This is a genomic window from Roseobacter sp. OBYS 0001, from assembly GCF_019654895.1.
Taxonomy (GTDB): domain Bacteria; phylum Pseudomonadota; class Alphaproteobacteria; order Rhodobacterales; family Rhodobacteraceae; genus Roseobacter; species Roseobacter litoralis.
In genome coordinates, this window is record NZ_BPES01000002.1 from 1 (window position 1) to 56480 (window position 56480).

Here is a 56480-nt window from a genome sequence, read left to right on the forward strand (position 1 = left end):
TTACTTGGAGAACAGGCTAACTCAAAACACCGGACTTTTCAGGGGAGCAGGTCAGGACATATCGCGGGAGCATGCACGAAAGGTTCGTGACCACATGTCGTCTCCGGGAAAAGCAAGGTGGCAACGGGAAAAGGTCGCTCCCTTGTCGGTCAAAAAAGAGCTGGGAATGCTCGGAAGGGTCATTGATTTCGGTGGCTTTGAACTTGGCCTCCGAGACTACAATAACCCGTTCCACAAACGAGCGGTTGAAGACCCGAAAAGGGGATTTCTCCGCAAAGAGCATACGTGCGTTCACTGCGTTGAAGATTGAAGCCAGCGAAAACACAACCGACAGCAGGCCAGAAGGTATAAGGGCCGCCGCGTTGCGTAGCGCGACGAAGTTTAGACTGAACAAGCAGATCGCTTGAAGGATCACAAACCACCATGGGGCAGGCAACGTGAGCCGTTTAGTGGCTGCGAGGACTGCGAGCAGAAGCGGCGCCGCTAATGTCATTGGATAGAAGACTGAAACGCCGACCGATACGGGACCAATTTGAAGCGCTATCGAAACGCAGCTTGTTCCCCAAATCAGCACCGCAATGAAGAGCAGGGCGGCGGTGTTCGTCTCTCAGAACTATGAGTTTGTGAATATTTGGGCGTTAATCGCCCGCATCAGGTGCTCGGGGTTAACGCTGAAGACCGAGTTTGGAGTGCCTGCGGCAGCCCAGACTTGCTTGTGATTGAGCAGGTTCGCATCAATCCACGCCTCAGGTGTCTCAAGGTGTCCAATTGGTGCAACACCACCAATGGCAAAACCCGTCTCAGACCGTACACGCTTTGGATCAGCGCGCGTCAACGGTTCGCCGAAGATTTCCTTGGCTTTCTTCAGATCGAGATCGTGATGACCACCCAAAAGAACCAATTTGAGTGCGTTGGAGTTCTCACCCTCAAAAATCAAAGACTTCACAATCTGACCGACTTCACAATTACAAGCATTGGCCGCGTCGGCAGCGCTTCTGGTGGAATCAGGCATCGTTTGAATCGATATATTCAGACCTAGTGTTTGCGCTGCTTCAGTTACACGTTTGACACTCTTTGACATTTGACCTCCCTACGGTTTGCGCGAAAACAAGCGACGGCGATCATCAACGGACCGTCTCATTAATAGTATGCTATCGGTCACCAATGAGCGACCCACATTGAATTTCGACGATATCATTGCTCAACAGCTTCTGGCTTGCTCGATCTTGCGGTTTTCTGTGCTCAAGCTTTCGCTTCACCAGCGTGGGCAGTTTTTCTTGATTGCAATGAACTATGCCAACCACCGTGTCAGATTACTTGGAGCTTTCCCCGACTGCTTTCGCATATAGCCAACTCGATCTCGGCTTGGGCCGCACAGTGACAATCTGGCAAAACAACAACGACCGAATTCTCTATGACAAGCCACGTGGCCACATTCAGGCTATACTTGCAGGGGGGAACAGGAACACGCAGGTTCGATGCCGGTGGCATTTCTGGTCGCCGAGGAGCAATCTGTGTCGTGCCAAAAAACTAGACATCCGATTGGCAAATCATATCGCCGTGCCGGTTCCTGCATGTCGTCCGGCCGGATGAACCTCTTCGCGCGTGGCTTTCCCGAATTCATGATCGAGATGCCCGAGCCTTCGATCTGATCGAATTTATGTATGAGGATGCGCCCACAGTCTCCGCTCCTTTGAAGCAACGCATGCGTGCCGTGCGGCGAATGATCTGCTTACGGCGGATAGTGCATTGGCGGAGCTGATCTATAGCCTGCCGGAACGACAGAAAGCACTGCGACGGGGGCTCGCGCCGCATCAGGTGAGGCGCACAAAGGTGCACTGTTTGGAAACAACGGCATTGCCGAGATCGCTGCAGACTGTGGGTTTTCTTGCCAGAGCCATCTGACACGGACGTTTAAGGCTCAAACTGGAATGACGCCTGCGGCATATTGTGAGCGGGCATCAAGCAACTGATGATCGAATAATTGCCACAGCTTGCACTTGGATGGTCTAGCCAGTTCATGGGCGTTCTATCACCGGGGCCTGCCATCAGGTTAATTCTGGCCATTGCAACGCGCCAAGGCCAATTTCCTTCTCTCGTGACAGCTTTCGGCATCGCGTGCGCCTCCATCGCCCTTTCAACGGCGACTGCCTATGGGCTGGCGGCGATTATGGCCCAGATGAGCGATGTGATGACCTAAGTGCGGTTGACCGGCGCAGCCTATCTCATCTGCCTTGCCTACAAAGCATTGCGTACAGCGGTTCGACACGCAGAGATGTCTAAGCGCATCAGACCAGCCTCAAGTGCATGGCGCGCTGGCCTCATTCGCTGCGATTGCGAAATCAGAGTTCAAGTCAAACAACAGTTCGCGAACAAAACGGACCCATGCAGGTGCAGCTATTGCTGGCGCAGAAGCCTTATGCACACTCGGGGCGAGAACCGTTGCTGAGCGGGAAATTTGCCAAGAAGGGACGTTCAACCATGGCAATACTGGTGGATTCCAAATGGATCTTTCGCCGTAACCGGGATCGATCATAGGAGAGTGGGGAGAGTTGCCTTTGGCCGTTCCATTTTCGCTGAAGCAGCATACACAAGCGGACTTGTTAACGAATGCGGCTTTAAATGTGCGCCGATCAAGGCCCTTCCGGGCGGTCCAATGTCTTTTCGCACAATTTGTTAACGGCTGCGTGCAGCAGGACCGTCAGAACTGCAAGCACGATCAGGGCGGCAAACATAAGGTCTGTTTTGGCCCGGCCATTGGCCAAAAGCATAAGATACCCCAAGCCCTTTGAGGCACCGACCCATTCACCAATGATCGCACCGATGGGGGCGTAAACCGCCGCGAGCCTCAAGCCGGATGCAAATCCTGGTAAGGCTGCGGGAATCCTGATGTGCCACATAATGCGCGCTGGACTTGCGCCCATCACCTTGGCCAAACCGATCCAGTCGCGGTTCGTGCGCATCAGGGCGTCAAAAAAGGACGACGTGACGGGAAAGTAAATGATGATTATGGCCATCGTGACCTTGGACCAAAGACCGAAGCCCAGCCAAAGGGTCAAGATAGGTGCCAATGCAAACACCGGCACTGCTTGGCTGAACACCAAGATAGGACGCACCAGCGCGCGTGCCGTTGGGGATGCGACCAGCCCGATGGCTGACACGAACCCAAGTGCGGCACCCAGCATGAGGCCGATGAGCACTTCGGCCATCGTGACCAACGCATGCTCCGTCAGAAGTGCGCGGCTTTCCCAGATTGTCTGCCCGACCAGCGCAGGGGGCGGCAAGATGAAACGGGCGACACCCGTGGCCCAGATCACCGCCTGCCAGAGCACCAACACCAGACATGTCGCCGCCAGGCCTGCCCGCCATCTGGTCATTTTGCGACCACAAAGCCAGCCCAGGAGGCATCAAAGAACGCGCGCTCCAAACGCACCGCTTCGGTGAAGGTCGCAGTGACATCTTCGCGGGCGTCATCGTCAAGCGCCTCCCAAACAATATCCAGTTGATCGCGCAAATAGGCGACGACCTGCGCAAATCCATCGCCTGAATGCAGGGTTATCCACTCACCCAGCCAAAACGGCAGATCATCTGCGCGGCCTTCAACCGGGGTGGCCCAATCAAGATAAATCCATTCGGCAACCACGAGAACCGACAGCATAATCTCATAGCGGCCCGAGCGGCGGGCTTGATCCATCAGCTGTTGAAACGCGATCGTCTCAGGGGCTGCCGGCGCACTCAGCGAAATCTCCAAGGCTTGTGAAGATCGCAGAAAATAGGTGTTTTCCGGTCCGCAGATCACGCCTAGAAATTGCGCACCGGGCACGGCATCTTGCAGTGTGGGCGCATGGGCCACGGCGGATGCCAAAAGCCGCACAAACCCATCGATGAACTGGTAGTCCTGTTGCAAATAACCTGCCATCTTTTCACGCCTCAGGGTCCCATCGGCCAAGGCATTGGTGAACGCGTGATGTGTAGCGGCGTGCCAATCCTGTGCCACAAGCGATTGCAGATATTGTGTTGCGCTCATGTCGGTCTCCGAAGTTGATCAAACAGATCTGTTTGCGTGCGCACGACATCCGGTGCGTAGATGTCGCGCGGAATGGTGGTGTGGGGGGCAGCAACCTCGACAAGGCATGATGGGGTCATGATGAGGATTTTCTGGCCCAATCGCGCGGCTTCGTTCGGGTCATGGGTGACCAGCAACACTGTGCGGCCCGTCAACAGCTCTGCTGTCAGTTCCTGCATCTGCGCACGGGTCAGCGCGTCGAGCGCTGAAAACGGTTCGTCCAGCAACACAACCGGGCGGTCCTCCATCAAGGTACGGGCCAATGCCACCCGTTGACGTTGGCCGCCTGACAGGGCGCGTGGCAGTTTGTCAGCATGATCTGCCAAGCCCACTTGAACAAGCCTGTCGCGGGCTCGGTCCTTGTCCGGACGCTCCCCCCGCAATCGCGCGCCAAGCATGACATTGTCCAACACGCTCAGCCAGGGCATCAACAAATCTTGCTGCGCCATCATGGCAACGCGACCGGGATCGCTGAGGGTCCCGTCAAAGGTAACGCCCTCGGCCAGCCCCGCAAAGAGGCGCAGCACCGTGGATTTGCCCACGCCACTTGCTCCCAACAGGCAGGTCCAGCTCTGCGGTGTCAGGGTCAAGTCGAGCTGCGTAAAGATCGGCGTACCGTCGATCGTCGCCGATCCTGCCATTCGCAAGGGCTGGTTCACGGATCAAGTCCCATATCCCAAAACCCGACCTCCAGCTGTGTCGCCATCGCGAACCGCGCCTGAAGACTGGCCCAACGGGGGCTGGTCGCCGGATCATTGCCGATGCGCCGCGCAACTGCCCCATCAATCAGCAAGCCCACATCGTGGCAAACCTGCTGGTACTCGGCACTGGCATAGGTGTTGATCCAGTCGGCGTAGGTGTCCGAAGTCTTGGTGGCGGCCAAATGAGTGCCGATTTCACCGTAGCCCATGACACAAGGGGCCAAGGCCGCCAGCAAGTCCAACAGATCGCCGGAATGGCCCGCATCCAACACATAGCGGGTGTACGCCAGATTTCCCTGCCGTTCCTGCGTGGCAAACAGCGTCGCCTCATCAATTCCAGCCTCTGCGCAGATTTTGACATGCAGCGCGAGTTCCTCATTGATCAACCCGTTCACCGTACCAGCAGCCAAACGCATTTCCGCGACCGTATCTGCCTTGGTCACCGCCAGAGCCCAAGCGCGCGAAAAGTGGATCAGAAAGACGTAATCCTGTTTCAGATAATGCAGGAAGGCGGCGTGAGGCAGCGTACCGTCGCCCAAGCCCTGCACAAATGCATGACGGGTATAGGCGGGCCAGACAGGCGTGTTATCCCGCAAGGCCGCGAAGGTTTTACCGTAGGTCATTCTGCCCCCAGATCGACGGCAAGGGCCGAGACAGGGCGCGTGCCCTCAACCAGACCACTCTCGGCAAGAAACGCTTCGAACCGTGTATAGCGCCCTTCATCCAGCGCTTCAGGGCGCAGTGCGAAACGCGGCAGCGTGTCAACCCACGCCTTTGCGTTCAGTTCGTCGTCCAGCTCAGGCGCGTAGCCTTTGAACAGCTCCCACGATGCCTGCGGGTTATTGACGATATATTGTGTCGCCAGTTCCGTCGCACGCAAAAAGCGGCGGATCTGATCGGTATCCATCCGGTCGGGGTTCGCCACGTAGATCAATTCGTCATAGGTCGGTACGCCCTCTTCCTCGACATAAAAACAGCGCCCCTCAACGCCCTCAATCTCCATCTGGTTCAGCTCAAAATTGCGGTAGGCTCCGATGACCGCGTCAACCTGACCCGACATCAACGACGGGCTGAGCGAGAAGTTCACATTGACCATCTCAACATCATCCAGCGTGACACCGTGGCGACCCAGCATCGCACTTAGAACCGCCTCTTCGACGCCCGCGACGGAAAAACCGATCGTGCCGCCTTTGAGCTGGCTGATCTCCTTGATGGGGCCGTCTTTCAGAACCAACAGGCAGTTGAGCGGCGTTGCCACCAAGGTGCCCACACGGATCAACGGCAGACCTTCGGCCACGTGCAGATGTTGGCTGGGTTGGTAGCTGACGGCGATGTCGCCTTGGCCAGCCGCCACGAGTTTCGGCGGGGCAGATGGATCAGCGGGGGGGATGATCTCGACCTCAAGGCCTTGATCGGCGAAATAGCCCAGCTCTTCGGCCACGATGATCGGACCGTGATCGGGGTTGATGAACCAATCCAGCAGCAGGGTCATCTTGTCTTGAGCGAAGGCTGGTGTCGCGACACATAGCGCCGCTGCGGTGATGAGGTATTTCATAGGGGTTTCCTTACTCTCCGAGAGCGAGAAGTTTGATCTCGCCCTGCCAGTGTTGTGAAAGCCGGTCCGCCGCCTGCCAGGCACGCAGGCCTGACCGACAGGCCAGAACGGCACGTTGGTTTGCGTCAGGTGTGGGGCCATGTGGCCCAAAATCGGACACGGCATGGCGCGTTGCCTGGCGCAGGATTGGCCCCTTTTCATCTTTTGCGCGCAGGTCGATCAGAAAATCAGTCGCAGCGATGTCGCGCGGGGCGATAAAGGCGGGATTGGGCGCAGGGTCTGATGCCGTGTCAAAGCGGAAGCCCCCAAACCGCATCCCGCCCGCGTCAAAGGTGACAAGCTGCCCCAAGACGTGCGGATCGCCCGTCAGGACTGCGATCGCCATCTGCGCCTGAAGGCTGCCGATCACACCGACACTTGGCCCCAGTACACCGTCTGTATCACAAGACCCAAGCTGATCCGGCAGATCGGGAAAAACCGCGCGCAACCCCGGTTTACCGCCACAAAAGCCACCGACATAACCGTCGCGACCCACGACGCTGGCGCTGACAAGGGGCTGACCTGTCCCAAGGCAATAATCAGACGCGATATAGCTGACCGCGAAACTGTCTGCACAATCCAGGATCAGTGTCATACCCTCGCAAAGGGTTGCAATATTGGCTGGATCGACGCGCTGGCGAATGGGTTCAATGGTCGTGTCAGGGTTTAATGCAGCCATCGCCTTTGCAATCACATCGACTTTTGGCAAGCCGATGTCAGCCTCGCGAAACAACGTTTGGCGGTGCAGGTTGGACAGGCTTATGACATCTGCATCCGCAATTCGGATTTGGCCGACACCCGCACCCACAAGGTATTGCATCACAGGGGCGGCCAGACCACCGCCACCGATAACAAGGACAGACGACCCTGCCAGCTTATCCTGCGCGGCATGTCCCAGTACCGCAGTCTGGCGGGCATAGCGGCTCATCCGCAGACCTCCAGCCATTCCCTGACGCGGCCCTCTGGATCGTCGTGCAGCGTAATGTCCGTAACGGCCGAGACAACATCCGCCCCGGCGTCAAATGCCCCCGGTGCGCGGTCCGTGCTCATCCCGCCGATGGCGACAAGGGGGATATCGCCCACACGGTTTCTCCATTCGCTGAGCTTCTCAACGCCCTGCTGATGCCATTTCATCTTTTTCAGGATCGTCGGATAGATCGGGCCCAATGCAACATAGTCTGGTTTCAACGCCAACGCGCGTGCCAGTTCAGCTTTGTCATGGGTCGAATTCCCAAGCTTGAGTCCGGCGGAACGGATCGCCCCCACATCGGCCGCATCAAGGTCTTCCTGACCCAAATGTACCCAGTCGCAGCCCAGATCAATGGCCAGCTGCCAGTGATCATTCACCACCAGCAGTGCACCATGGGCACGGCACAACTCGCGGCTTTCGGTCAGTTGGGCGCGCAGTGCATCTTGCGGCTGGTCTTTGATGCGCAGTTGCACGAGCTTGACCCCCAAGGGCAGCATGCGCCGCAGCCAGGCCACATCATCAAAAATCGGGTAAAAGCGGGGCAGCGTCATAGCATGGCCTTTCCAAAGACGGGCGTGGACGGCGCCGCCATGTCGCGTGCATCCATGGGATCAGCACCGGCGGCCAGCGCGCCTGCTTCGACCGCCAGAGCAAAGGCGCGCGCCATCGCCGCTGGATCACCCGCTTTTGAAACGGCTGTATTCAACAGAACCGCGTCATAGCCCAATTCCATCGCTTGGGCCGCATGGGAGGGCAGTCCAAGACCTGCATCCACGACCAGTGGCGTATCAGGAAAATGGGCGCGCAGGCTGCGCAGACCGTAGATATTATTCAGGCCCAAGCCGGTGCCGATGGGCGCGCCCCATGGCATCAAAACCTTGCAGCCGACCTCAACCAGCCGCTCGCACAGCACCAAATCTTCGGTGCAATAAGGGAACACCTCAAACCCGTCCTCGGCCAGTTGTGCGGCTGCTTCGACCAGACCGAAGGGATCAGGTTGCAAGGTGTCGGCGTGGCCGATGACCTCAAGCTTGATCCAGTTGGTGTCGAACAAATCGCGGGCCATCTGAGCAGTGGTCACGGCCTCGCGCACCGAATAACAGCCTGCGGTGTTGGGAAGCACGGCGACACCCAGATCCCGGATCAACGCCCAGAAATCCTGCCCCGCCTGATCACCACCCGCCTCGCGCCGCACTGAAACCGTGGCAATCCCTGCGTCCGAGCGGCGAAAAGCATCCGCCAGAATTGCGGGCGACGGGTATTGCGCGGTGCCCAGCATCAGCTGGGATGTCACTTCTGTGCCGTAGAAAGTTGGCATTCTATCCTCCTTGTCGAGGGGCCACAATTTCGACGCGGTCCCCCTCTCGCAGAGTATGTTCTGCGCGCTGATGCTTGGACACGAACGTCTCGTTAAGCGAGGTGGCCACTTTGGCCTCACCCTTCCCCAGGGCATCCAAGAGCGCGGCCAGTGTGAGCGCGCCGGTCTCAAGTGCTTCACCGTTCACGATGATCTTCATACCAAACCTCCGGTATCTTGCCCTTTAGCAACAGGTCCGAGGTCATCTGCGCCAATGCAGGTGCAAGCAGAAAACCGTGCCGAAACAGACCGTTTACATAAATCACATCACCAATCCGCCGGATGCGCGGCTGGTTGTCTGGAAAGGCAGGGCGCGCATCAACGCCAATTTCCAATAGCTCTGCCTCACCAAAAGCGGGGTGCAGTGCGTAGGCCGCATTCATCAATTCCATAACAGACCGCAGCGTCGCGCGCCCGCGTTCGCCGGTTTCGATCTGGGTTGCGCCCAACATGAAGACACTGTCACCACGCGGCACGATATACAGCGGGACTCGCGGATGAAGCAGTCGGACGGGGCGCGACAGCGTCGCGTCGGGGCAGCGGACCACAAGCATCTCGCCCTTCACGCCGCGCAAATCTGTGAGGGTATCGCGCGCAGCAAGCCCGCGGCAGTCAATCACCTGACCTTTGATGTTACCGCCAAACCCCACGCCTCTTTGCTCCAACCGCGCATGCAGCGCGGTCAGTGTCGCGCGAGGGTCAAGATGTCCCTCATCTGCCAAGAACAGCGCCTTGGAATAGCGTTCGGCCAGAAGCGGCTCGCACTCAGCGATCTGCGTTTTTGACAGCGATGTCGCGGTCGGCGCGCGGCGCGCAAAAGTTGCCAGATCGCTTTGATCGCGATTAAGTGCGACAACGAGCGTGCCCTCGTGATGTACAATCCCGCCTTGGCTTTCCCACCACCTTGCAGCTTTGCGGCCTTGGCACACGATCTCGGGCTCTGCGCTCACGCCTTCACAATCGGGCGCCAGCATGCCGCCGGCCCACCAAGAACAGGCATGATCGCCCGGCGCGCCTTTGGGATCAATGAGCGTGACCTGCGCGCCGCGTGACGACAATTCTGCCGTCACTGCCAACCCGCAAACGCCGCCGCCCAGAATGGTGAATGGGCCGCTCACTTCCAAAACGCATGAAAGTGATGAACGGGCCCATGACCCCGCCCGACGTGCAATTCATCGGCACGCAAAATCGCTTGATGTAGCCAGGTGTGCGCACGCGATACCGCATCACTCAACGCCATACCCTGCGCCAGGCCCGCAGCGATTGCAGAGGAATAGGAACATCCCGTGCCGTGGGTGTTGCGGGTATTCACTCGTGGGGCCGAGAAGGCTTGCGTTCCCGTTTGCCAGACAAGATGATCGGTGCAGGTCTCTGCGTCGGCATGTCCGCCTTTCATCAAAACTGCACCGACGCCAAGTTCGAGAAGGGCGGACGCCTGCGACTGCGTGCTGCCCTCGCCGACCAGCTTAGCTGCTTCAGGTAGGTTGGGTGTAAGCAGGGTCGCGCGTCCGAAAAGTGAAGATTTCAACGCATTTATCGCGCTATCGGCCAGCAAAGTATCGCCTGATTTAGCAACCATCACGGGATCAAGCACAACTGGCCCATCATAGCCCGCCAGCGCATCCGCCACCGCTGCAATCAGTGACGGTGTGCCCAGCATTCCGATCTTGACCACGTCAATATCGATATCATCCAGAACGGCTTTGATCTGCGCAGCAACGACCTCATCCGGGATCGGATGAATGGCTGTGACAGCATTGGTGTTCTGTGCGGTAACCGCCGTCACAACAGAAGCAGCATAAACACCCATTGCGGAAAAAGCCTTGAGATCGGCCTGAATACCAGCCCCACCACCAGAGTCGGAGCCAGCAATCGTTAACGCCTTTGCTACCACGTCATAGCCCCTCGGTTTAAGGGTCAGGAAGCTAAAGGGCGCAGGACATCACGGATGCGAGTTCCGCGAGCTGTTCCCTCCGCCGGTCCTAACCGGTTCAGGTTCAATGGGTTCGCAGCTTGTGCATCTCAGCCCGGTTAAAGGCACCCCAACAGATATAGATCTACGTGTAAGTTGATCGCGCAGAAGCGTCAAATGGTTAAAAGGATCTCAGGAGAATTGTTCTGAATGTTTACGAAATTGAGCTTCGAAAGAGAAAGGGCCGCGACCGTCCATGTTCTGTCACGCGACGCCAAACGGTTTCCTAAAGCTGACACGGATGACCGCTTTTTGCACTGCCTCGCAACGCAGATCTTTTCGTGCATGCAGAATTTTTCACGCTACAAACACGCCCAGTACAACTCTAGCATGTCGGCTGCGAGCTCAAACCTGTCGTCGGCACCTTCGCAGCATCGACGATACGCAATGATGAAGGGCCTTTGAGAACGGCCCCAACCAGCCGTTCATCGCGAGAACCGTTGCCGTATTGCAGCTTCCCCGGAGCGGCGTTGATCGATTGCGCAGCATTTCCAACATTAACGTGCACTCATCGCACAAAACGAACTCTCGCAAGCGTAGCTTTAATTACTGCCATGCGACCTCACTTGCTCCGGGTTCGGCGCATTTACACCTGTCAATCGCCGCTACCTCGGCGCTTCGCAACGTCCGTGAGACCCCGAGCCAGCAGGTCGAATACGATCCGGATACGGCGGCTGGTCTGTAACTCCCGATGGGTAACCAGCCAGATTGGAAACTCAAGCGAGGGGAAATCCGACAAGACCTTTTCTAAGCCCGGTTCAGCCTCACCTAACGTTTCGGGCTGCATCGAGACGCCATAGCCCGCTTTTACCAGTTCCCATGCGACGACACCGCTCTCGCTCGACATCACAAAGCTCTCTGCGCGAACGGGCACGCCCATGTTATGCAGCGGGGCCATCAGGCGCTCAGGATCAGCATTTCCGACGAAATCGAGGGTCGCCACATCACGCGGCGTATGCGGGCGACCTGCGCGATCGAGATAGTCAGTCGCGGCATAGAGATTGGCGCGAAAGTCGCCCAAATGCCGTGCAATCAGGTCCGGCTGATCTGGGCGGACGTGGCGTATCGCGATGTCCGCCTCGCGCTGTGTCAAATTCTGCATCTCGCTTGATGCATGGATGCGGACGCGGATGCCGGGCGCCGTCTGTCGCAACGGCTTGAGTGCGCCGGGCAGGATTGCTGCGGACAAGAGGTCTGTGCCCGTTACAGTAACTTCACCCGAGACTTCCTGTGATTTACCGTCGGCCACCATCGAGATGAGCGTCGCAGCCTCACCCATGGTACGCGTGTGCTCAATCAGGTCGCGCCCTGCTTCCGTCAAGGTAAGACCACGGACGCTGCGCTCCACCAGCGTCACGCCAAGTGCCTCCTCCAATGCACCGATCTGCCGTCCTATCGTCGGCTGCGTTGTCTTCAACACGCGCGCCGCGCCGCTGAACGAGCCCTCCTCAGCTGCCGCGAGGAAGGCGCGCACCTGATTCCAATCGAAGGAGATAGCCTGCCAGTTCATCCATCAGCGTATAGCAGGTGGACGAATTTAGGCAATCGACCTTTCACGAGCGCATGGATGATACCGACTGCGAAACGAGATCAACCCGGTCTTAGCCATTGAAAGCGACACAATGTACTTCGCAGTTTTTCTGACTGGCGCATCCGCGCTGCTTCAAACCTGAAGTGCAACACGCAATGGATTCCGACATGACTGCCGAAGCCTTCTGGGACCGGCATGCGCCCAAGTACGCGAATAAGCCCATCGCTGATGTCTCCGCCTTCAAAGAAAAGCTGGAATGCGTCACCGCGCTTCTTCAAGCGACCGATCGGGTTCTTGAAATCGGCTGCGGGACAGGCGCCACGGCGAGCAAGATCGCGCCTGTCGTCGCTCATGTGACCGCAACCGACCTCTCTGCCGAGATGATCCGGGTCGCCCGATCACGATCAGGCGGAGATGGCGCGGGAAAACCGGAATTCCTTCAGGCGGAGGCGGCGCAGCACATTCCTGGCCAACCGTTCGAGATCATTCGCGCGTTCAGCCTGCTGCATCTGGTGGATGACATACCCACCGTGCTGGATGCAGTATTCCACCAAATGAAAACCGGCGGTCACTTCATTTCAAAAACGGTTTGCCTGAAGGACGCGCCGCGCTGGATGCGCGCCATGGTTCGCGTGCTCATGGCCGTGCGGATCGCGCCTAATGTGATCATCTTGAGCAGCGCTGAGTTGACGCGGCACCTGATCCGGGCCGGGTTCGAAATCGAGCAGACGCGGTACTTCGGAAAGAACCGACTGAGCCCCTTTATCGTCGCGCGCAAGCCCGCCTGAGGCAGACCGACACCTTATTCTGAGAGACCGAAGCATGCACTTTATCAGCCGTCGCGAATGGGCGTTCCTTACCCTCGTGTTCCTCTACTCTTTCATCCCGGCAGTCGTCGGTCTGATCCGGCTTCCGGAACTTCTCGGCGCTCCGGCGATCATCCCGTCTAACCCGCGTGCGGTGATCGATCCCCTCCCGATCACATTGCATATCCTCGGCAGTTCAGTCTTCTGCCTTGTGGGGGCTGTTCAGTTCCTGCCGAGCCTGAGGCGCTATCGCCCTGCCCTGCACAGGATGCTCGGGCGGATCGTGGCAGCAGCGGGGTGCATCAGCGCACTCACCGGTCTCTGGATGACCGTGGCCTATGCATTTCCCGACGCCCTGCAGGGACCACTGCTTTACGCGGCAAGGGTCACGCTCAGCCTCGCGATGGTCGCCTTTATCGCATGGGCGATCGTTGCAATCTGGTCGCGAAAAGTCGCCGCGCACCGCACTGCGATGTTGCGCGCCTATGCCATCGGCCAGGGCGCCTCAACGCAGACTGCGCTCTTTCTGTGCGCGATGGCCCTCTTTGACACCGAACTGCAGGGGTTTTCACGAGACCTCCTGATGGTTGGGGCGTGGACCATCAACCTTGCGATTGCGGAACTTCTAATCCGCCGCACCTTTGCGGCGCGCATATCCGACGCCGTGATTTGAACCCGACCGTGCTGCCGGCCAAATACCGGAAAACTCCCAAAACAAAGAAAGAAGACACCGAAATGAAGCAGCTCAAACTCCATTTTCGTCTCTCGGTCCTGTGACTGTTCATACTGGTCAACATCATCTTTCGCGCCACTCACCAGTTTGTCCTCGCGTCCCATATCGAGATGCTGCTGACAGGCCTCTACAACGGCATCGAGATCGCCGAAGGGCTGCTGCTTCTGGGCGGTTTCCTCGTCCAAGTGCCGATTGCGATGGTGCTCTCTTCTCTCCCGCTACCCCGCAGGGTCGGTCGTCCTGTCACCTTTCTTGCAGCGATTGTCACGACGGGTACTCTCCTTTCCTCGCCCCCCCACCGACATGGATGACACCTTTCCCTTCGTCATCGAGCTGGCAGCCATTGTTGGGATCCTCTGGACCGTGTGGACGTGGCCCAAGCATGAACATGCCGTGCCGCACTCCGACGCAAGTTCTTCGTAAAAATGTGTGCGCACCGCAGACATTCCGAATGAGTACCGGAAACAACAAGATGTTGGCAAAAACGCCTTTAGGCGATGCGGTTGATCTTTAAGACAAACTCGCGCCTCGTTATGACAAACTTCATCATCACTGGCTGCGGCACCGGTAATCTGGCACGTGCATTGATTGCCGAGGGTATGCCCCCGAAGCTGATGACCCTTCTTGGACCCGCCCTCGGCCATGCTTGCATGCTGCTGTTTGAGCCGTCAGACGTTGCAGCGCGGCGACCAAGGCAATGACGCTGAGGATACCGCCCACGATGACTTGCATAACGATTTGTGTGAACAGCATGGCGGTAGTGATCTCGTTGAGTGATGGCCATGCCGCTGGACCAAGCGCCAAGACGGCGAACATAACTCCAAAGGAAGCGATCACGCTTGTGCCTTCGAATAGAGGGACCTGCCAAAGGCGAAGCAAACCTGTACATCCACCCCATATGATCCCCGCGGCGACAAACAGGCAGGTGCCGACGAGCCAATTGTTATGCGCTCCAGTGGTTTCGACACCCACTAGCACGGAAAGCCCGCCACAGCGATCAGACCTAGCAGCGGCCCCCAAAATTGCGAGGATACAAAACTTGTAAACAGACAGGCGGCCGCCCCTCGTGCGGTGCCGTAACCAAATCAGAAGTGGAATGGTAGCCAAACCGAGGGTCACCGAGGACAAGGCGTCTTTCCATCTGCGCGGCAATCATAGGATCACCTTTGAAGCCGACGGAACTGCCACGATGGTCAGCCACGGCTACGCATGGAACCAGATGGAACGCGGTGCCCTGCCCGAGAATGGCGGCAATGCAATTTAGGAAGTGTGGGGCACCTACGAGCACAGTTTCACCCAGACCGAAGACGGTTGGCGCGTGAACGGTATCAGCTTCTTTGCCACTGCCGAACGCGGCAACGACTTTGTCCGCGACACGCCGGGCAGCTGAGTGCCACCACTCACCCCGCAACACAGATAATTCAAGGAGACATCCGATGACAAACTCGAAGGAAAACATCAATCAAAACCGCCGTGCCTTTCTCGCCGGTATTCCAGCCACTGCGGCAACCGTTGCACTGGGCGCATCGCAGGTTGCCGCCCAAACATCGCCACGCGTTGCCACCGGACGCAGACTGTTGGGAAATCTGGAAGTGTCCGAGCGGGGGCTTGGCGTCCAGAACATGCACCGGACGTTCTACACCATCGTGCCGGACCGTGACGAGATGATCCGCTTGATCCGGTCAGCCAATAAGCATGGGGTGACCTTCTTTGATTGTGCAGAAGTCTATGGACCCTTCGCGTGCGAACGCATCCTTGGAGAGGCCATGGTACCGTTTCGCAATGACATTCAGGTCACCACCAAGTTTGGCTTTGGCGTCGACCCCGAAACTGGTGTGTGGGACTTTGCAGTCACAAGCCAGCCAGAGCGTTTTCGTCGCCCCGTTGAAGGGTCGTTGAAACGTCTTGGCACGGATCGCATTGATCTGCTGTACCAGCACCGCGTTGACCAGCGCATACTCATAGACGAGGCGACTGGCCTCATCGCAAGCGAGACGCTGGAGCTAGGTGTTTTGGGCCGATTTCCGATCCGCGGCGTTGAAGGTCAGCAAGACATTTATACCGTTGCATGAAATTGATGGCCGTTCTCACTCAGATTGGGACGGGTCATCCTTGCCGCGCGCACTGACGGCGAAGGATTGAGCTGCCGTCCACCAAACTGAACGCTGTAGAGACCGCAATATCACGCAAGATAGCAGCGAATTCACACTTTTCCTCCTGCGGCGCTTGCTGTGGTTCCCGCGAAGCGCACTTAGCAAGTCTTGGTTACTACCAATCGAACGGCAAATTTGTCTCGCCGACTGTGATTTAGTAAGGGTCTTGGTGTTGCGCTTGCAGCGAGTGTTCGGCAATCGGGCTACAGCCGCAGCGTTGCGGACGCACATCCAATGTCTCTTATGGGCGGTCCGCAAGAGCCGTTTGAATTGGACCGAGGTGCATGCTGCATCGCCTCTGATGGCCGCTACGAGCACAGCTTGTGAATTTGATTTCTTGCTGTGCACGCTCGCAGTATGGAAAACGCGGCACGCGCATAACTGGATCCGCTGCAATGCGGCGGACAATCCGGTTGATCATACTTTTCGCAGCGAGAACGTAAGTCCCAACTGACCAGAAGCGGGCTTTCGCCGCAGTTGCACTAACGACGGCTTTTGAGCTAACGGCCTAAGATCGACTGTGGTTCTACCTCTAACAAGAACGGTCCTTTTTGAACATGGTTGTATTCAGGCTGACAGCCAATCAAACGTAGCCTTATCTGAAGGCAGAAAGAACTCAATCTGGATTTCTTGAGCAACCGCATCTTCTGGACTACCAAAACTGGCCGTGATGGCAATCAGCCCGATTTCGGCGGCATCGATCCGGTATCGTTCCGGAAATACAGGCATTCCTCGCATGGGTTCGCGAGAACGCGGTGCATATTTTCGGGCAAGCGGGGTCTGCTGGTTCCTGTCTAAAACATGTCTGGCGTCAGCGCTTATGAGAGCGGCCATGTTAAGACGGCGCAACACATGCGGGACTACCTGTTCCGGGTTCAAAAGAAAGCGTCCAATTCCATCGGGCGATAGTGTCAAATCGTAGATGTTTCCGCGCAGCCTGTCCTGCACACCGCCCTTTCCAAGCGCTTGAGTTACCAGAGAGCAGAACGCCTGATTGGATGTCAGGATATCACCAGCGCGATTAACAGCATAGGCTGGGTAGGGCTCCTGCTTTTGAAGGACAGCGGCGACCGGTGAGCGTATTTCGTCAAATGCAACATCTGACCATTCGACCCGAGCGTTCCAATGAAGAAATCCGGCAGCTGCATACAGCGGAGCAGCGTCTTCATAATTAAGTGCCAACGCCTCAGCTAATTTGTCGACGGTCTGCCGCCTTGGGGCTGCACGGCCACTTTCCAAAAAACTGATCTGTCGTTGAGAAATCCCCGACAGCGCCGAAAGCTGAGTCTGAGAGGCGCGAAACCGGCGTCTAGCTTCGGTGAGGGTTTGCCCGAATTTCAAACAGGTCTCCGTTTATGATGTTCTAGTAATAGATTTGATTACCTTCAAACGGCTAATGTTGAAAAGCAAGAATACATTTGAAAGGAACAAGACATGCGACGACAAACGCGGACCATCGCAATTTTCATCGGATTGATGTGTCTGGTTCGTTTCTCACTCGGCGCTGTAGGATATGTTGCACCGGGCTTCCTGATGCTGGAGCTGGGCGCGTTGCCTGATGAAAATTTGCAGATGCCCTATGTCGTGCGCGTGTGGGCCATTCGCGATATGGTTATCACAGTGCTAGTGGTCATTGCCACGCCTGCAACTATCGTCCCACTGCTGATTGGCTGCATCGTCATCGACAGTGTTGATATTTTGACGGCAGTCTTGAGCGGTCAGTCGGGAGCCTATACAGCCAGTGAAACAATCAGCCTGACGATGACCGCCACACTCGCCCTAATCCCAGAGACAATCGCGCTGGTTCTGATTTTACGAAACCGGCGACTGTCCACTATCCGGCAAGTGTAATGATGGCCGACCAAACCTCCGCGCCCCGACCTTAATATGTTCCAAAAAATCCTAACTCTAGAGTATACGTAAGCCACCTTGATCAAAGTAACCAAAAGAAGTGATTCAAAATCCAATCAGCTGTTCGAGGTTTTTGGCTCTTTTGTGATGGCAGACATGCGCTGCGACGCAGAAACGACGCACTCCGGGCTCGCTACCGCCATTGGAGCAAGCGCAGCATCTATGCGCATTTCGCTCGGATGAGGAACGGCCCAAAGCTGCCTCTCGCGTTAAATCGGCCATGCTGAGGTGCGGCCCATCAAACCAGCCATGCGCTGCAACTGCACTATCGGGTTCGCGGTGAACTCACACTATGCGAAACAAACCGGACATTCGATGTTCGACCTTTGCTCACGCACCATTCCCTCGCTGTTGCAGCAGAATTTTTGCTGCATTGCAGCCTCTCGCGTTAAATCGGCCGTTCAATGTGACCAATCCAAGTTGATTTCAATTCGGTGTTTCGCGGTGTCTTAGCGATGCATGCTTGCTTTCAGAGGGGGAAAGCTGAGGACGCGCGTCCAGTCATAAGGTCGCCAAGGCTCTCGTGCCGGCATCATTTGACGTTTGAACGCCAAAGGGCCAACGCACAAAGAGCATGGATTCGCCCGCAATATCATGGACGAGCAAGGTGTGCGCTAAATCACCAAGGGGGCAGTTCAGGACGATTTGTCCCTTTCGCTGGGCTTTTGCGACGACATGAACGTCAAATGGAACATCGGGATGACACGTTTGTAGGTGTGCGACGATTTGGGGGGCTGCGCCAACAGCCATATAGAGAGCGACACATGTACCCGGTTTGATGTCCTTGATCGCATCGGGCACCGTAAATCCGCTTTGGCGGTGCCCTGTGGTCAGCACAAGTGTGTCGATATTGCCTCTTTCCGTGAGGCTTTGGCCGACGCTCGCCGCCGCCGCACAGGCCGCCGTAACACCGGGCACAATTTCAAACGGGATATCGCTGGCTTTGAGGGCATCGGTTTCCTCAGTACTGCGTGCGAATACTCCGGGGTCACCGCATTTCAGGCGCACCACCCTTTGCCCACGTTTGGCGGCAGCGACAAGCGTTTGAGTGATCTTTTCTTGCGGCCAACTATGACACCCCGGAGACTTACCAACATAGATGCGTTCAGCGTCGCGGCGTGCCAGTTCCAGAATTTCGGGATCAAGAAGGCGATCATAATAAATGACATCTGCTTCTTGCAGGCGCTGAACGCCGCGCAGGGTGATTAGATCCTTCGCACCGGGCCCCGCCCCCACAAGGCTAACGCTACCGCCCTTTGTGGCCCCAAAGTCACCTGTCTCGATGGCCGTTTTTATCAGCTTGGCTGCTTCGCGTTCGGCCCCGCCGGAAAACAATTGGCGCGGTGTGTCATTGAACACCCAGCGCCACAAGTCCCGCCGCGCGCGAGGTCCGAGACGCGCCGCCGCCGCCCCGCGCATACGACCCGCAAGGGCCGCAAGATCGCCAAGGCGAGGTTCAAGTGCCTCTTCCAATTTGGTCTTGATTTGGCGCGCCAGCACGGGGGCTGTGCCTTCGGTGCCAATGGCGACAACCACAGGGTCACGATCCACAATTGACGGCGTGATGGCGTCACACAGCCGGGGCTGGTCCACCACATTTACCGTCGCGCCGCCCGCTTTTGCCAGCGCATGCAGCGCCATGTCGATACCGGGGCACCCCGAAGCGATGAACACCAGCGCGGTATCTGAAAACGTGTCGGGCGTAATGGGGCCAGTTTTATGTGTGATCCGCCCCTCAACCACGAGGCCCGACAATTCAGGGTCGAGCGCCGGTGCCCAGATGTCGACCATCGCTTCGGTTTTGAGGATCAGCCTTGTTTTTTGCGCGGCTTGTTCGCCACCACCGATGATGACAACACGGCGACCTGCCATTTGCAGGAACATGGGGAAGGTTCTCATGCGGACAAGCTTTCTGTGTGATGACGCGCGTCCCACAGGTCCTGCGCGATCTGATGTGATTTATCGGGGGTTGGTGCCGCCTTTGGCGTCCAAAGCGCAAGCCCGGCCTCTCCGATGGCCGCGACCTGCGCCTGACGGTTGCGGTCGGACGGATGAAACGTGCCTTGCACCGCGGCAGGTGCGGCGCTCCGCGTCAGGATCGACGCCATCGCACCTTGCGTGGCAACCGTCATTGTCCACGCACGGCCCTTGCCACGTGTCAGGACCTGAACAAAGGGCGCGAGGGTCATTCTGCCGCCATCGGAAGGTGAGCCTGCGCCAGGAGAGCGGTCAATTCAGGCTTACAGGATCCACAGTTGGTGCCTGCACAGGTTGCTTCGCCCAAAGCGGCAACACTGTGCGCGCCATTCGCAACGGCAGCCAACAGAGTATTTCGGCCCACGTTGAAACATGCACAAACGGTTGCGCCCACATCTGGCCGGTCAGAGGGACTGCGTCCTGCCAGAGCGACAAGCGGTGGTATCTGTGTGCCGATCATATCAACGATCGCCATGCGCGACACGACAACAGGGGTCGGCGCGGCAAAGAGCAGCGCTGTGATTTGGCCGTTCTGCGTTATGGCGATGCGTGTATTTCCAGTGGCGGGGTCCGTTTGGATGGATGCATCGCCCCCCGGCTGTCCACTTAGATCCCGCACCTCGGTTTCCCAATCGCTTGGGGTTTTTGCGCTCGCCAGTTCCACCTGCCAGCCCGTTTGCGTGCGCGCGATGGCAGCGTAGGGTGTTTGGGGGTCGGGCTCATTGATACAGGCCAAAAACCCGTACCACTTCGCCTTATATAGCTGCGCGGTCACGGCGTTCGATTTCAACGCAGGTTGGCCAGAAAACGGGTCCACCCGTGGCGCCGTGACACTGTTCACGGTCCCTGTTGTCGTGCGTTGACGTGTCCAATGCATCGGCGCGAAAAGCTGTCCTTGCGCCGCGCGGGAGGTGACGAGCGCGCGCAAAATCGCTCGACCATAGATGCTTTCCACTGTCATCAAAGCGCCGGGGGTGACGCCCAATTCAGCCGCGTCAGTGGGGTTTACCTCAACATAGGGTTCGGCGAGATAGGCGCATAACCGCGCCGATTTTCCCGTCCGCGTCATCGTGTGCCACTGGTCACGGTTGCGCCCTGTGTTGAGCGTGAACCGTGGTTTTGACAATACCGGCGCGGTCACCGCGATCATGCGGGCCTTGCCGTCGGGGTGAAAAAAACGACCGTTCGCAAAAAACCGATGATCATTTCGCGGCCACTGTGTCGGGATCAGACGGGCATAATCGGCATCAGCAAAAATGCTCAGATCCAGATCACGCGCGATATGGGAGGCGGCCTTGTCCAGCGCTACGTATTCCGCAAAGATATCGGCAGGTTTTTGGTAATCAAAGGCATCGCCAAACCCCATACGCACCGCCACGTCGCTCAGGATCTTCCAATCGGGCCGCGTACTTCCCGGGGCCGGCAAGAAAGCCCGTTGACGCGAAATACGGCGTTCGGAGTTGGTGACGGTGCCGTCCTTTTCACCCCACCCGGTGGCTGGTAAAAGAACATGAGCAAGATCGTTGGTATCTGTCTTTTCCATGATGTCGGACGTGACGACAAATGGAACCTTGGCGATGGCAGCTGAGACGCCGTCAGAGTCGGGCAAGGACACAGCAGGATTGGTCGATATCACCCAAAGCGCCTTGATTTTCCCGTTCGCACAAGCCTCAAACAGATCGACCGCCTTCAGGCCGGGTTTTGTGCAAATGGTCGGGCTGTCCCAGAATTCCTGCACCACCTGTCGATGCTCTGCGTTGTCCAATTCCAGATGATTTGCCAGCATATTGGCAAGCCCCCCGACTTCGCGACCGCCCATCGCATTGGGTTGACCGGTGACAGAAAAAGGCCCCGCCCCCGGGTGCCCGATGCGGCCCGTCGCCAAATGACAATTCAGGATGGCGTTGACCTTGTCAGTGCCACAGCTGGCTTGGTTCACCCCTTGGGAATAGATTGTAACGACCCGTTTGGTCCTTGCCCAAAGGTTAAAGAAATTCGCCAGTTCCTGAGGGGTCAAACCGGATTGGGACGGATCAGACGCGCGCGCTGCGTCGATCGCAGCAGATGTGCCGTTCACGTGGTTCTTGGTGAATGCCGCATCCAGTTTGTTCGTATCAGCCAGATGCGCAAGCAGCCCATTGAACAGCGCGATATCACCATCAGGCGCAATTTGAAGATGCATGTCCGCAAGGTCCGTCGTGGCAGTGCGGCGCGGGTCGATGTTAACGACATGCATGCCGGGCCGCGCCTCTTTCGCCGCCGCAATGCGCTGATACAACACCGGATGGCACCACGCGAGGTTGGACCCAACCAGCACGATCAGTTCAGCCTGTTCCAAATCAGCGTACGTGCCCGGAACCGTATCCGTGCCAAATGCACGTTTATGTCCGGCGACAGATGACGCCATGCACAACCGCGAGTTGGTGTCGATATTCGCGGCACCAATGAACCCTTTCATCAGCTTGTTGGCGACGTAATAATCCTCGGTCAACAATTGTCCAGAGGCATAAAAAGCCACGCTTTCGGGGCCATGTTCGGCAATCGCAGCACTGAATTTCTGCGCCACCAGATCAAGGGCAGTGTCCCAATCGGCATCCGCGCCGTTCACCTTGGGGTGCAAAAGTCGTCCTTCAAGATCAATCGTTTCCCCTAACGCCGCCCCCTTGGAGCACAGCCGTCCAAAATTCGCCGGATGATCAGGGTCCCCTTTGATCGTGCCATCAGCCCCAGCCAGAACCCCGCAGCCCACGCCGCAATAGGGACATGTGGTGCGGGTCACGCTCATGCGGCCACCCGCGCCCGCAAAAAGGCGCGATCCAGCAGAATGCGCCCGTTCTCAACGCGCGCGGGATAAGTTGCGACGCGGCCCTCGTCCGCGCCCTGTGCGCGCCCGGTTTCCAGCGAAATGACCCAGTTGTGCAGCGGACAGGTCACTGACTTTCCGTGCACGATCCCTTCGGCAAGGGGCCCGGCTTTGTGCGGGCACGCATTGTCGAGTGCAAATACCTCATCCTCAGCCGTCCGAAAAACCGCCACGCATCCAAAAGCGGTCTTTACCATTCGTGCCCCCCGCATCGGAACGTTTTCAAGCGGGGCAATATCAATCCAGTCCGTCATTCTGCGGCCTCCAACGTCAGGTTCGCCAAAGGCTGATAACGATCCGCTTTGGTCTGCGTGTGTTCTGCCCAAGGATCTTTGCGATAGATCGACTGGCTCAATTCAAACCGGTCAACCAAAGCTGGACCTTCGGCCTCAACACGTTCCTTGATCCAATCAAGACCCACTTTGCCCATCCATTTGTAGATACGATCAAGGTATTTGGCGTTCTCACGATAGAGCTGGGTCACAGCCTTGATCACATCAATCGCCGCGTCTTCGGTGGCGACCTGCAACAACAGTTCGGTCTCGCGCACATCCATCCCCGCCGCACCGCCAATGCTGATCTGATATCCGCTGTCGACACAGACAACGCCGATGTCCTTGCACGTTGCCTCCGCGCAATTTCGCGGGCAACCGGACACACCGAGCTTGAGTTTATGTGGTGTCCAAGACCCCCAAAGCTCCCTTTCCAACTTGATCCCAAGACCCGTGGAATCCTGCGTGCCAAAACGGCAATGATCCATCCCGACGCAGGTCTTGACCGTGCGCAAACCTTTGGAATAGGCGTGGCCCGACACCATGCCAGCCGCGTTCAGATCGGCCCAGATATCAGGCAAATCCTCGCCCTTGACACCCAACAGATCGATACGCTGCCCGCCGGTGACTTTTACCGTGGGCACCATGTACTTGTCGGCGGCATCGGCTATCGCGCGCAATTCGTTGGGTGTGGTGATCCCGCCCCACATGCGCGGTACGACACTGAACGTGCCGTCTTTCTGGATGTTGGCGTGTTTGCGTTCGTTGATGAAACGGCTTTGAGGGTCGTCCTGATATTCCAACGGCCAATCAGCCAGCAGATAAAAGTTCAGCGCCGGGCGACACACATGGCACCCGCACGAAGTCTTCCACCCGCATTCTTGCCAGACGGCGGGCATCGACATCAGGCGCTGTGATTTGATCATGCGGCGCACGTCCTCATGGGTCATGTCGGTACAGCCGCAAATGGCCGCGGCCGCGGGCATGACGAAATCATCGCCCAGCGTGACGGCCAGCACCTGTTCAACCAGCCCTGTGCAGGTCCCGCAGGACCCCGATGCCTTGGTGGTTGATCGCACGGCACCCAGATCAGAGGCCCCCGCTGCGATCGCGTCTTCGATTTGTCCTTTACAGATTCCGTTGCAGCCACAGATCTCCGCGTCACGCGGTAAGGCTGCAACAGCTGCTAAAGGGTCCAGGGGGGTCCCCCCTTGATAGGCGGGGCCAAAAATCAGCGTATCGCGCATATCGCTGATATCGACCTTGTCACGGATCAGGCCGAAAAACCAATTGCTGTCAGCGGTATCACCATACATCACCGCGCCCATGATCACGTTGTTTTCAATCACCAAACGGCGATAGACACCGCGCGCCGGATCGCGAAACACAATGTCTTCGCGGCCTTCACCATCCGCGAAATCGCCCGCGCTGAACAAATCACAACCCGTGACCTTCAGCTTGGTAGATAGCTCTTTTTGAACGAATTGCGCAGGTTCCCCGATTAACGTACGCGCCGCCACCTTGGCCTGATCATACAGCGGGGCCACAAGCCCAAAGATCGCCCCGTCGTGTTCCACACACTCGCCCACGGCCAAGACATCCGCGTCAGATGTAATCATCTGATCATCCACATGGATGCCCTTGCCAACGGCCAGTCCGCAGTCTTTGGCGAGCTTGACATTCGGTCGAATACCAACAGCCATAACCAGCAGGTCACAAGGCAATTGCGTCCCGTCATCGAGCAACAGCGCCCTGACGCGGCCATTTTCGCCCAGAATTTCTTTTGAATTTGCGGTGCACTTCACTGTGATCCCTTTGTCCACCAGTGCCTTGCGCAGCAGATAGCCCGCCGCTTCATCCAACTGGCGTTCCATAAGGTGCCCCATGATATGCACCACGGTCACATCAACACCGCGCGCGGCCATACCTGCCGCCGCCTCAAGGCCCAACAACCCACCACCAATAACGACGCACTTGTGATCAGGTCCAAGGTCCATCATCCGCTGCGTGTCTTCCAGATCACGGTAGGCGATAACGCCCTCAAGATCATGTCCGGGCAACGGGATCGTGAACGGGTTCGACCCCGTCCCGAAGACCAGCTTGTCGTAGGCAAATACCTCTCCGGTATCGGTCGTAACCGTCCGGTTTTCGCGGTCAATGTCCTGCACAAAACAACCAAATCGCGTTTTTATGCCGTTCAAATCGTACCATTCGTGGTCGTGGGTGACGATTTCATCGTACGTCTTTTCACCTGACAAGACCGGCGACAACATGATGCGGTTGTAATTCCCGCGCGGCTCGCCGTTGATCAACGTGATGTCGTAATTCGCCTCGGCCTCGATCAAGGTTTCAAGCATCCGCCCCGTGGCCATGCCCGCGCCGATGATGATCAGTTTCTGTGTCATACCGATTACTCCGCTGCAATTGATTTGGGCTTGGGTTTCGCGCCGTGTTCGTATTCCTCAAGAAAATCAAGAACCTCTTGGCGGTAGGCGTAGTAATCTGGATGTTCCAAAAGCGCCTTGCGGGTGCGCGGACGTGGCAATTTGACGTCGGTGATTTTGCCGATTGTGGCCTGCGGCCCGTTGGTCATCATCACCACGCGATCCGCCAGCAAGATTGCTTCGTCGACGTCATGGGTGACGCAGATTGCGGTCACTTTGGTGCGCGACCAGACCTCCATCAGGACTTCTTGCAACTCCCAACGGGTCAAACTGTCGAGCATTCCAAAGGGTTCATCCAGCAGTAACAACTTTGGCGATAATGCAAAAGCACGCGCGATTCCAACACGTTGCTTCATACCGTTTGACAGGGATGCGGCCCCTTTGTTCATGCTGTCGGCCAGACCCACCCGTTCGAGGTAATATTCAACAACATCCTGTCGTTCCGCTTGCGATGCGCGCGGGTAAACTTTGTCCACACCAATCGCGACGTTTTCCTTGGCAGTTAACCATGGAAACAGATTGGGCGATTGAAATACGACGGCACGTTCCGGGTCCGCGCCTTCGACATTCCAGCCATCGAGCCGGATCGCCCCCTTGGAAATCGGGTTGAGGCCCGCAGCCATCGTCAACACCGTGGATTTGCCGCAGCCGGAATGCCCGATGAGCGAAACAAATTCCCCTTTGTTGATCTTGAGGTCGAAATTCTCAACCACCGTAAGTGGCCCCTTGGGCGTCGGATAGACTTTGTCCAATTGCGAGAAATTCAGGAACTTCTCCTCAATTCCGCCGCTCTGCGCTTTAGCAACGGCGGCGGGCAAACCGTGGATGGGTGTCACATTGGGCAAAGCGCGCGTTTCTTCGACTTTTGATGCGATCCCGACGTCCATCAGGTAGGTCGTCACCCGCGCGCGCAACGCCTTAAACGACGCGTCGTTGTTCATCGCGATCCGATCACGCGGGCGGGGAATGTTGACTTTGAATTCATCGCCAAGCGTGCCGTCAGGGTTCAGCGCAATGATCCGGTCGGCCAGAATGATGGCTTCATCCACGTCATTTGTGATCAAAACACAGGTCTTTTTATCCTTGTCCCAGATCGCTTCAATCTCATCCGCCAGATTGGCGCGGGTCAGCGCATCAAGTGCAGACAGCGGCTCGTCCAGCAGCAACACTTCAGGATCCATCGCCAGCGCACGCGCCACGTTGACCCGTTGGCGCATGCCGCCCGACAATTCCGCAGGGCGGCGCGTGGCAGCGTGGCTCAAGCCCACCATGCCAACATAATGGTCGACCTTGGCCGCGCGCTCGGTCTTGGGCAGTTCCGGAAACATCGTATCCACCGCCAGCGCCACGTTGCCGTTCACCGTTAGCCACGGCATCAATGAATAGCTTTGGAAGATCACACCCCGTTCGCGTCCCGGTTCCACGATCGGCGCGCCCTTGAATGTGACCGATCCGGTGGTGGGGTATTCAAGCCCAGCCATCAAGTTAATCAACGTCGTTTTTCCGGTGCCCGAAAACCCGAGGATGACAACGAATTCCCCCTCCGCCACATCAAGGTTAATGTCTTTGAGCACCGGTGTGTCGCCATAGTTCTTGGACACGTTTTTCAGTTGTAGAATGCTCATGCCACTCACCGATTGTTCGAGAATGTGAACATGGATTGAAGCGCATACATGACGCGGTCCAACAGGAACCCGATGATACCAATGGTGAACACTGCGACCATGATACGGGCAAGCGATTGGGACGATCCGTTCTGGAATTCATCCCAGACAAATTTGCCAAGGCCGGGGTTTTGCGCCAACATTTCAGCCGCGATCAGAACCATCCAACCCACACCCAAAGACAATCGCAGCCCCGTGAAGATCAGCGGCAGGGCCGACGGCAGCACCAGCTTGGTGATCTTGGTATATGTGTTCATTTTCAGCACGCGGGACACGCTGACGAGGTCCTTGTCGATGCTGCTGACACCGAGGGCCGTATTGATCAGGGTGGGCCAGAGCGAGCACAGCGTGACCGTAATGGCGGACACAAGAAACGATTTCTCGAACCAACCGTCGTTGGTGGTGTAGACGGCAGACACGATCATGGTGACAATCGGCAACCAGGCCAGCGGGGACACGGGTTTGAAGATTTGGATCAGTGGGTTCAGCGCTGCGTTTGCGGTGACGGAGAGCCCCGCCGCGATGCCCAGTGGAATGGCCACAATCGACGCGATCATGAAGCCGAAAAACACCGTTTTGATCGACGTCCAGATTTGATCGTAATAGGTTGGTTTGCCAGTATAGATACGGTTGCGCACGGCGTCGGTATCGCCGTTTGCGATCGCTTCTGCGTTGCGTGCATCCTGGCGTTCGTAAAACGCAGATTCGCGCTCTCCTTCACGGATCGCGTCTTGACGTAACTCACCCACCTGCTCCCAGACCTGCATGGGTCCCGGCACAGCACCAAGCGATGTCTGCACAGTCGGCGCAAGGGTGGCCCACATTGTCACAAAGACCGCAATCGCAAGCAGGGGCACACCTAACAGACGCCAGATTTCGCCAGCCTGTGCACGCGGATTATCCCCCGCTGCAGCTTTCAAGATGGGTGTTACCCAAGACAGGCCAAGCACGCCAAACCATGCGTCGGCTTTGTTAATGCGAGCAAAGCGGCGTGCACGGCGGGTTTCGGCGTCAAAGGAGGTGGGGTCAATCGCGGTCATATCGGGTGTCCAACTGCTGCTTTTGAAAAATGGGATATGCCCGCCTCACGACGACACAAGGCGGGCTGCTTTGATTTAGCCTTGGATTTCGCCATCCAGAACGGTCTGTCCGGACTTCAGTCCAATTGGCAGGCTGTCGATGTAGGCGTTTGGTGCGCGGCCATCATAGGGAATGGCGTCGATGATATCGCTGGCAGGCGTCGGGTCTTTGAAACCGTCGGTGTCCCACGGGAAATCGGCCTCATTCGCCATGCCCTCATCAACCAGCAGACGCGCAGCCTCGAGGTAGATGTCAGGGCGGTAGACGTTGGCGGCGGTCTCAAAATACCACGCGTCCGGCATGGTTTCCGGGATTTGGCCCCAACGGCGCATCTGCGTCAGATACCAGATCGCGTCCGAATAGAACGGATAGGTCGCGTTATAGCGAAAGAAGACGTTGAAATCTGGTGCGGGGCGCACGTCGCCTTTTTCGAACTCGAAAAAGCCCGTCATGGAATTGGCAATGACTTCGGCATCTGCCCCGACGTATTCAGGCCTCGACAGCATCTCGACCGCTTCTTCGCGGTTTGCGTTGTCGTTTTCATCCAGCCAGATCGCCGCGCGGATCAAGGCCTTGGTCAGGGCGGTCGTGGTGTTGGGGTAATCTGCGGCAAATTCAGCCGTGATGCCGAAAACCTTTTCGGGGTTGTTCTTCCACATGTCGTAATCGGTGATCACTGGAACGCCAATGCCCTTGAACACAGCCTGCTGGTTCCACGGTTCACCGACCGCGTACCCAAAGATCGTGCCTGCTTCCATCGTGGACGGCATTTGTGGCGGCGGTGTTACGGACAACAAAACATCCGCGCCGATTTGACCTGAAATGTCCTGCTCGCTGTAAAACCCGGGCTCAAGTCCACCCGCAGCCAACCAGTAGCGGATTTCGTAGTTGTGAGTGGACACAGGGAACACCATGCCCATGTTGAAGGGCTCACCACGGTCGAGATACTCCTCGACAACAGGCGCCAATGTGCTCGCACTGATGGGATGTTGCGGGTGACCATCGTCCATCAAAGGCACATTCGGGCGCATTTGGTCCCAAATCTCGTTGGAGACCGTGATCGCGTTGCCATTTAAATCCATTGAAAACGGCGTGATGATATGGGCTTCGGTGCCGTAGCCGATTGTTGCTGCCAAGGGCTGACCGGCCAGCATATGCGCGCCGTCCAACTCTCCACTGATCACGCCGTCGAGCAGAACTTTCCAGTTTGCTTGCGCCTCAAGGGTCACGAACAGACCCTCGTCCTCAAAATACCCGAGCTCATATGCCACCGCGAGCGGGGCCATATCCGTTAGTTTGATAAATCCCAGTGTCAGGTCTTCTTTTTCAAGATCCAAAGACTGGGCCACCGCAGTGGAGGCCAACAAGCTGGATGTTGCCAGTAAGATCGCGCGTGTCTTTTTCATCGATTATTCCTTTTCAAAACCCAGGTGGGAAAACAAAAAAGCCGCACGTAGAGATCACGGGGGAGGAGGTCCGTGGTCTATACGAGCGGCTTTGCTCTTGGGAGGTGCGCTACCTACATCGGCCAGCGCGTGTTTGCGGGCGTCGTTGCCCCTTACTCGGATGGTGAACCAGCGAGAGCTGCGAGCGCAATCTTTTTGCTGCGCCGCCGCATGAATTTATACTGCAATGCAGAGATCGCTCAGTATTTAGGCGCTTTGTCTAGGAGAAATCGTAGGTTCTGCCGTCAAAGAAGGCATCAGGAGAAAGAATCATATGACCGCGGCTGGATGCTACTGCCGTTTCAAAGTGCAATGCGCCCTCTTCTTTTTCCGATGCACCGGGCATGTCGGCGCCGATGCCGGCAAGGTTCTGACGATAGAGGTCTGCTCGAAAACATGCCTTGGCTTTTTCTATCCCAACTGCATCCGCCCCAAGTTGGGATGCGATCCATGCGGCCTGACTGCGCCAGGGAAACGTCGCCGCATGTTTATGAAACTGCAAAAAGCGGCCCACTGGTGTGGGAGCCGTGTTTCGTTTGGTTACGATATCACCGGACAATGCGGGATCAATTAAATCCGGCGACATGCTCAGATGTTCGCTGCGAGCTAGAATTTCGACCGCCAAGGGTGTGTTCTTTTTCGCATCAAGCCAGGCAGATGCCTTGTAGACCGCGCGCATCAGTTGCGCAGCGGCATCGCCATTTGCCTCGACCCAATCATGACGCGCGGCGAGAACCTTTTCAGGTGCGAACTGCCAAACATCTTTGCCCGTCATCATCAACTGAGCCACGTCTTGCCCGACCGCGACGCTCCCCCAAGGTTCACCCACCCAGAAAGCATCAACGAACCCGTCCGCGACGGCATCCGCCATTCGTGGCGGCGGCACCGTGATTTCTTCGATCTGCAAGTCAGGTGCGTTGGATGTCCAAAGCGACAACAACAAGCGATGCATGGAATAATGAAAGGGTACTCCGACGCGCAGAGCCGTACCCTTTCGAGTACTTAACGCTGACAAAAGCGCCTTGGCATCGCCAAACGGCACAGCGCCGATGTCTAAAGCCACATCGTTTGAAACGCCAAACACTGTGCCATTCACGGACAAGACCATCAGGGTATCGACACGCGCCGGCAATCCTCCGAGCCCGATGGACATCGCCACAGGCATCGGGGACAGCATTTGCGCGACGTCCAAATGCCCAAGGGCCAACATATCACGCAGCGCAGACCACGAGGGCTGGCGCACGAGGTTAAGCGCCAGCCCTTCCTCGCCCGCAAAACCAAGTTCTTTTGCAATCACCAGCGGGGCGCAATCCACCAACGGTACATAGCCGCAATTCAAGACGGTTTGGCTCACGACAACAGCTCCGCAGCCGTGACAAGGGCATGGGCGACATGGATGACTTTGCGGTTCTGGCTCATTGCGGTTTTGCGCAACAAATTATATGCGTCGTCTTCCGAAAAACCGCGTCGGCGCATCAAAATCCCTTTGGCGCGGTCAATTGTTTTGCGGTCCTCCAGTGCTTGTTTAGCGGCGTCCAGTTCGGATTGCATCTGGCGCATAATCTTGAACCGAGCAATTGCCGTTTCCAGAACCGACTTGATCCTGTCCATCTTGAGGCCATCAACCACATAGGCGCTTACCCCCGCGCTGAGCGCCGCTTGCGTCAGGATGTCATCCGTTTCGTCGACAAACAACGCAACGGCGCGTTTGGATGTCTCTGTCGCATGGGAGATATGTTCAAGCGTGTCACGATCCGGGTTGGCCAGGTCTATGAGCACAATATCGGGTGCAAATTCCTTGACGGTCCGGTCGAGTGCCGACATGTGCCCCAGCGCTTTGACGTCCGACCAGCCTGCATCCTTTAAGGCATCAAAAATCGCCCGCACTCGTTCGGGGTCAGGCTCAACGACCAGAATGCGCAGATCTTGGTTCATGAAACCGTAAAATGTCCTTGCATCGCCGTGGTCAACGCGAATCTCGAGGAACGCCGCTGTCGCAAGAGTTTGCGAGCACTTAAAAGAAGCTTGAAGGCAAGGATGCCCATTTTTTTCGCAGTCTGAAACTTCTGATTCAAGTCAGTTCTCGGACAATCAGTTAGGCAACTCAACGGACAAGCCGGATTTCCACCAAGAAGCAGCCCCCTGAGCGTTGCCGCGTGAAGGTTCTGACAATTCAATTATAGCCTTCGCAGTGCAAGGAGGTCAGACGGAAACAAAGCGGCGCAGCAGATATTTTGTGCAAAAATAACGCAGTCGTTCGCAAGTATTAGATACCCCGCGAACGGCTGTCCTTACCATTTAGTATTTGACGGCCTTCTGGTTTTCTTGGCTGCGAGCATGAACGTCTCGTTTTTCCTCCGCTTGGCGACCAAGAGAATTATGCATTAGCCGCAAATTTCGTCCTGTGAGCGCATGCGGCATGAAAACCGGACGCACAGAATAGGCTCGCTACCGTCTTTGGAGCAAGCACAGCATCTAGGCGTATTTCGCACGCATGAGGCCGGCCCTTAGCGGACTTTGAGCGCGGTCTTCGATTTCTGCAGTCGCAGCGCGCTTGGCTGACATTCACGGCGTACGCCAAACGAAGTAAAGGCTGAACTAACGAAGTGCGGGACGAAGTGAGATTTCACTGCATGCGTGCCAATGGCGGCTTTGGGATAACAAGGTAAAAGCGGTGGATTTCGCCGGTGGCAGAAACGTATGGGTTTTCACGGAATTTTCGACGTAGGTGAAAGCTCACCTTCGTCATGCTACACTTTGAATTGAGAGCTATTTGGAGGACGCGATGGCCATTTATCGAAATACGTTTCCAAAGGTGAATGCTGATTTGTTGTTGGCATATGTCGGCATGGAGACCGATTTGATCTTCAATCGTGGTCTAAACCTGCCTGGTTTTGCCTCTTACCCGCTCTTGGAAACCAAAGAGGGTCGTGAACTTCTCGAAGGGTATCTGAAGGACATGATTGCTTTGGGCAGCGAGATGGGCGCCGGAGTGATACTTGAAAGCCCGACTTGGGTCGCCAATCGAGACCGCGCCGCGGCTCTCGGCTATACGCGCAATTCTCTGAAAGACCTCAATCAGCAAGCAGTCGCCATGATGGCCGAGATGCGCGCCGCCCATGGCGATGTGCCAACGGTAATCAGCGCCAACTTGGGCCCACGCGACGATGCCTATACGCCCGAGGCGCAAATGAGTCCGCAGGACGCAGAACGCTATCATTCCGAACAGATTTCCGCTTTGGCCGACACAGCTGTTGATGTGATCAGTGGGTACACACTCGCGTATCCGGCCGAAGCGATAGGGATTGTGCGCGCAGCGCGGCGTTCTGGCTTACCTGTCGTGATCTCGTTCACCGTCGAGACGGACGGGAAGCTTCCAACCGGCAGTTCATTGGAAGAGGCAATTTTACAGGTAGATGCTGCGACCAACGGCTATGCGGCCTACTTCATGATAAACTGCGCGCACCCTGACCACTTTAGAACAGTGCTTGAAGATCGGCCTTGGATGCAGCGCGTCAGGGGGATCATCGCTAACGCTTCAAGATGCAGCCACGCCGAACTTGATGAAGCCGAAGAACTTGATGCCGGTGATCCAACCGAGTTGGCTCAACAGCTTTCCGAGATCCGTCACACGTTCCCACACATCATGGTCTTGGGCGGATGTTGCGGCACAGACATGCGACATATGGCGAAGATCGCCAATATAAGTGGATCGATATCGGCATTGCCAGTCCGACAATAACCCCTAAAAAACTACCTTGTTAAAGAATGACCGATTTAGTTGAAAAACTCGACATACTAGATGTTGTGTTTGGTTGGAGTGAGCCTTCCCAACCCGCTGTGATTGCGACCGCCTTCGATCAGCTTGAGGAACGTCACCTGAACCGGCTTCGCGAGATATCTCCGACGCTCTGGTTGTCAGAAGACGTTTTCGCCTGTCACGGGACACCGACGAGCGACACGACCTATTGTTTGGAGAGGGTTTCGTCAGAAGGCGAAGTTATCCTCAGATCGCGTAACGAAGCTGCGAGCGAGGCATACGGCGTCAAGGCGAGCCCCCTGCTATGTGGCCATTCTCATCTACCACGTCGAATGGACTTACCTGATGGCCGTATGATTCTGAACCCCGGCAGTGTCAGGTGCTCAGGCTATGTCGACGACACACCAGCGCGTCATGTCGTTCAAACAGGCACCAGCGCAGCCTGCCATGCCGTCGCTGGGAAAACGACTGCCGGATGGGTTACCGCGTTTCGGCATGTGCCTATTGATCCGAGCCGTAGGATAGAATTGGCAAAGGCTTCTGGTCATTCCAATTGGGAAAAACACTGGCTACGGGCTGGGTGAACTGAGCACACCGATTTTCATAAACCGGTCATTCGATCGAAGGAAAACTGTCACGCGTTTCGCATGTTCATGCGCGATGCAGCGAACGTCAGTTTGGATGAGGCCACCGTAACCATTCGGCAACTGCTTTGCGTCGGCGGTACTTTACCGCCTACCTAAAAAACAGATGTGAGTATTCCCTAGTTCCCGCAAGGATCTCTTTTACAACAGAGCTCGGTGTGGGCCAGCTAGGGTGCAAGACGGCTTCAACGGCGTCCGCGTCAAATACGAGCCGCGCGTTATGTTTCGCCGCAAGATGCCGCATCTGGATGTTTTCTTTCAGGCACACCATTTGAATTGTTCGAACGCCCCTGTTCCGGGCGATGATGATTATGTGTTCAAACAAGGCATCGCCGATCCCGATGTTTTGCCATTCAGTCTCAACACAGAACGCAGCTTCGGTCGTTGACGGCCAAGCATGAAAGAGACCATTCAGCTCCACCAGTCCCTTTAGGTGCCCGTCGATAAAAGCGCCACACACGATACTATCGTAGCGAAGGATGTTTTTCGCGTAGTTCAAGACGCCATTGTCACTGGCGGCCCCGCAAAACCTTGACCGCCGCGTTTGGACATCCAGGCGAAGGAAATGATCGCAAATATCTTCCTGATCGCCTGAATGGAGACGGCGGACGACCAGATGTTGTGGGATTCTCCTATCACTCATTTTGCAGGGCTCCTGCCTGACAGAATGGTTTGGGCCAGCACCCTCGGGAGGAGGTGAGGATGCTGGCCTTTGCGTTGGCGCTCCCTGTTGGATTTTCGCCGCGGCTCGTGCTGACTTACTCTGGGAGGAGCGAGAACCAGCACTTTTCGAGGCCCGTTCCGCCTTTGCGGACCGGGCCGTTATTCGTTGTCCATGAGCGTTGCGGCGTATTTCGGGATATCGGATCGTGATATGCCGACCTGCGCAAGCTGGTGGTCACTCATGCTTGAAAGCGTCGACAGCATCCGGGCCATTTGAAGCGCCCTTATGCCAGCATGTACTTTTGCGCCGAGTCTCACCAACAGCGCGAATGGTGCGGCGAAAGCGTGATTGTGCGTCTGCGTACTAACAGCCATAAGCCGCCTCCATCGCCAGTCTTTTGATGTTGCTGCGTGGTATACCAAGGTCTCTCAGGTCTCGGTCGGTAAGTACTGAGAACTCATGATACGTTGCGCGGTAGACCCTACGTTTGGCCTGCGCCCGTCGCATGTGGTCCATTTTTTGATTAAAGAACTTGCGGCCAGCATCGAAAACGGCATCCAGCCCACTATTTGATCGTGTTATTGCCATGATATTACCTCGTCTCTTGCTGCAGTGCAGTATTTATGCTGCAGTGCAGAAGTACGCGCATTTGGTAGCGCTCACAATTAGTCGATTTGGCAAGGGACCCATGCCAGATTGGAACAGGTAGGCGATACAAGATGGATATTTCAGCACAGATGCTGATCTTCGCAACCGTGGTGGAACAGGGAAGCATTTCTGCGGCCGCAAGATCAATGGGGCAGACGCCTTCAGCCGTCAGCAAGCAGATTGGTCTTCTTGAGGATCACGTGCATTACCGCCTGCTGAATCGGACGAGAACCGGTGTTTCGCCAACGCAAGAAGGCCAGGACTTCTACGAAAAATGCAGAGCAATGGCTGAAAAGTTCAAAGAGGCCGAGGCGATGATTCACACTCTTGACGGCGTCGCGCGCGGTACTCTCAAAGTCGCGTCCACCGTTGCCTTCGGAAAATCCCAGCTGATTCCTGCGTTACCTGCCTTCATGGAGGAAAATCCGGAGGTTCAGGTTGCGCTCGATCTGACGGATCGCGAAATTGACCTTCAAAGCGAAGGGTTTGATGTGGCCATATGTTTTGCCGAACAACGCAAGAACCCCGATATTGTCGTCCGGCGCATCATGCAGAGCCGCAGGGTGCTGTGCGCCGCACCAAGCTATCTTGAGCGGTCGGGAACGCCGACAAGTTTTGCCGAGCTGGCCCACCACAATTGCCTGAGGATTGCCGGGAACAGCCGACGGAACGCGTGGAGCGACGGAGATTCGATCAGTTGTGACGGATTTGAAGCCCAAGGCAGCTTTCAGGGAAATAGTACAGATGTCGTCTTTCGAGCGGCGCTTGCTGGGATCGGAATCGCGCGACTGCCCTGTTACATGGCAAATCGAAAGTTTCAATCAGGCGAGCTCGTCCAAGTCATGCCGGAGTATGCACCGCCAAGCACAGATATCGTCGTGATGTTTCCCGAAAAACGTAATCTTGCCCCCAAAACGCGCGCGTTTGTGGATTTTCTAGTACGGCGGTTTCGTGAGGTTCGAGACTATCAGATGACTGGGTAACCGGTGCGGAAACATGATTGATGAGGAAGGAAGAGGTGGCGATTTGACCAAGAACACAACTGACATCGGAAGAAAGCTGTCCGAGCACCTTAACCCGGGGATGGAAGACGCATTGAACGCGCGCTACGGGCATCTGTTGCCTGGCATGGCCGAAGGTGTGGTCGATTTCGCCTATGGTCGCCAATACGCACGGCCTGGCCTTGGTCTTCGTGACAGATACTTGGGAACCATTGCCGCTCTGACGGCCTTGGGGGGCCAAACAATGCCTCAACTCAAGGTGAATATCGCCGGCGGGCGCAAAGCAGGCTTGTCGCAAGAAGAGATTGCAGAAGTAATCTGGCAAATGGCGCTGTATGGTGGGTTCCCGGCGGCGATCAATGCGTTGAACGCGGCGCTGGAGGTTTTTGGCGAAGAAGATAGCTGAGGCGTGGAAGCCCAGTTCCCATACAAAGCGGCGATCAGGACATCTGTTGCGTGAAACCTGAGTTCACAGGTCCACTCCAATCAGGTACCGTCTCAGCAAGAACTGCGAGGCCAGAAAACGGCAAGGTCATACCCCTTGATGCTTGCCCGTCATTTTCGCTGCGAGAAGGACGAACGTCTGGTCCGCGCGTTGCGCTACGGAAAAAAGTCCAATAGGATGCGGAATTATTTGTGTTACAAGCGCACGCAGCGAGATGCCATCACATCCGGTATGGGCTGAGGGTGTGTGAAAACTCTGGATGTTGTATGCTTCTCGTCAAGAATAGGAGGCGTGCATGTCGGGATATATCGAAGGTGCAGATCGAAGTCAGATGACGCTTTTTACCGGACCGGCTGGAAGACTGGATCGACGAGGACAATCCGGTTCGCGTGATTGACCTCTTTGTGGAGGAGATCGACCTTGAGGCGATCGGTTTCCTGCGGACGGCGCCGGCGCGGACAGGGCGGCCCGGCTATCACCCATCTGTCCTGCTTAAGCTGTTTATCTACGGCTATCTGAACCGCGTGCCCTCCAGCCGCGCGCTGGAGCGGGAGGCTGGTCGCAATGTTGAGGTGATGTGGCTGACGCGGCGATTGGTCCCGGACCACAAGACACTCGCTGATTTTCGCCGCGATAACGGTCCCGCCATTCGGCGAACTTGTGCACAGTTCGTCGAACTCTGTCGCCGGATCGGGGTGCTGAAGGGGGATTGTGTTGCCATCGACGGCTCCAAATTCAAGGCGGACAATAATCGAGACAAGAACTTTACCAAGGGCAAGATCGCGAGCCGCACCACCCATCTGATTGCGAGTATCGAGCGCTACCTCGATGAAATGGTCCGGATCGACCGTCAGGAAGAGGGTGAGGTCCGGGCAGAGAAGGTCGCCAATCTGGCACAACGCTGCGAGCGTATCCGGCAGGAGATCGAACGCTTGGTGGACATCGGCCAGGCGCTCAGGGAAAGCCCGGACAGTCAGATATCCCTGACGGATCCGGATGCCCTCTCCATGGCCAACAGCGCCAAGGGCAGCGGTTTTGTTGGCTACAACGCCCAGTCCGCGGTGGATACCGAGACCCATCTGATTGTCACACATGACCTGATCAATGCCGGGCACGACATCAATGCCGGGCACGACCGTGAACAACTGTCGCCGATGGCCAAGGCGGCAAAGGCCGCTCTCAGACGTGACGAAATGAGCGCGGTGGCTCCCTCTCGGGATATTGCTTCGCAATACCCTACCGGGCAGTGGACAAGGGCTACTTCAGCGGCCGCGAAATCCTGGCCTGTCACGAGGATGGCATCACCCCGACCCTCCCCCGGCCCGAGACTTCGGGCAACCGTAAGAAGGGCATGTATGTGAAGGCCGACTTTGCCTATGACGCGGATGCGGATCTTTACCGATGCCCGGCAGGCGAGACGCTGACTTACCGCTATACGACCGAAGAAGGTGGCTTGATCGTGCGACGCTACTGGACCAACGTCTGTCAGACCTGCCCGGTCAAGGCGCGCTGCACCACCGGAAAAGAGCGCCGGATCACACGTTGGGAACACGAACATCTGGTCGACGAGATGCGCGACCGCATGAGCCGCGAACCCACATTGATGAAACTGCGTCGCTCAACAGTCGAGCACCCATTCGGCACGATCAAAGCGTGGATGGGGGCGGCGCACTTCCGGATGCGCACGCTCAAGAATGTCCGCACCGAGATGGCATTCCATGTCCTCGCCTACAACATCAAGCGCATGATCAACCTAATCGGTGTACGTGGGCTTCTGGCCGCCATTCCGGCCTGATGGGCGGCGCTCAGCTCAAATCGTATCGCAGCAAACGTCACAAGTGCGCAGATTCAGCCCTCTCCGGAGCAAAAGGCGCAAAAGTGGCCCAAAATCCGGATACCTCCACAAAATCGGTTGAAACGTCCTCATCGTCGAGAAACCAAGCGAGTTTCCACACACCCTCAGCCCATACCGGAAACTGAGCGCCCTAAAGCGTCATGCGAAAAACCTGAATCACGTAACGCTGCCTGAAATCAAAGATTTCAACGCTTTACGTGATACTTGATGTTTCAGGTATTTCGTCAGACACTCTAATCGAATGCTGCCGTAGCAGCTCGCATTGCTGCCCTTCGCTGCGAGCGCAAAGCACTTTCAAGCATTACAAGGGAATAGTTCAGGTTGCGCGAAACTTGGATATCTGAGGAGGGGCCATAACATTCGTAGATATTGTGATCGCGGGCACCCTCAGAGCGCCCACAACATAGCAATTTCTGCAGTTATCAAGGTATTGGCTTTGTTTGGTAAGTATATTTGTAATTAACAAAGAAAACCTGATTCAGGTCGCCGAACCCGCTCCCGCTCTCTACATGCAAGATGGCTTTTCCGGAAACATTTAGATCAGCCACGATATCCATTCCCGGAACAGGAAATGGTACTGTTGCATCAGGTTCCCGAGGATCGCAGAGTGGTCTATGACCTCTGCGATTATCGGAGTTCACAACGGTGCCTGCTAAAATATAATCGCGCACAATATAGTGCCCGGCAGGCGCATTGAAACCAACGTATGCCGAGAACGTACAACCGCTATCAATCGTTTTTCTACATTCGCCACGGATGGCAACCTCCGTCGCCGTCGGACTGACGGTTGCGGCCAGCAAAGCAATAGGTGCACCAATCGTTTTCTTCGTCAGGTACCAGCTTGATTGTTTGTTGCATCCCAGAACTTTGGAAACATAAAACATATTCTTCCTCCAAATGTGGTGGGCACATGAAAACTGCGCCCATCTCTAATTGTTGCCAACCAGCGAGCCAGTGAGCATGACACAAACAGATCATGCGTCCGGATTTTATGATTTGGTTTCTGAGGAAGCACTTTGCGCGATCATGAAAGCTACTTTGCTCCAACAGAAATTTATCACCCCGCCGTCAATCTTGGCAGATGGCGCCATGCGCTCGATTCTGTCTCTCAGGCTGTCGAGGCAAGAGCTATCGCTCTACTGATCCGTAGACCGGGTGAAGCATCAAAAGACCTGCAGATGCTCAATTCGACGTGCCTGAAATTTGTCCGCAGTCCTTGGGGCGTTTACTATGATTTGAGGCTTAGCCGGCTTCAAAACCCGGACTGGGAATTTCTCAGTAAGCAACCAACGCATCAACCGACGCTCGATACCCTGATTGGGCCACCACCTGCAGTACTAGGCAAGCGAGCAGACTATGCCTTTCTCAGAAAGAGACTCAAAATAGGAACACGGCTAGGCGTTAAGCTGAATTCAGACAAGGTATGGTTCGATGCCATGAGCATTGCATTCACTGAGAGCGCCAGTCATGTTCCTTGGTCGGCGATAGAGGAAACCAAGTTTTTACTGCCGCATCTTTCAAAAGATGTTGAGAAAGGACGCACCTTTGTCCAACTCAAATCACGGTATTCCGCAGTATTGACCGCACTCAACCGAGTGAAGGTTGGGCTAGCAATAGCATTACCATCGGGTGACATCATCGTTGAGAATGATGAGACAAAACGCATTTTGGCTTAGAAAGATGGTTTGACGAAAGGTCGCGACGGGCGTTTGAAATGTCACATTCAAAACGAAAATGCGAAACTTAGCGAGGCGATAATTAAGACAGCAAACACCGCCCGGGGCGAAGAAAATTGCGACGAATGGTTGATCGCAGTTGAGCGTCCATCTGGCGTGTCGTTACTGCTGTTAGATGTGGCCCCCCCTAAAAGACAGCAAAGCAGAACCAGATGGAGGGTGAATTCACACTTCGCGGGACAAAACTTCCGTTCGACAAGTTTGCCTAGAAGGCTGCTCTGATGGCTGCTACGGACGTTCAGTACACGCCCCACACAGAGTGCGCTCAGCGTTGCTCACGCAATTCTAGCGTGCGCCAAGTTTCGCGCGGTTCTACTGTGTTTGACGGAATTCGTGGCAGGGTTCAGTCCAGAAATTCTACTGGCCGCTCCCATTGGATCAAAACAACACAGCCCTCATTCGACCAGACAGAATGTGTGCTTCCGACGGGGTTCACAACGAGCGAGCCCTTCGGATAGGTGCCCCGCTCATCAGATTGCGCGCCTTCAAGCACAAAAATGGTTTCCAGCCCTGCATGGCGGTGCAGCGGAATACGTGCACCCGGCGCATAGCGCAGCAAGGCGACGGCCGGTGCACCTTGCGTTATGTGATAAATGTCAACGCCTTCCCGGAACGGTGCAAAGGGAAGATCCGCTATCTGGTCTGGTAAATCTGAGATGCAAATCGGGTCAGTCATGCCAAGCTGCCTCCAACTGGGCGAATTGGGCCGTCCAACCTACAATGGCGCCTTGCGCGCGGATCATCTCCAGCGTGGCCGTCTTGAATGAGGGGAAGTAGCTTTCGGTCGCATCCTCGATCAGCAGGCAATCATAGCCACGGTCATTGGCTTCGCGCATCGTGCTTTGAACACAGACTTCGGTGGTGACGCCCGCGAAGATCAGGCTGGTGATGCCCCTTTGCCGCAGGTGGTCGCCAAGCGGCGTTGCGAAGAAAGCCCCCTTTCCGGGTTTATCGATGACCAGCTCGCCCGCGATTGGGTAAAGTTCTGGAATAATATCCGCGCCGTCTTCACCCGCCACCAGGATCCGCCCCATTGGGCCCGGGTCACCAATCCGCAGACTGGGCGCGCCACGGTCGCGTTTTGACATCGGCAAATCGGACAAATCCGGCTTGTGACATTCGCGTGTGTGGATCACTTCGATCCCCTTACCGCGACAGAACGCCAGCAGTGCGGACGCGGTCGGTACGATGCCATGAAGCAACGAGACGTCGTTGCCCAGCGTCTCGCCAAACCCTCCGCGCTCTATAAAGTCGCGTTGCATGTCGATCACCACAAGCGCCGTTGTCGCCGGGTCGAAGGTGAACACAAATGGCAAGGCCGCATCGATTTTGACCATCACCCGTGCCCCCCCATATGGTGCCCAATGGTCGCGATATCGGCCTCAGCCGTCGGCATGTCATACGTGATTGCCCCTTCGGACATGACCAGCACGCGGTCCGTCAGTTCCATGATTTCATCAAGGTCCTCTGACAGAATCAAGACAGCCGCGCCTGCATTTCGCGCCTTCATGATGCGCGCGCGTATTTCAGAAACAGCCGAAAAATCGAGACCGAAGCACGGGTTGGAGATAATCAGTAAATCCACTTGCCCGGACAGCTCACGCGCCAAAACTGTGCGCTGGACGTTGCCACCAGACAACGCGCTGATGGGCGCGTTGATGGAAGTCGTCTTGACCTTGAATTGGTTAACCAGATCAAAAGCGCGGGCGCGCATGTTGCGGCCTGACAGCCAGACGCCGCCATCTGTGTCAAAGCTGCGAAACGCGATATTGTCACAGACAGACATGCGCGGGGCGCAGGCGTTATGCAGTGGCTCTTCGGGCAGAAAACGGATGTTATGGCGGTGTGCCTCGCTGCGACTGGCAATGTAGGGCGTGCCCTTGACGCGGATCTCGCCGCTTTGGCAAGGACGCTGGCCTGTGAGTATCTCCATCAGCTCCATTTGACCGTTGCCCGAAATTCCGGCGACACCGACGATCTCAACTGCATGCACGCGCAAACTGTCGATCCGGATATCCTTGCGCCCGGTGCGATCCGTGGCTTTGATCCCGGACAGTTCCAATATCGGCGCACCACGTGTGCCAGCGCGGTGCGCTGGCTGAGCCAATTGCGCCTCCCCCATCATCAATCCGGCCATATCATCATGGCTTAGCTCAGCGACCTTGCCTCCGCCCACCAGCTTGCCACGCCGCAGGACGGAGACCGTATCGGCATAGGCCGTTACCTCGCGGAACTTGTGGGTGATCATGAGAACCGAGATCGCACCGTCCCGGCAAAGCGCACGCATGTGACTGAGCACTTCGTCTGCCTCGTCGGGGGTCAGCACGGAGGTCGGCTCGTCCAGTATCAAAAAACGCCTGCCCAGATAAAGCTGCTTGAGGATTTCAAGCTTCTGCTTCTCGCCGGCCGCAAGAGCGCGCACCGGCTGGTCAAGCGGCACCCGGAACGGCATGCCGTCCATGAAGTCCTGCAACGCGGCGCGTTCGGACCGCCAGTCGATGATGTTTGGAGCGTCCTCGCGGCTGATCACAAGGTTTTCCGCCACCGTCAGGGACGGAACCAGCGTGAAATGCTGATACACCATGCCCAACCCAAGCGCATGGGCCGCTTTGGGATCGCTGATACGTGCCTCGCGCTGGTCGACGAGCATCTGGCCAGAGGTAGCGTGGTAAAACCCCATCATGCATTTCACCAACGTTGACTTGCCCGCGCCGTTCTCGCCCAAAAGCGCATGAAAACTGCCGGGCGCGATCTTGATAGAGCAATCCTCCAGCGCCGTGAAACCGCCAAATTTCATCGTCATATTCAGGGTTTCGACGCCGATGGCTGTCATGGCAACTGGTCCAAAACCGCGCGGCTGTCGCTGACGGCGCCGAACACGCCGCCTTGCATGGTGACCATCTTCAAAGCTGCATCGTGATTGCTCTGATCCGTTGCCCCGCAACAATCGGACAGCACAAGGCATTCAAAGCCCCGATCGTTGCCTTCCCGCATGGTGGTGGAGACGCAGACATCGGTGGTGATCCCGGTCAGGATGATGTTCTCAATGCCGCGCGTGCGCAGGATCATCTCCAGGTCAGTGGCGTAGAAACTGCCCTTGCCGGGCTTGTCGATGATCGGCTCGCCGTCTTGCGGGTACAGTTCCGGGACTATGTCCCAACCCGCTTCGCCACGCACGAGGATCTTGCCGCAAGGCCCCGGATCACCAATGCCCGCCCCGATCTGCCGCGACCGCCAGCGTTTATTCGCAGGCAAATCCGTCAGATCAGCGCGGTGCCCTTCGCGGGTGTGAATGATGTGGTAGCCCCCGGCGCGCATGGCCTTCAACACTGCCTTGATCGGCTCAATGGGCGCTTGGGTCATCGACAGATCATAGCCCATCTTGTCGACATACCCGCCTTCACCGCAGAAATCTGTCTGCATGTCGATGATCATCAGCGCGGTGTTTTCGGGCCTGAGATCACCGTTATAGGGCCATGCATAGGGGTTGGCTTGGATGGTCATTCCGCGGCCTCTGATTTTGGAGAGTTGAACACGCGGGTTGGGGCGTCAAAGCCGAAGCCGCTGCCGTCGGTGACCATCACCTCGTCCTCCCACGGCAGGCGATACTGACCCGCCGCCAAATCGGTCATGTAAGTGTATGGGCAATCCTGCGCGCCGCCCTTGACGGCCACATAGCCACGATGCCCGAATTGGTAAATGTTATTCTCTACCCCCCAGTTTATCCGCGCCTCGCGCACCAGATCAGGGCGGACCTCGGCGGTGATGATCTCATCTGCGCGACCCGAAGTGCCATGCGCAATGATGGACCCGTCGAAGTTGCAGATCATGCCCTCGCCCATGCTGTCAAACGTGCCGTCGCTGCCGCACATGCAGACATTGGCGGTGACCATGAGGTTGCAGAAGGCGTTGGATTGGTTGGTGAATTGCCAACTGTCCCGAATCGGCGCGGTATAACCTGCGGTGCGCAGCATGATCTCGGCGCCCTTATAGGCCGCCTCCCGCGCCATTTCGGGGAACATACCGTCGTGGCAAATGATTAGGGACAGTTTGCACCCGTTTGGCCCCTCTATAACGGGTATGCCACCGTCGCCAGGCTCCCAGGGCTCGACCGGCACCCAAGGGTGCATCTTGCGGTAATAAAGCTGCACCTCGCCCAGATTGTCGATGATCAGGCCCACGTTATAGGGCATGCCACCGGGGTTCGCCTCCATGATCGAAAAGCAGCCCCAAATGTCGTTGTCGGTGCAGGCTTGCTTGAAGGCGGCGACCTCGGGGCCGTCCATCGTGCACATGATCTCAGGGTTGATGTCCATCGACAGCCCATGCAGCGCATATTCGGGGAAGACCACCAGGTCCATCGTACCCATGTTGCGCCGCGCCTTGGCGGTCATCTCGACGATGCGGGCGGTTTGGGTGGCCAGATCGGCGGGGGTTTCGACCACGGGCAGTTTCAATTGCACCAAGCCGATCACAACGCCGTTTGGCGATTTGTTCAAGCCTCCAAGTCCGTTCATAGCTGCGTCTCCCTATTTGGTTATACTCAACTCCCCCGGCGCGCCGGTCATGGCGCGGGTGGGGGAGGAGGTTGCGATCAAAACACCCAAGGTCAGCACGTAGGGTGCGGCGAAAAACAAGTAGTACCCTTCCGAGACACCCACCGATTGCAGCACCGGCCCAAGTGCACCAGCGCCTCCAAACAGCAACGCCGCACCAAAGCAGGCCAGCGGGTTCCAGCGCGCGAAAATCACCAAGGCGACTGCCATCAGACCTTGGCCGGAGGATATCCCTTCATTCCAACTTCCCGGGTAGTAGAGCGACAGATAAGCTCCGCCGACACCGGCAAAAGCCCCGCCAACTGCGGTCGCGCAGGTGCGGATCAGGGCTGGGCGCAGGCCCATGGCGCGCGCGGCATCCGTGCTGTCGCCGACAACGCGCAGGGTCAAACCGACCCGCGTGGTGCGCAGCATCCACCACAACAGAACGGCCAAAGCCGCGCCGATCAGGAACAACACATTGACTTCCAGAGCGGCGCGGACCTGCGGAATGTCGGACCACCACCCAAAGCTGATCGCGGGCAAATCCGAGGCCACGGGCTGCACGAAAGGTTTGCCAAAGTAAAACGCCAGCCCCATGCCGAGGATCATCATGGCGATGCCCACCGCGATGTCGTTGACGCGCGGCAGGGAGCATATGACGCCGTGCACCAGCCCGAACAGCGCGCCGGACATGGCCGCTGCCAACACGCCAAGCCAGGGCGAGCCGGTCAGATAGGCAAGCGCGTAGCCCGACATCGCCCCGAAGACGAGCGTGCCTTCCAGGCCTAAATTGATCCGGCCGGAACGCTCGGTCAGCGCCTCACCAAGGCTGACAAACAGGAACGGCGTCGACACCCGGATCGCGCCGCCAAGAATGGCAAGCGGGATGATCCAATAGCCCAGATCCGTTTCCATCAGGCGGCCCTCCAGCGCTCAGGCGCGAAGAGCTTGAAACGGCCGTAGAGCGTCTCAGACATTAGAATTGACATGAACACAAAGCCTTGCAGCACCAGCACAGTCGCATCCGGCAGGTCCATGCGGCGCTGCACCAGGCCCGATGAGGCTTCAAATCCGGCCAGCAGGATTGCGACCGGGATGATGGCCAGCGGATTGTGCCGCGCAAGGAAGGCGATCAGGATGCCCGTGTAACCGTAGCCGCCCGCGAGGCTGGCATTGGCAGAGCCATGTACCGCCGAAACTTCGAAAAACCCGGCCATGCCCGCAAAAGCCCCGCCCAAAGCGGTGAAGCCCACGATCAACCTGCCCACGGGCAGACCCTGTACCTGCGCTGCGCGGACATTGCCGCCCGCGATGCGCGCAGCAAAGCCCCATGTGGTTTTGTCGATCAAAATCCAGACCAGCACGCAGGCGATAACGCCAAAGGCCAGACCCCAATGCACGTCCCAGCCGGGGAGCGTGCCGACCCGCAAAGCATCAACCAAGGGTTCTGTGGACGGCTTGTTCAGGCTCGCCGGATCGCGCAAGGGTCCCTCGACCATATGGTTCATCAGCGCAATCGCGATGTAGGCCATGAGAAGGCTGGCAATGGTCTCGTTCACGCCGCGATAATGTCGCAAAACGCCAATGGCCCCGATCCAAACCGCGCCGATCACCATGGCGGTCAGCAGCATGGCAGGAAGGGCGATGAGCGCCGGTGTTCCGGCCAACAGAGCTCCGGCAAACCCCGCACCGACGCCGCCCAGCACAATCGCGCCCTCGCCGCCGATAACCACCAGACCCAGTCGCGCGGGCAAGGCCACGCACAAGGCGGCCAGCAATAAAGGTGCGGCGCGCGACAGGGTGTTTTCCCACGAAAACGCGGTGCCGAAGCCCGCGCGGTAGACCAGCGCGAAGAAATCCGCCGGTGACTTGTCTTGCAGCAGCAAAAACAGGCTAAAGGCGGCAAAGCCCGCCAGCAATGCGCCAATGGGCAAGACAACGGCCTCCGCCCGGCGCGCAAGCCCGGCCCAGCCAACAGCAGGCCGTGCAGGAGCAGTGTCTGAGACAGGCAATGTCATTGATCAGGAGGTCGAGCCGATCACGCCCTCGACCAGATAATCCATGCTCTCCAAGGCGATGTCATCCTCGGCAAAGCCTTCGCCCGCGGCCGCGATCACGTTGCCGGTGTTGTCTTTCAGAGGGCCTTTGATGGCTGCGAACCCTCCGGCCATGATCTCAGCCTTCACGGCTTCAAACTGAGCGCGGGACGCGTCTGAAACTGCAGAGCCAAGCGGGGACATCTTGATGAAGCCGTCGGCCAAACCGCCGCGCACAAAGTTGTCGATGGTGCCGTCGTCCAGCACGGTCTGCACCATGCCCGTGTAGACGCCCGCCCAGTTCCATTCGGCCCCGGTCAGGTACTTCTCGGGTGCCAGCGGCGACTGGTTGGCATGGTAGCCGCACACAAAACAATCGCGCCCGGCGGCGGTTTCCATCACCACTTTGGGTCCGTCCACATGGCAGGTGATCACATCGCAGCCCGCATCGGCGAGGGCATTGGTGGCCTCCGCCTCTTTGACCGCCAGTGACCATTCGCCCGTAAAGATGACCTGACAGGTGATCTCAGGATCGACCTGCCGCGCGCCCAGAAGGAAAGAGTTGATGTTCAGCAGCACCTGCGGGATCGGTTTCGCTGCGACAAATCCGATTTTCTTGGTTTTGGTGGCGTGCCCGGCGGCAATGCCATTCAGATACTGCCCCATGCCAATATAGCCGAAATAAGAGCCGACATTGGTGGGCATACCGTCCGTCCAAAGCCCGGCTGCGTGCTGGAACCGCACATCGGGATGTTTGGGGGCAACCGCCAGCACATGCGGGTCAAAATAGCCAAATGAGGTCGGAAAGAGCAGTTTGGCATCGTCGAAATTGATCATCGATTCCATGGATTTCTGTACGTCGATGGTCTCGGCCACTTTTTCTTCCTCGACGACGATGACGCCCTCCATCGCTTTCACGGCGGCGGCACCCTCGGCATGGGCCTGATTGTAACCAAAATCGTCTTTCGGTCCAACATAGATGAAGCCAATAGTCAAAGGGCTGTGGCCGTCGGCAAAGCCCAGCTGGGGCACGGTGGCGGCACTGGCCAAAACGGCGGTGCCCTTAAGAAAGCCGCGACGCGACAGGGGTGAGAATGACATGAGAAATGCTCCTTCAACGCGATGTATGGCCCGGCTGCGCAGACATCTCGCAACGCCCGGTTTGGATCTTGCCTAGGATGCAAGGAGAGAAGCGCTGTTGTCTTCTGCTAATAATTCACCGTTACGATGCAAAAAATGCATCAGTGAGATGCGCGCTACTGGGCGACAAGCGCTTCAAGCGCTGCAACAAGCTGCTGTCCGAATTTGGCAGAGGCAACTGGCAGCGCACGCCCCTTCATTTGCCCCAATAACAGCTGCCCCGGCCGGACGTCGCGTTCCGCCAGCGGCCTGTGCCCAAACCCGGCCTCTTGAGGCGGTTTCAGGCCAATCGGAATCTGAAACCCCACAGCATCTTCCTGCAACACGTAATGGCGGATCAGGTCAAAGGACTCTGTCTCCAGCGTCGGCGCCAGCGTGCGTCCGATCGAGGTGGCGGCAAGTTCCAGAAGGTTGCGCACCCCGTAAGCAGAGGTCGGCAGGATAAGTCGGTGGTTCAGGCAATCGCGCAATCGCAAGGTCGGCCCTTTCCCAAGCGGACTGTCTTTTGAATAGACAGCATGCACCCGTTGCGGGAGGGCGTAGAGCACATCAAATTCGACCAGATGAACGGGCTCGAACACGAGGGCAAGATCGCTGCTGTAAGTGGCCAGATCACGTTCCGCCTGCACACGATCACGCACATTGATCGAAAAGGTCACGCCGGGATGATTGGCCCGGTAAATTGCAATCTGCTGCGGCAGAAAATACGGTAACAACGCCTGTGAACAGGCGATCGATATATGTCCGCGCCGCTCGCCTGACAGATCAGCCACCTGACTTTGGACGCGGGCCAAATCGGTGCGTTGCAGTCGGATATGTTGCATCAGCAACTCGCCCGCCGGATTCAACCGCATGCCACGCGGCAGGCGTTCAAAGATTGGCCAGCCAAATTCCTGCTCGAACCCTTGGATGCGACGGTTGAGCGCCGACGCTGTCAGGTTGGTGTCCTCTGCCGCTTTTCTGATTGAGCCCGCGCGCACGACCGCCTCAATGAGCTCAAAGGTTCGCAAATACTTCATATAAAGCAATTTCCCCAGGCCGATGCAAATTTTGCACCGGTTATATTCTTTTATAGCATTAGAAGTGAACGCTTTTCCATCGCAACCTTCCTGGAAATGCGAGTCGCTCGGCGCGGCACCAACAGTGAGGGGTTCACATGACTGATCAGACTTCGAGACGTAGCTTCCTGAAAATGGGCGCTGCCGGCGCATCAATGCTGCCGCTTTTGCGCGCGTTGCCTGCCTCGGCGCAGGGCAGTGACACGCTGGTTGTGGTGACCGGAGCCACGATCAACAGCCTTGATCTGCACCGTACCGGGACAAGCCGCGCCTCCTATCAGGTTGGCATCAATTGCTATGACCGTCTGCTGACATTCGGCACAAAGGAGGTGCCAGGTAACGGGTTGTCCTATGACTACACGGTGGTGGAGCCGGAACTGGCAGAAAGCTGGACCGAATCCGACGACGGCCTGACGCTGACCTTCAAGCTGAAATCCAACGCGACCTTCTGGGATGGCCGAAAAGTGACCGCGGCAGACGTGAAATGGTCTTTTGACCGAGCGGTGTCAGTGGGCGGCTTCCCAACAGTTCAGATGAAGGCAGGCGGGCTGGAACGCCCCGAGCAATTCGTGGCCGTGGATGACGAGACCTTTGTGATCAAGCTCGACCGTCCATCCAAACTGACCATCCCTGATTTGGCCGTGCCGGTGCCCTACATCATCAACTCGGCCGAGGCTGTGGCCAATGCCACCGAAGACGATCCTTGGGCGCTGGAGTATCTGCACACGACACCGGCCGGGTCCGGGGCCTATAAAGTCGCGCGCTGGAATCCCGGCGAGCAACTGGTTTATGAACGCAACGATGACTGGGTCGGCGGACCATTGCCCGCCACCAAGCGCGTTGTAATCCGCGAGGTGCCAAGCCCAGCCACACGGCGCGCCCTGATCGAGCGCGGTGACGTGCAGGTCGCCTTCAACATCCCCGACAAGGACGCAGCAGAGCTTGCCGACACGCTCGATGTGTTCTCGACCCCGGTGGAAAACTGCATTCACTGCCTCTGCCCGAACTTCTCGTTCGAGCCGTTTCAGGACCCCGACGTGCGCAAGGCCATTGCCTATGCGGTGCCTTACGAGGACATCTTCCAAGCCGCAGCGTTCGGGCGAGGCTTGCCACTTTGGGGTGGCTCAGAAGAGATCACCGACATCGCTTGGCCGCGCAAGACGCAATATTTCACCGATCTGGACAAAGCCAAAGAGCACATGGCGAAATCCGCCTACGCGGACGGGTTCGACGTCCCGTTGTCGATCAGCCTCGATCTGGCATCGTGGATGGAACCGACCGCATTGCTCGTGCAAGAAGCGCTCGGCAAGATCGGGATCAACGTCACGATTGAGAAGATCCCCGGCGCCAATTGGCGCACCGCCGTTCTGGTTGAAAAGCGCTTGCCGCTGCATCTGGAAAACTTTGGCGGCTGGCTGAACACGCCCGATTACTACTTCTTCTGGGCCTACAAGGACGGGCACTTGTTCAACTCATCGAATTACCGCAACGAAGAGATCGAGGCGCTGGTCGACGCCACCCTCCATATGCCGATGGATGATCCGGAATATGCGCCGCAAATCCAGCGTATGTTTGAGATCGCTCTGGATGAGCTGCCGCGCATCCCGCTGTACCAACCAGCGCTGAACGTTGCCACCAATGGGGCCGAAGGATACGAATTCTGGTTCCACCGCCAGCTCGACGTCCGCGTTCTCAGCGCTGTCTAGGCATGTTGGCCTGCTCCCCCCGGCTGCGCGCAATCTTGTTGCGCGTGGCGCAGGCCATTCCGGTGGTCATCGGTGTCGTGGTGATCAGCTTCCTGTTGACCCGGGCGCTACCCGGGGACCCTGCGGTCTATTTCGCAGGGGTCGCGGCCGATGAGGCTTCGATCGAGGAAACGCGCGTGGCAATGGGCCTTGATAAACCCTTGCCCGTTCAGTTTCTCCACTACGTCGGAGATTTGTTGCGGGGCGATCTGGGGCAATCGTTGTCCAGCGGGCGGGCCGTCGCGACTGATCTGGCGAACCGCTTGCCCGCCTCGTTGGAGCTGACTTTGACGGCCTTGATCCTCGCTGTGGTCATCGCGGTTCCGCTTGGCGTTTTGGCCGCGACCCGGCCCGGCACCTGGGTGGATCACCTCTGCCGTGTGCTCGTTACGGCAGGTGTGTCCCTGCCAACATTCTTTACCGGCATCCTGCTGATTTATATATTCTATTATCTACTTGGCATTGCCCCCTCACCATTGGGACGGCTGGATTTTATCTACCTGTCCCCCGATCATGTTACAGGTTTCTACCTGATCGATGCCGCCCTAATGGGCGATTGGGAGACGTGGCGCGGCGCGGCCAAGCAATTGGTGCTGCCCGCCGCGACTTTGGCGTTGTTCACGCTGGCACCCATCGCCCGCATGACCCGCGCCGCGATGCTGACCGCGCTGTCATCGGATTTCATTCGTACCGCCAAGGCGGCAGGGCTGTCCAACCGCGCGGTGCTCTACCGCTACGCCTTTCGCAACGCGCTTTTGCCGGTGGTCACGACGCTTGGCATGGTCTTTTCCTTCGCGCTGGGGGCCAATGTGCTGGTGGAAAAGGTCTTCGCCTGGCCCGGCATCGGATCCTATGCGGTCGAGGCGCTGGTGGTCTCCGACTATGCCGCCGTGCAGGGCTTTGTGCTGGCCATGGCGTTGCTGTTCGTGGTGTTGAACCTCGTGATCGACCTGCTTTACACGGCGATCGACCCTCGCATCGGGTTTGACGCACAATGAGCGATTTCGCCCCCACCGACCTGCCGCGCAAGCAAAGCACACTGGATCATGTGGTCTACGTTTTGCGCGCTAACCCGGTCACACTGATCGCTTTTGGCATGTTCGCCTTCCTCATCCTGTCGGCGATCATCGGCCCTGCATTGGTGCCATATGACCCGCTGGCCACAAATGCCAGCAACGCTTTGCAACCGCCATCATCCGCGCATTGGTTTGGCACAGACCAGGTTGGGCGCGACGTGTTCAGCCGGGTCATCGTGGCGACGCGGCTGGATCTGACAATCTCTGTGGCTGCCGTTGCGATCTCCTTTGTGGTGGGATCTGTCATGGGCTGCATCGCGGGCTATTGGGGCGGCTGGCCCGATATCATCCTCAACCGCTTTCTCGACACGATCATGGCCTTCCCGCTGTTCGTGCTGGCCATGGGCATTGTGGCCGCCTTGGGCAACACGGTCGAAAACATCATCTACGCGACGGCCATCATCAACATGCCCTTCTATGCGCGCCTCGTACGCGCTGAGGTCAACATTCGCCGCGACGCGGGCTTTGTACGCGCGGCCAAGCTGACGGGCAGTTCCGACATCCGGGTGCTGGCCACGCAAATTTTTCCCAACGCGCTGCCGCCCATGATGGTGCAGGTGTCGCTCAACCTCGGCTGGGCGATCCTGAATGCCGCGGGCCTGTCTTTCATTGGTCTCGGAGTCAGCCCGCCCACGCCGGAATGGGGTATCATGGTGGCCGAAGGTGCGAACTTCATCGTCTCTGGTGAGTGGTGGTTGGCGGTTTTCCCGGGCCTTTGGCTCATGTTCGCGGTCTTCACCTTCAACCTGTTGGGCGACGGGCTGCGCGACATTGTCGACCCGCGCAAAAGGACGTGACTGGATGCTGAGTGTCAAAGACCTGAGCGTCATGTTCCATACAAGACGCGGTGCCGTTGACGCGGTGCGTGGCGTAAGTTTTGACGTGGCCAAGGGCGAGATTCTGGGCATTGTCGGCGAAAGCGGGTCGGGCAAATCGGTCACGTCCTACGCGCTGATGCGCATTCTGGATGCGGGTGGCACGATCAAAGCGGGGGAGGCCACATACTCCGGTATCGACCTGCGGCGTGCGAGCGAACACGACATGCGCGACATCCGGGGCCGCGAAATCTCGATGATCTTCCAAAATCCGCGTGCGGCGTTGAACCCTATCCGAAAAGTGGGTCATCAGATCGAGGACGTGCTGCGCCAACATGCCCGCGCCACCCGCTATGATGCGCGCGACAAGGCGATTGCCGCCATGGAGGCGGTCAAGATCAACGACGCCGCCGCGCGTTATGAAGCCTATCCTTTCGAGCTGTCAGGCGGGATGTGCCAACGCATCGTTTGCGCCATTGCGCTTGCCTGCAATCCGCGCCTGCTGATCGCGGATGAGCCGACGACGGGCCTTGATATCACAACCCAAAAGGCGGTGATGGATCTTGTGCGTGACCTGATCCGCGAACGCGACATGAGCAGCATCCTGATCACCCATGATCTGGGTCTTGCCGCGCAATATTGCGACCGGTTGATCGTGATGAAAGACGGGCAGATCATCGAGCAGGGCGATCCCGAGCAGATTTTCAGCCAGCCCCAGCACCCCTATAGCCGAAAGCTGGTCGATGCGACCCCGCGCGCCGGTGCCTCCGTGCGGGACCTGCTGCCCGCCGAGGCCCGCGCGCCAGAGCCGCGCATTGTGATCTCCGACCAGCCGTTGGTTGAGGTTCGCGATCTGGTCAAAACCTATGCGGGCAAGTCCGGGCCTGTGCATGCGGTCAAAGGGATTTCTTTCACAGTGAACAAGAGCCAATGCGTTGGGCTTGTGGGCGAAAGCGGTTGTGGCAAGTCCACAACCTCCGAGATGCTGGTGCGGCTGATGGACGCCACGTCTGGCCAGATCATCTTTGACGGCAATGATATCGCCCAAACGCCCGCACGCGGCTTTGCCAAAGACCCAAGGCGCGCCGAAATCCAGATGGTATTTCAGGACGCCACAGATAGCCTGAATCCGCGACATAGCGCGCGCCAGGCGATTGCCGAGCCGTTGCAGCGTTTGGGCAAGATGCGCGGTGCTGCACTGAGCGAGCGGATCGAAGAGCTGGCAGGGCTGGTCGGCCTGCCGCTATCGCTGCTGGATCGCTTTCCGCATCAGCTGTCGGGAGGCCAGAAGGCGCGGGTTGGAATCGCGCGGGCCGTGGCGTTGGACCCGAAGTTTTTGATCCTTGATGAACCCACTGCCGCTCTTGATGTCTCGATCCAAGCGGTTGTATTGAACTTGCTGGTCGATCTGCGCGCCAAGCTCGGCCTCAGCTATCTGTTTGTCAGCCACGACCTGCATGTGGTGAGGCTGCTCTGCGATCATGTCATTGTCATGAAAGACGGAGAAATCGTTGAAGAAGGTCCCGCTGCGCAGGTCATGTCACAGCCACAGAGCCCCTACACCAAATCCCTTATTGCCGCCGCGCCCAAACCGCCGAAACGCGCTGCAACCCTAGACCAATTGGAGACATCCGATGCTCAGCACTCTGCCCTTCACGATCAACGCGCTTCGTGAGGCCTACGCCTCGGGCACGCGCCCGGCGGATGTCATCGACGAGATATTCAGCCGGCTAGACGCCGTGAGCGACCCAGGCATCTTTATCCATCTTCGTGATCGCAACGACCTTGTGGCTGAGGCAAACGCGCTTGGTCCATATGACCCGTTGGTGCCACTTTGGGGCATTCCCTTTGCTGCCAAAGACAATATCGACGTCGCCGGAATTGAGACCACCGCCGGCTGCCCCGCCTATGCCTACACGCCCGATCAGGATGCCTTTGTGATAGCGAAGCTCCGTGCGGCGGGGGCCTTGATGATCGGCAAAACCAACCTTGATCAGTTCGCGACCGGCCTTGTCGGTGTCCGCACGCCCTATGGTGCGCCGCTGAATGCGGTCGATCCGGAGATCGTTCCGGGTGGATCATCCGGCGGCTCTGGCGTGATCGTCGGGCACGGTATCGTGTCGTTTTCGCTGGGCACTGACACCGCGGGCTCTGGCCGGGTGCCTGCCGCCTTGAACAATATTGTCGGGCTGAAACCGACTTTGGGTGCGCTGTCAGCAAGCGGGGTTGTGCCCGCCTGCCGCACGCTGGACACGGTGTCGATCTTTGCGATGACGGTGGACGACGCTTACGCGGCCTTTGCCGTGGCGCGCGGTTTCGACGGAAAAGACGCCTATTCCAAACCGCTTGTCCATGAGGATTTGACCGAACCGCCGCAGCCTTTGCGGGTTGGCATCCCGGATGCAGGCTCTATCGAGTTCTTTGGCGACACGGTTCAGCAGGCCGCGTTCGAGCGGGACGTGGCCGCGCTGAAGGCTTGGGGCGCCGTATGCGAAGAAATTGATTTCGAGCCGCTCTACGCCATTGCGCGGATGCTGTACGAAGGGGCCTGGGTCGCCGAGCGCTATACCGTGATCGCCGACCTGCTGGCGAGCGACCCCGACGCGGTGCATCCAGTGACCCGCCAGATCATCACCCATGCAGAAAGCATGTCTGCCGCTGACGCGTTCACCGGCATCTACCGCTTGGCCGAACTGAAACGTGCTGCAGAACCAGTGCTGGACAAGCTTGATCTGCTATGCGTACCGACGGTGCCGACTTTCTATTCCGTGGCCGACCTAGAGGCCGACCCGGTCACGCCCAATTCCAACAATGGCACCTATACGAATTTCGTGAACCTTTTGGATATGTGTGGCCTTGCTGTGCCAACGGCTCCGCGCAGCGATGGAAGACCGGGCAGTGTCACGTTGCTGGCGGCCGCAGGTCAGGATGCGCTGGTCGCCAGTGTCGCACGCGGGTTTGAACACGACTGCCCGCGCAACATGGGGGCGACCGGCCACGCCGTTCCCACGCCTGCGCCTTTGCCTCCCGCCACGCCGGATACGATCGAGATCGCCGTGTGCGGCGCGCATATGACCGGACTGCCGCTGAACTGGCAACTGACCGATTTGGGGGGGCGCTTGCTGCGCTCAGCCAGGACAACGCCCAATTATGAGTTCTACGCCCTTGCCGGCGGACCACCGGCGCGCCCCGGATTGATTAAGGCCGCGGGATTACATGCGGGATCAATCGCGCTCGAAGTATGGAGCCTGCCAGCGACAGCTTTTGGGGCGTTCATGGCGGGCATCCCCGCGCCGCTAGGCATCGGCACCATTGATCTGGCTGACGGAACATCGGTGAAAGGTTTCTTGTGCGAAACAGCGGGATTGGACGGTGCCTTGGACATCACAAGTCTGGGCGACTGGCGTGTGTTTATTGAACAGCAAAGCGAGTTGGCATGACCTCGCGCGCGGAAGAGCGCCTCGCCAAGTTGGGTCTTGAATTGCCCCCGGCTTGGACCCCGCGCGGGCAGTTCCTGCCATTTCGCCGCGACGGGGCCATCGTCTATCTATCGGGCCAGATCTGTGAATGGGATGGCGCTGTCACCCATACCGGACCTGCGCAAGATACGCCCGAGGGCATCAAGACAGCACGCAAGGCCGCGCAAATTTGCGCCCTGAACCTACTATATCGGCTGCGCGAGGCCTGTGACGGTGATCTGGACCGTGTCGATGCGGTCCTGCGCCTTGGCGGCTTCGTCAACTGCACCTCTGGCTTTGGCCAAAGCCCGGCTGTCATCAA

Annotated in this window: 58 protein-coding genes, 1 pseudogene and 1 riboswitch (1 of these 60 running past the window's edge); of the genes and pseudogenes, 22 read left to right on the forward strand and 37 right to left on the reverse strand. The window is 57.5% G+C overall.

Translation table 11 applies throughout. The features are described 5' to 3' along the window. A partial coding sequence (locus tag K5Q35_RS05450) for a hypothetical protein (RefSeq protein ID WP_220798770.1) occupies positions 1-310 on the forward strand: 310 nt, incomplete at its 5' end. A gap of 303 nt (positions 311-613) precedes the next feature. On the opposite strand, the gene K5Q35_RS05455 is transcribed toward K5Q35_RS05450, so the two are convergent. Beyond that, on the reverse strand, positions 614-1081 hold the full coding sequence (locus K5Q35_RS05455; protein ID WP_220798771.1) for a YbaK/EbsC family protein: 468 nt from the start codon (positions 1079-1081) through the stop codon (positions 614-616). A gap of 397 nt (positions 1082-1478) precedes the next feature. Between K5Q35_RS05455 and K5Q35_RS05460 the strand changes: the two genes are divergently transcribed. From K5Q35_RS05460 to K5Q35_RS05470, 3 genes are all read left to right on the forward strand, one after another. Continuing rightward, the gene (locus tag K5Q35_RS05460) at positions 1479-1652 is read left to right on the forward strand and encodes a hypothetical protein (RefSeq protein ID WP_220798772.1); all 174 of its coding nucleotides are present in this window, start codon (positions 1479-1481) and stop codon (positions 1650-1652) included. 213 nt (positions 1653-1865) lie between these two features. Continuing rightward, positions 1866-1973, forward strand: coding sequence for an AraC family transcriptional regulator (locus tag K5Q35_RS05465; RefSeq protein ID WP_259650489.1), 108 nt, complete (start codon positions 1866-1868; stop codon positions 1971-1973). Between the two features lie 47 nt (positions 1974-2020). After that, the gene (locus tag K5Q35_RS05470; protein ID WP_220798773.1) at positions 2021-2200 is read left to right on the forward strand and encodes a hypothetical protein; all 180 of its coding nucleotides are present in this window, start codon (positions 2021-2023) and stop codon (positions 2198-2200) included. Positions 2201-2633: 433 nt separating this feature from the next. Here K5Q35_RS05470 and K5Q35_RS05475 read toward each other — a convergent pair whose 3' ends face one another. The 12 genes from K5Q35_RS05475 to K5Q35_RS05530 all read right to left on the reverse strand — a co-directional run bounded on the left by K5Q35_RS05475 (position 2634) and on the right by K5Q35_RS05530 (position 12170). Further along, a complete protein-coding gene (locus tag K5Q35_RS05475; RefSeq protein ID WP_220798774.1) occupies positions 2634-3377 on the reverse strand; it encodes an ABC transporter permease in 744 nt (247 codons plus the stop codon). Further along, a complete protein-coding gene (locus K5Q35_RS05480; RefSeq protein WP_220798775.1) occupies positions 3374-4027 on the reverse strand; it encodes a TenA family protein in 654 nt (217 codons plus the stop codon). The genes K5Q35_RS05475 and K5Q35_RS05480 overlap by 4 nt, the downstream gene beginning before the upstream one ends. Beyond that, positions 4024-4725 carry an ABC transporter ATP-binding protein gene (locus tag K5Q35_RS05485; protein WP_374758586.1) on the reverse strand — a complete coding sequence of 234 codons (702 nt, stop codon included), beginning with the start codon at positions 4723-4725 and terminating at the stop codon, positions 4024-4026. The genes K5Q35_RS05480 and K5Q35_RS05485 overlap by 4 nt, the downstream gene beginning before the upstream one ends. Continuing rightward, on the reverse strand, positions 4722-5390 hold the full coding sequence (tenA, locus tag K5Q35_RS05490) for a thiaminase II (protein ID WP_220798776.1): 669 nt from the start codon (positions 5388-5390) through the stop codon (positions 4722-4724). Before tenA ends, K5Q35_RS05485 begins: the two co-directional genes overlap by 4 nt. Beyond that, a complete protein-coding gene (locus tag K5Q35_RS05495) occupies positions 5387-6322 on the reverse strand; it encodes an ABC transporter substrate-binding protein (protein ID WP_220798777.1) in 936 nt (311 codons plus the stop codon). The genes tenA and K5Q35_RS05495 overlap by 4 nt, the downstream gene beginning before the upstream one ends. Before the next feature lie 10 nt (positions 6323-6332). Continuing rightward, positions 6333-7289 (reverse strand): HesA/MoeB/ThiF family protein, encoded by a 957-nt coding sequence (locus K5Q35_RS05500; protein WP_220798778.1) that lies wholly within the window; start codon positions 7287-7289, stop codon positions 6333-6335. Continuing rightward, positions 7286-7882 (reverse strand): thiamine phosphate synthase, encoded by a 597-nt coding sequence (locus K5Q35_RS05505; protein ID WP_220798779.1) that lies wholly within the window; start codon positions 7880-7882, stop codon positions 7286-7288. The genes K5Q35_RS05500 and K5Q35_RS05505 overlap by 4 nt, the downstream gene beginning before the upstream one ends. Beyond that, positions 7879-8649, reverse strand: coding sequence for a thiazole synthase (locus K5Q35_RS05510; protein WP_220798780.1), 771 nt, complete (start codon positions 8647-8649; stop codon positions 7879-7881). The genes K5Q35_RS05505 and K5Q35_RS05510 overlap by 4 nt, the downstream gene beginning before the upstream one ends. 1 nt (position 8650) lies before the next feature. Then, on the reverse strand, positions 8651-8848 hold the full coding sequence (gene thiS, locus K5Q35_RS05515) for a sulfur carrier protein ThiS (protein WP_220798781.1): 198 nt from the start codon (positions 8846-8848) through the stop codon (positions 8651-8653). Next, the gene (locus K5Q35_RS05520) at positions 8826-9806 is read right to left on the reverse strand and encodes an FAD-dependent oxidoreductase (protein ID WP_220798782.1); all 981 of its coding nucleotides are present in this window, start codon (positions 9804-9806) and stop codon (positions 8826-8828) included. Before K5Q35_RS05520 ends, thiS begins: the two co-directional genes overlap by 23 nt. After that, the gene (thiD, locus tag K5Q35_RS05525; RefSeq protein ID WP_220798783.1) at positions 9803-10582 is read right to left on the reverse strand and encodes a bifunctional hydroxymethylpyrimidine kinase/phosphomethylpyrimidine kinase; all 780 of its coding nucleotides are present in this window, start codon (positions 10580-10582) and stop codon (positions 9803-9805) included. Before thiD ends, K5Q35_RS05520 begins: the two co-directional genes overlap by 4 nt. Before the next feature lie 57 nt (positions 10583-10639). Next, positions 10640-10743: riboswitch (TPP riboswitch) on the reverse strand. Between the two features lie 512 nt (positions 10744-11255). Further along, the gene (locus K5Q35_RS05530; RefSeq protein WP_220798784.1) at positions 11256-12170 is read right to left on the reverse strand and encodes a LysR family transcriptional regulator; all 915 of its coding nucleotides are present in this window, start codon (positions 12168-12170) and stop codon (positions 11256-11258) included. Between the two features lie 188 nt (positions 12171-12358). On the opposite strand from K5Q35_RS05530, the gene K5Q35_RS05535 reads away from it, so the two are divergent. The 6 genes from K5Q35_RS05535 (at position 12359) to K5Q35_RS05555 (ending at position 15802) form a co-directional block, all read left to right on the forward strand. Next, positions 12359-12979 (forward strand): class I SAM-dependent methyltransferase, encoded by a 621-nt coding sequence (locus tag K5Q35_RS05535; protein WP_259650475.1) that lies wholly within the window; start codon positions 12359-12361, stop codon positions 12977-12979. Positions 12980-13013: 34 nt separating this feature from the next. Next, the gene (locus tag K5Q35_RS05540) at positions 13014-13670 is read left to right on the forward strand and encodes a DUF2306 domain-containing protein (RefSeq protein WP_220798786.1); all 657 of its coding nucleotides are present in this window, start codon (positions 13014-13016) and stop codon (positions 13668-13670) included. A 164-nt stretch (positions 13671-13834) separates the two neighbouring features. Then, a complete protein-coding gene (locus tag K5Q35_RS22910; RefSeq protein WP_374758596.1) occupies positions 13835-14041 on the forward strand; it encodes a hypothetical protein in 207 nt (68 codons plus the stop codon). Positions 14042-14826: 785 nt separating this feature from the next. Next, positions 14827-14994: a nuclear transport factor 2 family protein gene (locus K5Q35_RS05550; RefSeq protein ID WP_220798787.1), complete on the forward strand. Its 168-nt coding sequence runs from the start codon at positions 14827-14829 to the stop codon at positions 14992-14994. A gap of 3 nt (positions 14995-14997) precedes the next feature. Further along, the gene (locus tag K5Q35_RS22620) at positions 14998-15120 is read left to right on the forward strand and encodes a hypothetical protein (RefSeq protein WP_259650476.1); all 123 of its coding nucleotides are present in this window, start codon (positions 14998-15000) and stop codon (positions 15118-15120) included. A 46-nt stretch (positions 15121-15166) separates the two neighbouring features. Further along, positions 15167-15802 (forward strand): aldo/keto reductase, encoded by a 636-nt coding sequence (locus K5Q35_RS05555; protein ID WP_220798788.1) that lies wholly within the window; start codon positions 15167-15169, stop codon positions 15800-15802. A 648-nt stretch (positions 15803-16450) separates the two neighbouring features. Here the strand turns inward: K5Q35_RS05555 and K5Q35_RS05560 are convergent. Then, positions 16451-17224 (reverse strand): helix-turn-helix domain-containing protein, encoded by a 774-nt coding sequence (locus K5Q35_RS05560; RefSeq protein ID WP_220798789.1) that lies wholly within the window; start codon positions 17222-17224, stop codon positions 16451-16453. Between the two features lie 93 nt (positions 17225-17317). Here K5Q35_RS05560 and K5Q35_RS05565 point away from each other — a divergent pair, with 93 nt between their 5' ends. Beyond that, positions 17318-17734 carry a hypothetical protein gene (locus K5Q35_RS05565; RefSeq protein WP_220798790.1) on the forward strand — a complete coding sequence of 139 codons (417 nt, stop codon included), beginning with the start codon at positions 17318-17320 and terminating at the stop codon, positions 17732-17734. A gap of 561 nt (positions 17735-18295) precedes the next feature. On the opposite strand, the gene cysG is transcribed toward K5Q35_RS05565, so the two are convergent. From cysG to K5Q35_RS05615, 10 genes are all read right to left on the reverse strand, one after another. Further along, entirely contained in the window at positions 18296-19693 is a 1398-nt protein-coding gene (gene cysG, locus K5Q35_RS05570) for a siroheme synthase CysG (RefSeq protein WP_220798791.1), read from the reverse strand. Further along, a complete protein-coding gene (locus K5Q35_RS05575) occupies positions 19690-19983 on the reverse strand; it encodes a hypothetical protein (protein WP_220798792.1) in 294 nt (97 codons plus the stop codon). Before K5Q35_RS05575 ends, cysG begins: the two co-directional genes overlap by 4 nt. Then, positions 19980-22556, reverse strand: a complete 2577-nt coding sequence (locus K5Q35_RS05580; RefSeq protein WP_220798793.1) for a nitrate reductase — start codon at positions 22554-22556, stop codon at positions 19980-19982. Before K5Q35_RS05580 ends, K5Q35_RS05575 begins: the two co-directional genes overlap by 4 nt. After that, positions 22553-22888 carry a nitrite reductase small subunit NirD gene (nirD, locus tag K5Q35_RS05585; RefSeq protein WP_011570216.1) on the reverse strand — a complete coding sequence of 112 codons (336 nt, stop codon included), beginning with the start codon at positions 22886-22888 and terminating at the stop codon, positions 22553-22555. The genes K5Q35_RS05580 and nirD overlap by 4 nt, the downstream gene beginning before the upstream one ends. Beyond that, the gene (gene nirB / locus K5Q35_RS05590) at positions 22885-25311 is read right to left on the reverse strand and encodes a nitrite reductase large subunit NirB (protein WP_220798794.1); all 2427 of its coding nucleotides are present in this window, start codon (positions 25309-25311) and stop codon (positions 22885-22887) included. Before nirB ends, nirD begins: the two co-directional genes overlap by 4 nt. 5 nt (positions 25312-25316) lie before the next feature. Continuing rightward, positions 25317-26975, reverse strand: coding sequence for an ABC transporter ATP-binding protein (locus K5Q35_RS05595; RefSeq protein ID WP_220798795.1), 1659 nt, complete (start codon positions 26973-26975; stop codon positions 25317-25319). Positions 26976-26980: 5 nt separating this feature from the next. Beyond that, positions 26981-28054: an ABC transporter permease gene (locus tag K5Q35_RS05600; RefSeq protein WP_220798796.1), complete on the reverse strand. Its 1074-nt coding sequence runs from the start codon at positions 28052-28054 to the stop codon at positions 26981-26983. 75 nt (positions 28055-28129) lie between these two features. Beyond that, entirely contained in the window at positions 28130-29500 is a 1371-nt protein-coding gene (locus K5Q35_RS05605; protein ID WP_220798797.1) for a CmpA/NrtA family ABC transporter substrate-binding protein, read from the reverse strand. Between the two features lie 259 nt (positions 29501-29759). Next, on the reverse strand, positions 29760-30893 hold the full coding sequence (locus K5Q35_RS05610; protein WP_220798798.1) for a CmpA/NrtA family ABC transporter substrate-binding protein: 1134 nt from the start codon (positions 30891-30893) through the stop codon (positions 29760-29762). Next, on the reverse strand, positions 30890-31474 hold the full coding sequence (locus tag K5Q35_RS05615) for an ANTAR domain-containing response regulator (protein WP_220798799.1): 585 nt from the start codon (positions 31472-31474) through the stop codon (positions 30890-30892). The genes K5Q35_RS05610 and K5Q35_RS05615 overlap by 4 nt, the downstream gene beginning before the upstream one ends. A gap of 850 nt (positions 31475-32324) precedes the next feature. Here K5Q35_RS05615 and K5Q35_RS05620 point away from each other — a divergent pair. After that, positions 32325-33281, forward strand: a complete 957-nt coding sequence (locus tag K5Q35_RS05620) for a homocysteine S-methyltransferase family protein (protein ID WP_220798800.1) — start codon at positions 32325-32327, stop codon at positions 33279-33281. 753 nt (positions 33282-34034) lie between these two features. On the opposite strand, the gene K5Q35_RS05625 is transcribed toward K5Q35_RS05620, so the two are convergent. From K5Q35_RS05625 to K5Q35_RS22850, 3 genes are all read right to left on the reverse strand, one after another. After that, positions 34035-34586, reverse strand: a complete 552-nt coding sequence (locus K5Q35_RS05625) for a GNAT family N-acetyltransferase (RefSeq protein WP_220798801.1) — start codon at positions 34584-34586, stop codon at positions 34035-34037. Between the two features lie 179 nt (positions 34587-34765). Continuing rightward, the gene (locus tag K5Q35_RS22625) at positions 34766-34879 is read right to left on the reverse strand and encodes a DUF1127 domain-containing protein (RefSeq protein WP_259650477.1); all 114 of its coding nucleotides are present in this window, start codon (positions 34877-34879) and stop codon (positions 34766-34768) included. 91 nt (positions 34880-34970) lie between these two features. Continuing rightward, entirely contained in the window at positions 34971-35195 is a 225-nt protein-coding gene (locus K5Q35_RS22850; RefSeq protein WP_308443342.1) for a DUF1127 domain-containing protein, read from the reverse strand. 131 nt (positions 35196-35326) lie between these two features. On the opposite strand from K5Q35_RS22850, the gene K5Q35_RS05640 reads away from it, so the two are divergent. The 3 genes and pseudogenes from K5Q35_RS05640 to K5Q35_RS05650 all read left to right on the forward strand — a co-directional run bounded on the left by K5Q35_RS05640 (position 35327) and on the right by K5Q35_RS05650 (position 38496). After that, on the forward strand, positions 35327-36238 hold the full coding sequence (locus tag K5Q35_RS05640) for a LysR family transcriptional regulator (RefSeq protein ID WP_013963777.1): 912 nt from the start codon (positions 35327-35329) through the stop codon (positions 36236-36238). Between the two features lie 13 nt (positions 36239-36251). Then, positions 36252-36662, forward strand: a complete 411-nt coding sequence (locus K5Q35_RS05645; RefSeq protein ID WP_220798803.1) for a carboxymuconolactone decarboxylase family protein — start codon at positions 36252-36254, stop codon at positions 36660-36662. Between the two features lie 334 nt (positions 36663-36996). Further along, positions 36997-38496: pseudogene (locus K5Q35_RS05650) on the forward strand (IS1182 family transposase). Between the two features lie 482 nt (positions 38497-38978). Here the strand turns inward: K5Q35_RS05650 and K5Q35_RS05655 are convergent. Then, complete coding sequence (locus K5Q35_RS05655; RefSeq protein WP_220798804.1) at positions 38979-39440, reverse strand: hypothetical protein; 462 nt, start codon at positions 39438-39440, stop codon at positions 38979-38981. A gap of 132 nt (positions 39441-39572) precedes the next feature. On the opposite strand from K5Q35_RS05655, the gene K5Q35_RS05660 reads away from it, so the two are divergent. Then, the gene (locus tag K5Q35_RS05660; protein ID WP_220798805.1) at positions 39573-40232 is read left to right on the forward strand and encodes a hypothetical protein; all 660 of its coding nucleotides are present in this window, start codon (positions 39573-39575) and stop codon (positions 40230-40232) included. Between the two features lie 403 nt (positions 40233-40635). Here the strand turns inward: K5Q35_RS05660 and K5Q35_RS05665 are convergent, their stop codons facing one another. From K5Q35_RS05665 to K5Q35_RS05705, 9 genes are all read right to left on the reverse strand, one after another. Continuing rightward, positions 40636-40968 (reverse strand): cupin domain-containing protein, encoded by a 333-nt coding sequence (locus K5Q35_RS05665; protein WP_013963782.1) that lies wholly within the window; start codon positions 40966-40968, stop codon positions 40636-40638. Then, positions 40961-41629 (reverse strand): cysteine hydrolase family protein, encoded by a 669-nt coding sequence (locus tag K5Q35_RS05670; protein WP_220799131.1) that lies wholly within the window; start codon positions 41627-41629, stop codon positions 40961-40963. The genes K5Q35_RS05665 and K5Q35_RS05670 overlap by 8 nt, the downstream gene beginning before the upstream one ends. Beyond that, entirely contained in the window at positions 41629-43125 is a 1497-nt protein-coding gene (locus K5Q35_RS05675) for an ABC transporter ATP-binding protein (protein ID WP_220798806.1), read from the reverse strand. Before K5Q35_RS05675 ends, K5Q35_RS05670 begins: the two co-directional genes overlap by 1 nt. Further along, the gene (locus tag K5Q35_RS05680; RefSeq protein WP_220798807.1) at positions 43122-43796 is read right to left on the reverse strand and encodes a cysteine hydrolase family protein; all 675 of its coding nucleotides are present in this window, start codon (positions 43794-43796) and stop codon (positions 43122-43124) included. The genes K5Q35_RS05675 and K5Q35_RS05680 overlap by 4 nt, the downstream gene beginning before the upstream one ends. Next, positions 43793-44809, reverse strand: coding sequence for a formamidase (locus tag K5Q35_RS05685; RefSeq protein ID WP_220798808.1), 1017 nt, complete (start codon positions 44807-44809; stop codon positions 43793-43795). Before K5Q35_RS05685 ends, K5Q35_RS05680 begins: the two co-directional genes overlap by 4 nt. A gap of 12 nt (positions 44810-44821) precedes the next feature. Continuing rightward, positions 44822-45745, reverse strand: a complete 924-nt coding sequence (locus K5Q35_RS05690) for an ABC transporter permease (protein WP_220798809.1) — start codon at positions 45743-45745, stop codon at positions 44822-44824. Further along, positions 45745-46848 (reverse strand): ABC transporter permease, encoded by a 1104-nt coding sequence (locus K5Q35_RS05695; protein ID WP_220798810.1) that lies wholly within the window; start codon positions 46846-46848, stop codon positions 45745-45747. Before K5Q35_RS05695 ends, K5Q35_RS05690 begins: the two co-directional genes overlap by 1 nt. 3 nt (positions 46849-46851) lie before the next feature. Further along, entirely contained in the window at positions 46852-47967 is a 1116-nt protein-coding gene (locus tag K5Q35_RS05700) for a BMP family ABC transporter substrate-binding protein (protein ID WP_220798811.1), read from the reverse strand. A gap of 155 nt (positions 47968-48122) precedes the next feature. Then, on the reverse strand, positions 48123-49025 hold the full coding sequence (locus K5Q35_RS05705; RefSeq protein WP_220798812.1) for a LysR family transcriptional regulator: 903 nt from the start codon (positions 49023-49025) through the stop codon (positions 48123-48125). A gap of 137 nt (positions 49026-49162) precedes the next feature. Between K5Q35_RS05705 and K5Q35_RS05710 the strand changes: the two genes are divergently transcribed. The 6 genes in view from K5Q35_RS05710 to K5Q35_RS05735 are tightly spaced (at most 4 nt apart) and all read left to right on the forward strand, a layout consistent with a single transcriptional unit that may run on beyond the window. Beyond that, entirely contained in the window at positions 49163-50770 is a 1608-nt protein-coding gene (locus K5Q35_RS05710; protein WP_220798813.1) for an ABC transporter substrate-binding protein, read from the forward strand. Between the two features lie 2 nt (positions 50771-50772). Beyond that, entirely contained in the window at positions 50773-51807 is a 1035-nt protein-coding gene (locus K5Q35_RS05715; RefSeq protein WP_220798814.1) for an ABC transporter permease, read from the forward strand. Continuing rightward, a complete protein-coding gene (locus K5Q35_RS05720; RefSeq protein ID WP_220798815.1) occupies positions 51804-52682 on the forward strand; it encodes an ABC transporter permease in 879 nt (292 codons plus the stop codon). Before K5Q35_RS05715 ends, K5Q35_RS05720 begins: the two co-directional genes overlap by 4 nt. Positions 52683-52686: 4 nt before the next feature. Further along, positions 52687-54375, forward strand: a complete 1689-nt coding sequence (locus K5Q35_RS05725) for an ABC transporter ATP-binding protein (protein ID WP_220798816.1) — start codon at positions 52687-52689, stop codon at positions 54373-54375. Beyond that, complete coding sequence (atzF, locus tag K5Q35_RS05730; RefSeq protein WP_220798817.1) at positions 54335-56140, forward strand: allophanate hydrolase; 1806 nt, start codon at positions 54335-54337, stop codon at positions 56138-56140. Before K5Q35_RS05725 ends, atzF begins: the two co-directional genes overlap by 41 nt. Then, a protein-coding gene (locus K5Q35_RS05735; protein ID WP_220798818.1) for a RidA family protein crosses the window boundary here: on the forward strand, positions 56137-56480 show its 5' portion. Its footprint extends 130 nt past the window's final position; 344 of the gene's 474 nt are visible here — the first part of the coding sequence; the start codon lies at positions 56137-56139; its stop codon lies beyond the right edge, outside the window. Before atzF ends, K5Q35_RS05735 begins: the two co-directional genes overlap by 4 nt.

Coding starts and splice junctions, on each gene's coding strand:
- K5Q35_RS05455 (WP_220798771.1), bottom strand. CDS start 1,081: ATGTCAAAGAGTGTCAAACGTGTAACTGAAGCAGCGCAAACACTAGGT.
- K5Q35_RS05460 (WP_220798772.1), top strand. CDS start 1,479: ATGCCGGTGGCATTTCTGGTCGCCGAGGAGCAATCTGTGTCGTGCCAA.
- K5Q35_RS05470 (WP_220798773.1), top strand. CDS start 2,021: ATGGGCGTTCTATCACCGGGGCCTGCCATCAGGTTAATTCTGGCCATT.
- K5Q35_RS05475 (WP_220798774.1), bottom strand. CDS start 3,377: ATGACCAGATGGCGGGCAGGCCTGGCGGCGACATGTCTGGTGTTGGTG.
- K5Q35_RS05480 (WP_220798775.1), bottom strand. CDS start 4,027: ATGAGCGCAACACAATATCTGCAATCGCTTGTGGCACAGGATTGGCAC.
- tenA (WP_220798776.1), bottom strand. CDS start 5,390: ATGACCTACGGTAAAACCTTCGCGGCCTTGCGGGATAACACGCCTGTC.
- K5Q35_RS05495 (WP_220798777.1), bottom strand. CDS start 6,322: ATGAAATACCTCATCACCGCAGCGGCGCTATGTGTCGCGACACCAGCC.
- K5Q35_RS05500 (WP_220798778.1), bottom strand. CDS start 7,289: ATGAGCCGCTATGCCCGCCAGACTGCGGTACTGGGACATGCCGCGCAG.
- K5Q35_RS05505 (WP_220798779.1), bottom strand. CDS start 7,882: ATGACGCTGCCCCGCTTTTACCCGATTTTTGATGATGTGGCCTGGCTG.
- K5Q35_RS05510 (WP_220798780.1), bottom strand. CDS start 8,649: ATGCCAACTTTCTACGGCACAGAAGTGACATCCCAGCTGATGCTGGGC.
- thiS (WP_220798781.1), bottom strand. CDS start 8,848: ATGAAGATCATCGTGAACGGTGAAGCACTTGAGACCGGCGCGCTCACA.
- K5Q35_RS05530 (WP_220798784.1), bottom strand. CDS start 12,170: ATGAACTGGCAGGCTATCTCCTTCGATTGGAATCAGGTGCGCGCCTTC.
- K5Q35_RS05535 (WP_259650475.1), top strand. CDS start 12,359: ATGACTGCCGAAGCCTTCTGGGACCGGCATGCGCCCAAGTACGCGAAT.
- K5Q35_RS05540 (WP_220798786.1), top strand. CDS start 13,014: ATGCACTTTATCAGCCGTCGCGAATGGGCGTTCCTTACCCTCGTGTTC.
- K5Q35_RS05550 (WP_220798787.1), top strand. CDS start 14,827: ATGGTAGCCAAACCGAGGGTCACCGAGGACAAGGCGTCTTTCCATCTG.
- K5Q35_RS05555 (WP_220798788.1), top strand. CDS start 15,167: ATGACAAACTCGAAGGAAAACATCAATCAAAACCGCCGTGCCTTTCTC.
- K5Q35_RS05565 (WP_220798790.1), top strand. CDS start 17,318: ATGCGACGACAAACGCGGACCATCGCAATTTTCATCGGATTGATGTGT.
- cysG (WP_220798791.1), bottom strand. CDS start 19,693: ATGAGAACCTTCCCCATGTTCCTGCAAATGGCAGGTCGCCGTGTTGTC.
- K5Q35_RS05575 (WP_220798792.1), bottom strand. CDS start 19,983: ATGACCCTCGCGCCCTTTGTTCAGGTCCTGACACGTGGCAAGGGCCGT.
- K5Q35_RS05580 (WP_220798793.1), bottom strand. CDS start 22,556: ATGAGCGTGACCCGCACCACATGTCCCTATTGCGGCGTGGGCTGCGGG.
- nirD (WP_011570216.1), bottom strand. CDS start 22,888: ATGACGGACTGGATTGATATTGCCCCGCTTGAAAACGTTCCGATGCGG.
- nirB (WP_220798794.1), bottom strand. CDS start 25,311: ATGACACAGAAACTGATCATCATCGGCGCGGGCATGGCCACGGGGCGG.
- K5Q35_RS05595 (WP_220798795.1), bottom strand. CDS start 26,975: ATGAGCATTCTACAACTGAAAAACGTGTCCAAGAACTATGGCGACACA.
- K5Q35_RS05600 (WP_220798796.1), bottom strand. CDS start 28,054: ATGACCGCGATTGACCCCACCTCCTTTGACGCCGAAACCCGCCGTGCA.
- K5Q35_RS05605 (WP_220798797.1), bottom strand. CDS start 29,500: ATGAAAAAGACACGCGCGATCTTACTGGCAACATCCAGCTTGTTGGCC.
- K5Q35_RS05615 (WP_220798799.1), bottom strand. CDS start 31,474: ATGAACCAAGATCTGCGCATTCTGGTCGTTGAGCCTGACCCCGAACGA.
- K5Q35_RS05620 (WP_220798800.1), top strand. CDS start 32,325: ATGGCCATTTATCGAAATACGTTTCCAAAGGTGAATGCTGATTTGTTG.
- K5Q35_RS05625 (WP_220798801.1), bottom strand. CDS start 34,586: ATGAGTGATAGGAGAATCCCACAACATCTGGTCGTCCGCCGTCTCCAT.
- K5Q35_RS22625 (WP_259650477.1), bottom strand. CDS start 34,879: ATGGCCCGGATGCTGTCGACGCTTTCAAGCATGAGTGACCACCAGCTT.
- K5Q35_RS22850 (WP_308443342.1), bottom strand. CDS start 35,195: ATGGCAATAACACGATCAAATAGTGGGCTGGATGCCGTTTTCGATGCT.
- K5Q35_RS05640 (WP_013963777.1), top strand. CDS start 35,327: ATGGATATTTCAGCACAGATGCTGATCTTCGCAACCGTGGTGGAACAG.
- K5Q35_RS05645 (WP_220798803.1), top strand. CDS start 36,252: ATGATTGATGAGGAAGGAAGAGGTGGCGATTTGACCAAGAACACAACT.
- K5Q35_RS05655 (WP_220798804.1), bottom strand. CDS start 39,440: ATGTTTTATGTTTCCAAAGTTCTGGGATGCAACAAACAATCAAGCTGG.
- K5Q35_RS05665 (WP_013963782.1), bottom strand. CDS start 40,968: ATGACTGACCCGATTTGCATCTCAGATTTACCAGACCAGATAGCGGAT.
- K5Q35_RS05670 (WP_220799131.1), bottom strand. CDS start 41,629: ATGGTCAAAATCGATGCGGCCTTGCCATTTGTGTTCACCTTCGACCCG.
- K5Q35_RS05675 (WP_220798806.1), bottom strand. CDS start 43,125: ATGACAGCCATCGGCGTCGAAACCCTGAATATGACGATGAAATTTGGC.
- K5Q35_RS05680 (WP_220798807.1), bottom strand. CDS start 43,796: ATGACCATCCAAGCCAACCCCTATGCATGGCCCTATAACGGTGATCTC.
- K5Q35_RS05685 (WP_220798808.1), bottom strand. CDS start 44,809: ATGAACGGACTTGGAGGCTTGAACAAATCGCCAAACGGCGTTGTGATC.
- K5Q35_RS05690 (WP_220798809.1), bottom strand. CDS start 45,745: ATGGAAACGGATCTGGGCTATTGGATCATCCCGCTTGCCATTCTTGGC.
- K5Q35_RS05695 (WP_220798810.1), bottom strand. CDS start 46,848: ATGACATTGCCTGTCTCAGACACTGCTCCTGCACGGCCTGCTGTTGGC.
- K5Q35_RS05700 (WP_220798811.1), bottom strand. CDS start 47,967: ATGTCATTCTCACCCCTGTCGCGTCGCGGCTTTCTTAAGGGCACCGCC.
- K5Q35_RS05705 (WP_220798812.1), bottom strand. CDS start 49,025: ATGAAGTATTTGCGAACCTTTGAGCTCATTGAGGCGGTCGTGCGCGCG.
- K5Q35_RS05710 (WP_220798813.1), top strand. CDS start 49,163: ATGACTGATCAGACTTCGAGACGTAGCTTCCTGAAAATGGGCGCTGCC.
- K5Q35_RS05715 (WP_220798814.1), top strand. CDS start 50,773: ATGTTGGCCTGCTCCCCCCGGCTGCGCGCAATCTTGTTGCGCGTGGCG.
- K5Q35_RS05720 (WP_220798815.1), top strand. CDS start 51,804: ATGAGCGATTTCGCCCCCACCGACCTGCCGCGCAAGCAAAGCACACTG.
- K5Q35_RS05725 (WP_220798816.1), top strand. CDS start 52,687: ATGCTGAGTGTCAAAGACCTGAGCGTCATGTTCCATACAAGACGCGGT.
- atzF (WP_220798817.1), top strand. CDS start 54,335: ATGCTCAGCACTCTGCCCTTCACGATCAACGCGCTTCGTGAGGCCTAC.